This is a genomic window from Curtobacterium sp. MCLR17_036, from assembly GCF_003234445.2.
Lineage (GTDB): Bacteria > Actinomycetota > Actinomycetes > Actinomycetales > Microbacteriaceae > Curtobacterium.
In genome coordinates this window covers 276,704-332,611 of sequence record NZ_CP126269.1, presented here as the reverse complement: position 1 = coordinate 332,611, position 55,908 = coordinate 276,704, and the positions used below count along the sequence as shown (strand labels likewise).

The following is a 55,908-nucleotide window of genomic DNA, read 5'->3' as shown; positions in this document are numbered from 1 at the left end:
CCACGGGTAGACGGGGCCGGTGTTGCCGCGGCCCATCATGAGGTCCATGCGGCCGTCGGAGACCACCTGGAGCATCGCGTACTCCTCGGCGATGCGCACCGGGTCGTTCGTGGTGATGAGGGTCGTCGACGTGGACAGGGTGATGTCCTTCGTCTTCGCCGCGAGGTAGGCGAGCAGGGTCGTCGGCGACGAGGCCACGAACGGCGGGTTGTGGTGCTCGCCGGTCGCGAAGACGTCGAGGCCGGCCTGGTCGGCGTGCTCCGCGATCGTCAGGATGTCCCGGACGCGCTGGGTGTCGTCCGGCGTGGTGCCGGTCGTCGGGTCGGTCGTGACGTCGCTGACCGTGAAGATGCCGAACTGCATGATGTGCCGCCTTCCGCGATATCGATGCGTTTGCATCGACTTGCTCAGTACAACGTACCGCACGGCGCGGCATTCCCGCCAGGCTCGCGTCCGCCGATGGGCCCGGTCGGTCGGCCTGGAGGCCCGTCCCGGCTCCCCGGGTCAGCCCGCGGTCGGCAACGTGTCCGGGTCGGTACGCGCGGCGTGGTGCATCCCGTCGAGGAACCACACCACCGTGACCACGGCCAGCACGCTCGCGCTCGAGGCCATCCGCCCCGCCACCAGGATCGCCTCGTGGTCGTACGCGCCGCCTCCGGTCACACCGACGACGAGCGCTGCGATCCCGACCGCCAGGGTGACCCCGGTGGCGGCGAGCAGCAGGACGCTCACGACCCGGCGCGGACCCCGACGGCCGTCCCGGTCACCGCGTTCGCCACGGTCGACCCGTGGCCCGAAGGCCCGCACGAGTCCGAGCCAGCAGAGTGCGACCGCACACGCGCCGACGATGTCGCTGACCCGGTGCCAGCCGTAGACGACGGTCTGGTTGGCCACGAACACCGCGTACGCCGCGCCGACCACCGTGACGACCGGACGGAAGCGCCGCGGGGTCACCAGCAGCACCGCGAACAACGCCGCCAGGGCGACGGTGGCGTGCCCGGAAGGGTACGAGTTCGGGGTCGTCGACTGAGCGATCTCCGGGCGCACGGCGATACGCTTGACGAGCGTCGAGGTGGCCGCCGACGCGAGCACCACGGCGGCGGCGCCGAGCCCCACCGCCAGCCGCCGCCGAGCGAACGCCACGGCGACGATCACGACGACGAGCAACGAGATCACCGGCACCGAGATGACGTTGAGCGCAGTGTCCGACCCGAACAGGTCGGAGTCCCGGACCCCGCCCAGAGCGGCGTCCTCGGCCCGCTGCCCCACCGGCGTCAGCACCGCCGCCACGTAGACGAGAGGCACGATCACGAACCCCAGAGCCGCCACCACGCCCCACCGCAACCGTCGTGAGACCGTCGGTCCGCGCGACTCGGGCGCGCTGCGTTCGGGCGTTCGGGTCACCGGCGTGGTCCTCCTCGGTGTGGCGATCATCGGCCTCCTCGTGCGGCTCGTCCCTCGGGGACGATTCGGACGGTCGGGGTCCGACACGATACCGTTGGTCCGCCGGTCCGCGCCTGTGAACGGGGGGCAAGCCTCCTCCGGATCCGTCGGCCGCACCGCTCGTGCACCACGGGCGGACGCACCGGCTCCCCTCGCCGGCACGTCCGGTGCGACCACCCTGTACCAGGAGGAGACCGAAGTGGCCATCAAGGAACCGGGCATCACCGCCTCGCCGAACCGCGGTCTCGCGCTGACGGCCGGCTCGCTCCTCGCACTCTGGGGCGGCCTCGGCTTCTTCTTCGCCGCCGACGGCGACCCCGGCTTCTTCAACCGCCAGGGCGGCATGCTGTGGAACGCGTTCGGCGTGAACCCGGCGCTCTGCTTCGTCTGGGTGCTCCTGGCCGTCGTGCTGCTCATCACCGGCCTCGGCAACACCCTCGGCTCCCGGAACGGCAACCTGCTCGTCGGCGCCCTGCTCGTCGTGTTCGCGGTGTACGGCTTCGTGTTCGTCGACACCTCGGCCAACGTCTTCGCGCTCAACACGACGGACAACGTCTTCCACGCGATCGTCGGTGTCGTCCTGCTGCTCACCGCGGTCGGGGCCGACAAGGAGAACCTGCGCGCGATCCGCGCATCCGCTCGCGCCTGACGCACCACTTCCACGACGCCCGTCTGCCGCACCGGCAGGCGGGCGTCTTCGTCCGTCCGGCGGCCAGCGAGTCGGCGAAGGCTGGCTCGGCCCCGGTGCCGGCGAAGCCCAGAGCACCGACGAGGGACCGCTCGACAGCGTTCCGACGGGTCGGCGTGACCGGTCGGCGGCTCCGGGTCAGTCCGCGTCGGGCTCGGTCCGCTTCGGGGCCTCGAGCGCGGTCGCCACGATCCGGGGCGCCTCGGACATGAACCGTCGCACGTCGGTGTCGACGATGATGTCCTGCGGGCGCAGCGGCCGGGTGAGGTACAGCCCCTCGAGCGACGTCAGGCGGGACAACGCGACGTACGTCTGCCCGGCGCTGAACACCCGGTTGCCCAGGTCGACGACGGCCCGGTCGTACGTGCTGCCCTGCGACTTGTGGATCGTGACCGCCCAGGCGAGCCGCAGCGGGAACTGCTGGAACTCACCCACGGTGTCCTTCTTGAGTTCCTTCTTGTCGGCGTCGTAGGAGTACTTGAACTTCTCCCACACGGACGGCTGGACCTCGAACGACTCGCCGTCGACGTCGACCCAGACGGTGTCGCGGATGGCCGTCACGATGCCGAGCGTGCCGTTCACCCAGCGCTGGTCGGCGTCGTTGCGCAGGAACATCACGTGGGCGCCGGGCTTGAGCTCGAGGGCCTCGTCAGCCGGGAAGTTCCGCCCACCGAAGTCGCCGTTCACGTCGGCCTTCGCGGTCTTCACCTTGCCGGGCAGCCGGTCGAGGGCGGCCTTGTTGATCCGGGCGACCGTGTCGTTCCGGGTGGCCAGGGTGATGGCGTCGTCGGGGGCCGGTCGCGCCCCGGCCGTGTTGAGCTGCCCAGCGATCTCGGCGGTGACCCGACCGTGTCGGACCGCGGTCAGCATCGCGGCGAAGGCGTCGTCCCGCTGCCGGTGCACCGTGGCGAGCTCGATGATGTTGAGCTTCGTCTCGAGCCAGACCTTCGCGTCGAAGAACCACATCGATCGGTAGTGGTCGGTGAAGTAGGCACGCTCGTCGGCGTCCCCCGGCACGGGCGGCAGCTGGTACGGGTCGCCGAACATGACGACCTGCACGCCGCCGAACGCCTCGAACTGGCGGCCGCGGGCCTTGCGCAGCGAGCGGTCCATGCCGTCGAGCAGGTCGGCGTTGACCATCGAGACCTCGTCGATGACGAGCGTGTCGATGGTGTTGAGGAGCTTGCGGGTGTCCGGCCCCTGCCGCAGTTCGGCGTCGGCGATGAGCCCGATCGGCAGGCGGAACAGCGAGTGGATGGTCTGCCCGCCGACGTTCAGCGCGGCGACGCCGGTCGGCGCGCAGATCACCACCTGCTTCTCGGTGTTCCACGACAGGTGGTTGAGCAGCGTGGACTTGCCCGTGCCCGCGCGACCCGTGATGAACACGTGGTCGCGCGTGTGCTCGATGTACTCGAAGACGGCGCGCTGCTCGTCGCTCAGCTCGACGCTCACCGCGGCTCCGCCCCGTGGTCGGGAGCCGGACGGGAGGCACGCGTCGCCTCCACCCCGTCACCACCGTCGAGTGCGTGGCCGGCCGGGAGATCGTCGCTGCCGTCGTCGAAGTCGAGGTCGGGGTCGGAGTCGTGTCCATGGCCGTGGCCGTGGCCGATGTCGTCGTCGAGGTCGGCGCCCGCTGGCGGTCGTTGCGCCCCGGCAGAACGGGGCGCGATGCCCGTCGCGGGGTGCGGCACGGGCTCAGGGTCGACGCCGTCGTCACCGGCAGCAGCACCCGCGACCGAGCTCGCGTCCGCAACCGCGCCCGCGCCCGCACGGGTACCCACCGCCTCCGCAGCCCCGCGGAGCCGCACGGCGACCACGACCACGACCGTCAGCACGAGCAGGATCCCCGTCACGACGAGCACCAGACCGGCCCGCGCCTGGTCGACGACCGGGTCCGGCCCCCAGGACCGCCCCATCGCACCGAACCACGACGCCTGGAGCAGTCCGAGCGGCCCCCGCATCGCGATGCCGAGGGACACGGTGCCGGCGGCGACGACCACGGCGCCGACGATCCGGACCACCGCCGCGGCACGCGTGGGCCGCTGCTGGCCGACCGGCACCGGGGTGAGCAGCGTCGGTACGGCGAGCAGCCCGACGAGCAGGAACACGACGTCGAGCACGGTCCGACCGGTCGAGTCGCTGACCGACCACCGGACGGCGTCGGTCGCGTAGAACGCCCACCAGACGGCAGCGGCCAGCACGAACGCGGGGAACGGCTGCACGAGGTACCGCACGGCGGCGTTGTCGACGAGGATGCCGGTCCACTCCCGGACGCCGGTGCTGTCGTCGTCGCGCGGGTGCACGGCGGCCCGGATGAGCACCACGGGCGCGGCGGCCCAGACCAGGGCCGGGACGACGAGCCCGAGCACGACGTGCGCCCCGACGTTCGCGGAGACGAGGAACCGGTCGTACTGGTGCAGCGACCCCGAGGTGGCGACGACGAGCGAGACGAGCGCGACGGCCGCGGCGACCGAGCGCCGGACCGGCCAGGCCGTCCCCTGGCGGCGCAGCCGGACGACCCCGGCCGCGTAGGTCAGCGCGAGCAGCACGGCGGCCATCAGCCAGAACAGGTCGATGTTCCACTGGGTGAGCCACCCCCAGGCGCCGGGGGCGTGCGGCAGCGGGTCGTCGGTCAGGAGTTCGGCGGGGCTCGGGTCGGCCGTCTTGCTCGGCGCGATCTGGTCGATCGGGGTCGCCGTGCGCCCGAGGGCCGCGGCGAACCCGGACGCGATGCCCATCACGGCGAGCTCGACGAGCACGAGGGTCCAGAACGGCCGACGGCGGGCGGGCGTCGCGGTCAACGCACGGATGGTCCGTCGGCGCTGCACGGCGCCGATGACCCCGATGGCCACGATCGCGCCGGTCTTGACGAGCACGAGCGCGCCGTACGGCGAGGCCAGGTTCGACAGTGCCCCGACGCGGATCTGCGCCGACGCGACGCCCGACACGGCGACGAGCACGAAACAGCCGAGGGCGACGCTCGAGTAGCGGGAGACCACGGCCCCGAGCCGGTGCCCCGGCACGACCCCGCGGAGCAGCACGAGGGCGGTCAGCCCACCGACCCAGAGTGCGGCGCCGACCAGGTGCAGGCCGAGCGCCGTGACGGCGGCGTCGTGGCTCGCGGTCCCGGCGGCGTGGCCCTGCTGCGCGAGCGGGAGCAGGCCGATGAGCGACACCCCGGCCGTCACCGCGACCATGCCACGGGAACGGACGGCGAAGCACAGCACGGTCGCGACCGCGGCGATGAGCACCGTGACGAGCCAGGCGAGACCGAGGTCCGTGCCGGTGAGGAACACGCCCATCGACTGGCCGAACTGCTCGTCGAAGCTGATCCGAGAACCGGCGACGCTGAGGAACGTGCAGAACGTCGCGACGGCGGCGGACACCGCCCACACCCCGCTGGCGGCCGCGGCGATGTCGAGCGCGCGGTTCCACTCCGGTCCGGTGCGGGACAGCCCGATGGTCGCCAGGGCGAGCCCGCCGATGGCGAGGGACGCCGACAGGTCCACGACGAGCCGGGCGATCGGCAGCCCGAACCGCACCACGGCGCCCGGGTCGGCGATGAGCGCGGCGTCGGCGCCGCCCCCGACGACGAGCGCGACGAGCAGCGACAGGAACCCGACGAGCAGCAGCACGGCGGGACCGGCGGTGCGCGCGATCCGATTCACCCGTCAAGCCTAGGCGGTGCCCACCCGGCCGCCGAACGGGGCGGGCCGACCTGTGGAGAGCGGGGCGGGCCTCCCGACCGACGGGATGCACCCGCGGGGCCGGGCCTGCGCGACCCGACCCCGGGAACGACGGAAGGGACGGCCGAAGCCGTCCCTCCCGATGCGCGGACGAGTCCTACTTGACCGCAGCCTTGAGCTTCGAGCCGGCGCTGACCTTGACCGAGTCGCTCGCGGCGATCTCGATGGCGTCACCCGTCTGCGGGTTGCGGCCGGTGCGGGCGGCGCGGTGCGTCTTCTCGAAGGCGATCCAACCGGGGATCGTGACCTTCGTGCCGTCGGCGACGGACGACGAGACGACGGAGAAGAGCGCGTCGACGACGCCGTTGACGGTGGCCTGGCTCTGGCCGGACTCGGCGGCGACGGCAGCGACGAGCTCGGTGCGGTTCAGTGACTTGTCAGCCATGGATGTCCTCCTCGGACTTCTTGCAGTATCGGTCGGACGGACGAGCCGTCCGGCGCCCGGAGCGGTTGCCCCGTGCCACGGTGCCAGTGGGCCGAGGGCCCGGCGGAACCGGAGTTGAACCTACCAGCCACATCGGACGAACACCTCCGACTCGCCCGGATTTCCGGGGTTGTCGCGGGTCCGGAGGGGCTGATGTGACCAGAGTTGCGCCGTTGTACCCCACTCACGACGAACGCCCCGTCACCGAGGTGACGGGGCGTTCAACAAGCGATTGCTTACCAGGAGCTCTTCGTGATGCCGGGCAGCTCGCCACGGTGGGCCATGTCGCGGAAGCGGACACGGCTGATGCCGAACTCACCGAGGTGGCCACGGGGGCGGCCGTCGATGGCGTCGCGGTTGCGGTAGCGGACCGGCGACGCGTCGCGGGGCAGCTTCTGCAGGCCGACGCGGGCGGCCTCACGCGACTCGTCGGTGCCGTTCGGGTCCACGAGGGCCTTCTTCAGCTCGAGACGACGCTCGGCGTAGCGCGCGATGACCTCGGCACGCTGGTTGTTCTTCGCGATCTTGCTCTTCTTCGCCATGACTCAGCGCTCCTCACGGAAGTCGACGTGCTTGCGGATCACCGGGTCGTACTTCTTGAGCACGAGACGGTCGGGGTTGTTCCGACGGTTCTTCTTGGTCACGTACGTGAACCCGGTGCCCGCCGTCGAGCGGAGCTTGATGATCGGACGGATGTCCTGACCCTTTTTGGCCATCAGATCTTCTCCCCACGGGCGAGGAGATCCTTGACGACGGACTCGATGCCACGTGCGTCGATCACCTTGATGCCCTTCGCGCTGAGCGTGAGCGTGACGTTACGACGAAGCGAGGGCACGTAGTACGTCTTCTTCTGCACGTTCGGGTCGAAGCGACGCTTCGTCCGGCGGTGCGAGTGCGAGATGTTGTGTCCGAAGCCGGGGGTGGCTCCGGTCACCTGGCACACTGCTGCCATGGTTTCCTCCTGAGGTACCGTGCGACCGGACGGCCGCACCCAAGTTCACTTGCCTGGTGCACACGCGCTCGATCACCGGGGTGACGTCGCGAGGGGGTTGTGCGCACCGCCCAGGCCCGGCACCCCTGTCGAAGGGGGACGAGCACCGCGCGACCGCGGCGTTCGCGACGGTCGGAGGGCTTGGAACAACGGGTCGCACCGCGCGAGCGCGGAGGACCAGGGGGCAACGTTACGCGAGCACCGGGCGTGTCGCAAGCCGGGGCTCCGGGCCGGGAGGCGCGGCGCGGCTGGCCAGGACCGCTCACGCCGCCGTGGGGTCGCCGCCACCGCCCCCGTGTGGGCGGGAGCGCGGCCGCCGCGTGGTCGGGAGCGCCGCCGCGTGGGTGTGGGCGCCGCCGCCGCGTGGTCGCGAGCGCGGCTCCGCGATCGTGAGCAGAAACGGTCGAGTGAGCGCGCGCGAGGCGACCGTTCCTGCTCACCAAGCGGGCGCGGGCGGCCGCGGGCGGCCGCGGGCGGCCGCGGGCGGGCGCGGGCGGCCGCGGGCGGGCGCGGGCGAGCGGGCGCGGGCGCGCGTGGGCGGCCGCGGCGGCCGCGGGCGCCGCGGCGGACGCAGGCGCGCACGCCGCGCGCCCTCGCCGCGCCCTACCCCCGCGCGGCGAGGGCGCGCACCATGAGCTCGCCGAGCTCGTGCGGCGCCGAGAACATCGGCCAGTGCCCGGTGTCGAGCCCGAGGATCTCGAGCTCCTCGGTCGCGACGAGCTCCTCGGCCCAGACCTGGTGGTCGGCCACCATCGTGGCGAGCTCGGTCGCCGGGATCTCGCACGTGATGACGGTCGCCGGGATCGTGTGCCGGGCCGCGTCGGCGTAGTGGAACCGGTCCGACGGCACCGCCGCCGGCTCCGCGATCGCCCGGTGCTCGAAGGCCTCGCGCAAGGCCGGGGTCATCCCGCGCAGCGTCGCCGGCTCCCAGACGTCCCACGACGGCAGCGGCACGACACCGTCGACGACGGGCAGCTCGTCGTTCACGCAGCCCCCGGCCGGCCCGGGGAACGTGTCGACGTAGAGCAGGTGCGCGACGAGCGAGGGTCGCTGGTCGGCGGCCATGTACGCGATCGGCCCCGCCCCGGAGTGCCCGGCGAGCACGACCGGCTCCTCCGGGCTGGCGACGTCGTCGAGCCGCGCCACGAGCGAGGCGACCTGCTCGTCCAGGGTGTCGCCGTCGCGGGTGACCGCCTCGACCGTGTGGCCGGCCTGCAGCAGCAGTGGGGCGACCTCGTCCCACGCGCTCGCGTCGAGCCAGAACCCGGGGACCAGGATGACGTGCATGGCGCGGAGGTTACTCGCCGCCGGCCGGTGCCGTGCGTGCCGCCGTGCACACCGCGCACTCGCCGAAGACGTCGACGACGTGGCTGGCGTTGGTGAACCCGTTCGCGGCGGCGACGTCCTGCGCCCACTGCTCGACGGGGGCCGCCTCGATCTCGACGGTGCGTCCGCAGTTCCGGCAGATGAGGTGGTGGTGGTGGGTGTCGGTGGTGCACGCCCGGTAGAGCGACTCGCCGTCCTGCTGGAGCGAGTCGGCGTCCCCCTCGGTCGCCAGGTCGGCCAGGGCACGGTAGACGGTCGCGAGGCCGATCGTGGAGCCCTCGTCCCGCAGGTGCTGGTGCAGCGCCTGTGCGCTGACGAAGCCCTCGGTGGAGTCGAGGGCGCCGCGCACCGCTTCGCGCTGCCACGTGTTCCGCTTGACCTTCTGCACGGCGTTCATGCTGACGCACCCACCTTCGTTTCGGCTGACCTTCCGGTTCCGCTCACCCCGGACGGGAGGCCCGGCGCACCCCCGCCACGCCGGTCACGGCCGGCGGTGCGGTCGCGCCCACGGCGGTCGTGCCGCGCGCCGACGATCCGGCACACGACCCAGATCGCGAACGAGATCGTCGTCACGTAGGGGCTGATCGGCAACCCGCCCCCGAGTGCGAGCAGGATGCCACCGACGACCGACACCACGGCGAACACCGTCGACAGCACGGGGACGACGACGGGGTGCGAGCTGAGCCGCAGGGCCGCGGCCGCGGGGGTGACGAGGAGCGAGAGCACGAGCAGTGCGCCGACGATCTGCACGGACACCGCCGTCGCGAGCCCGAGCACGAGCATGAAGACGATCGCCAGCGTGCGCACCGGGATGCCCGCGGCGGCGGCGACGTCAGGGTCCACCGACGCGAACATGAGCGGGCGCCAGATGACGAGCAGGGTCGCCACGACGACCGCCGCGACGACGACGAGGAAGGTCAGCTGGGGGTTGTCCACCGAGACGATCTGCCCGGTGAGCAGCCCGAACTTGTTCGCGGCCCGGCCCTTGTAGAGCGCCAGGCAGAGGATCCCGAGGCCGAGCCCGAAGGGCATGAGCACGGCGATGATCGAGTTCCGGTCGCGCGCCCGCGAGCCGAGCAGCCCGATGAGCAGCGCGGCGACGACCGACCCGACCAGCGAGCCGGAGACGACGTTGACGCCGAGCAGCAGCGATGCGCTCGCCCCGGCGAAGGACAGCTCCGAGATGCCGTGCACGGCGAACGGCAGGTTGCGGGCGACGACGAACGGCCCGATGAGCCCGCCGACGATGCCGAGCACCGCGCCCGCCCAGATCGAGTTCTGCACGAGCACGAGCAGCTCGCCGTAGTCCTGGAACGAGAAGACGGTCGACAGCAGGTCCATCAGATCCGTCCCTCGTCCGACGCCGGCGCGTGCGGGTCGGGGTCGCAGTGGTGGTCGTGCGCGTCGTTGGCACCGACGATGACGATGCGTCCCATCGTGCGGACGACGTCGACGGGCGTGCCGTACAGGTCGCTCAGGACGTCGGCGCGCAGCACCTCGTCGGGTGCGCCGATGCGGAAGCGTCCGCCGGCGATGTAGAGCACGCGGTCGACGACGTCGAGGATCGGGTTGACGTCGTGCGTGACGAACAGCACGGCCGCGCCCTGCTGGCGGCGCTGGCGGTCGATGAGCTCGGTGACGCCGCGCTGGTGCCGCAGGTCGAGCGAGATGAGCGGTTCGTCGCACAGCAGCAGTGCCGGGTCGGCGGCGATCGCCTGGCCGACGCGGGTGCGCTGCTGCTCGCCGCCGGAGAGCTCCGCGACGGGCGCGTCGGCGAAGTCGGTGGCACCGACCTCGTCGAGGATCCGGTCCACGCGGGCGCGGTCGGCCCGGGACGCCGGCAGGACGCCCCAGCGGTGCCCGGTCACGCCCTGCGCCACCATGTCGCGTGCGCGGAGCGGGGTGCCGGACTCCATCAGGCGCTGCTGCGGGATGTACCCGATGCGGCGGTGACCGCGGCCGACCGGCTGGCCGAGGAACGACATCGTGCCGCTCGTCAGCCGCTGCTGCCCGAGCACGGTCCGGAGCAGCGACGTCTTGCCGGCACCGTTCGGGCCGAGCACGGCCACGAACTCGCCCGGGGCGACGTCGAGGTCGAGGTGGTCCCAGAGCCGCCGCGCGCCGTACGACAGCCCGGCGTCGCGGAGCGTCAGGACCGGACGGCCGGTGGCCCGGTCGTCCACCGTGGTGGTCGCCGGGCCGTCGGTCTCCGCTGGTGCGGTCGTGGTCGTCACTTCTGGAGTGCCGCCTGCACCGCGTCGATGTTCCCCTGCTGCCACGAGATGTAATCCTGCCCCTCGGGGAGCGTTTCCGTGACACCGACCACCGGGACGTCGGCGTCCTCGGCCGCCTGCTTGACCTGCTCGGTCTCGGGGCTCGACGTCTGGTCGTTGTAGGCGAGCAGCTTGACGTCACCCGAGGTGAACAGTGCGAGGGTGTCGCGGAGCGCCGCTGGGGGGACGTCGTCGTCCTCCTCGATCGCCTCGGCGAAGTCCTCCGGCGTCTCGTTGTCGAGGCCGATCGCGTCGAACAGGTACCCCGGCACCGGCTCGGTGTAGGCCACGGCGTCGCCGTCGTACTGCTTCTTGAGGTCGGCCGTCTGCGACTCGAGGTCCTGCAGCTTCGTGGTGAGCGCGTCGGCGTTCCGCTCGAACGTGTCCTGCTCCCCGTCGTCGAGCGCGGAGAGGCGCTTCGTGACGTCGGCCACGAGCTTCACCATCGTCGGGTAGCTGTAGAACACGTGCTCGTTGAACTCCGCGTCGCCACCCTGGTCGAGACCGGACAGCTCCACGACGTTGATCGTGTCGGCCTTCGTGTCCGAGGCGTCGGCGAGCGTGGTCATGAAGTCGTCGTAGCCGCCACCGTTCTCGATGAGCAGGTCGGCCTTCGACACGGCGAGCTGGGTGCGGGCGCTCGACTCGAACGAGTGCGGGTCCTGCGACGGGTCGTCGAGGATGCTCGTGACCGACACGTGGTCCCCGCCGATGGACTCGACGATCGAGCCGTAGACGTTGGTCGAGGCGACGACGGCGATCTTCCCGTCGCCGTCACCGGCGTCTCCGGACGTCGAGGGGGACGCACACCCGGCCAGGGCGAGTGCGGCGGCACCGGCGACGAGCGGGAGGGCGAGGAGGCGCTTCTGCATGCCCCCGACGCTACTGCTTCCTGATAACGATTGTCAAAACCAACCCAGCGCGCCGGGTGCTGTTCCGCGCATGGTGAGCAGTTCCGCGCGTGGTGAGGCCGAAGTTCTGGCCACCTACGCGCGATTCGGCTTCCTACGCCACGCGCGATGGGAAGGAACGTGCGTACGGACGGACGGGAGGCCCGGTGCCAGCTGGCACCCCTCCCTCGCAGGCTCGGTCGGCGCACCCCGCGCAACGCTTCGCGTTGCCGTTACGCGGGGTGCGCCCGTCCGTCAGGTGGTGACGTCTACGGCTTGGTGGCCGCGTCGATCGTGTTCTCGGCGATCGTGTCCTCTTCACGCCCGGGCGTGCGGAGGTTCCACTTCTTGATCACGAAGCTGAACAGGAAGTAGTAGACCACCGCGTAGCCGAGGCCGATCGGGATGAGCCAGATCGCCCCGTCCGCCTTGCCGAAGTTGAGCACGTAGTCGATCGCACCGGCCGAGAACGAGAAGCCGTCGTGGATCCCGAGCGCGTTCACGAGGGCGAGCGACGTGCCGGTGAGCAGCGCGTGGATGATGTACAGCGGGAACGCCACGAACATGAACGAGTACTCGAGGGGCTCGGTGATGCCCGTGACGAACGAGGTGAGCGCGGCGGAGATCATGATGCCGCCGACGAGCTTGCGGTTCTGCGGCTTGGCGTTGCGCCAGATCGCAAGGGCACCGGCGGGCAGCGCGAACATCATGATCGGGAAGAACCCGGTCTGGAAGATGCCGGCCGTCGGGTCGCCCGCGAGGAAGCGCGGGATGTCGCCGTGCACGACGTCGCCGGCTGCGCTCGTGAAGCTGCCGAGCTGGAACCACGGGAAGAAGTTGAGCAGCTGGTGCAGGCCGACCGGGATGAGCATGCGGTTCGCGAACCCGAAGACCCCGCCACCGAGCACGGCGTTGTCGGCCACGGCCTGGCCTGCCGCGGTGAGGGCGATGTCGAAGTAGCGGTAGATGAACGACATCAGCACGGCGATGACGAGACCCGCGGCCGCGGTGAGGATCGGGACGAGGCGGCGGCCCGAGAAGAAGCCGAGGAAGTCGGGCATCTTCGTCCGGTGGAACCGCTCCCACATGACGGCGGAGACGAGACCCATCACGATGCCGCCGAGGACACCGAAGTTGATGGTGGCCTGGTTGCCGCTCGAGTCCTTGACCCCGGCGAGCACCACCGGGGACATGACCGCGAACACCTGGTACATGACCATGTAGCCGACGACGGCAGCGAGCGCGGTGGTGCCGTCGGACTTCTTCGCCCAGCCGATCGCGATGCCGACCGCGAAGAGCAAGGGGAGCCACGTGAAGATCGCCTGGCCGGCGGCCGAGATGACCCCGGCGCCCGTCTCGAACCCGGGGATCGCGCCCAGCAGGTCCGGCTGGCCGATGCGGTTCAGGATGCCAGCGGCAGGCATGACCGCGATCGGCAGGAGCAAGCTCCGGCCGAGCCGCTGGGCTTGTGCGAAGAACTTCGACTGCTTCTTCGGCTTCTTCTTCTCCGGCACGTCCGTGGCAGTGGTGGCGCTCATCGGAGTTCCTCTCGTCATCGGGTGGAGCTGTCGGGGTGAGTTGAGTCGCGCAGCCGGCGCAGGTAACCTCGGCGGTGTCGCCAGGCCCGGTCCTGTCCGGTCATGACCAGTTCCGTAGTCTGATCCGAGACCGGTCCCGTGTCAACCTGGTACGAAAACCCTTAACGAGGAGGAAACGATGGCCGACATCAAGGCAGCCGACATCATCGCCGCGCTCGGCGGTGCCGACAACATCGAAGAGGTCGAGGGCTGCATCACGCGCCTCCGCGTCGAGGTCGAGGACGGCGACCTCGTCGACAAGGCCGCACTGCAGGCCGCGGGCGCCCAGGCGGTCGTCGGCGGCGGCACCGGCTGGCAGGTCATCGTCGGCACGGTCGCCGACAACCTCGCGCAGGACATCCAGGACGAGCTGTGACCTCGGTCCGCACCCCCTTCGCCGGCCCGGTCGTCGGTCTCGCCGACGTACCGGACCCGGTGTTCGCCGGCCAGCTCGTCGGAGCGGGCGTCGCGGTGGACCCGACCGGTGTCGAGGGTGCGATCACCGCCGTCGCCCCGGTCGACGGCACCATCGTCAAGCTGCACCCGCACGCCTTCGCGCTGCAGGGCGCCGCGGGCACCGACGTCCTGGTGCACGTCGGGATCGACACCGTGAAGCTCTCGGGCGAGGGCTTCGAGCTCCTCACCACCGAGGGCGCGACGGTCACGGCCGGCGACCCGGTCGTCCGCTTCACCCCCTCGGTGATCAGTGCGGCCGGCTACTCGCCGGTCTGCCCGGTGGTCGTGCTCGGCTCCGCGCCGGACACCGTCGACCAGGGCACGGTGGGCACGTCGGTGCGCGACGGCGACACCCTGTACGAGGTCTGACCCGGCTCCACCCGTTCATCCCGGGTTCTTCCTGCCGAAGCGACTGTGTCCCGCGAACTGTTCGCGGCACACAGTCGCTTTCGCGTATCCGGCCGGGGACTCAGGCGACCGCGGGGGTCGCGGTGACCTCCATCTGCACGCGGTACCGGTCCGACCGGTACCAGCTGCGGGTGTGCTCCACGGGGCGCTCCCCCGCGTAGGACACCCGATCGAACTCGAGCACCGGAGCCCCCGTCTTCGTGCCGAGCAGCGTCGCGACGTCGTCCGCGGCGGGGTTCGCCGCCACGGTCTGCTGCGCGCGGTCGATCGGCGTGCCGTACGCCGTCGCGATGATCGAGTACACGGACCCGGACAGGTCGTGGTCGAGCAACCCGGGGAACGCGTCGGCCACGAGCCACGCGTCGTCGATCGACACCGGGGCACCGTCGGCCATCCGCAGTCGCTTCACGTGGTACGCCGACGCCTCGGCGTCGAGCCGCAGCGCCGCGACCGTGTCGCTCGGCGGCACGCGTTCCTCGCGCACGAGCACGACCGTCGTCGGGACGTGCCCCATCGCGCGCATCTCCTCGGTGAAGGACGCGAGGTGCAGGGTCGACTGCACCGGTCGGTGCGCCACGAAGGTGCCCTTGCCGCGGACCCGCTCGAGGTAGCCCTCGTTGACCAGCTGTCCGAGGGCCTCGCGCACGGTGATCCGCGAGACGCCGTACTCGGTGATGAGCTGCCGCTCGGACGGGATCGCCGCACCGGGGGCGAGCCGCGTCGTCACGAGGTCGAGCAGGATCCGGCGCAGTTGCTGGTGCTTGGGCTCGGCACCCTCGGTGATGTGAGACGTCATCGGCTCCTCGTGCTCCGTCGCTGGTCTGCAGGGTGGTCATGCGCGGACATGACCAGTTCCCATCACAGTAGCGACGGATGCCGGGAACGCCAATGCAGGCGTCGTCGCGCGGCGCCGCGGGGAGCGCTCAGGCGTTCGCGACGAGCCAGGCGAACTGCGCGTCGGAGAGGGCGCGGTCCGCCCAGACCTGGCCCTCGACACCGGGCTCGGTGCGGACGCTGGCGGGTCCCTGCCACACGAGGGACAGCCCGGCCCGACGGAGCACCGCGACCGAGGCGGGGTTGTTCGTGAGCACGCGCCCCGTCACCGGGACGTCGCACGCCGTCTCGGCGGCGGCCCGGACGGCGGCGAGTGCGATCTCGGAGGCGAAGCCCTGGCCCCACGCGGCCGGCGCCAGCCGGTACCCGAGGTTCCACACCCCGCCCACGGTCATGTCGACACCGCCGACGCCGACGAACGCGTGGTCCGATGCGGTCCGGACCGTCCACGACCCCAGCCCGTGCCGTGCCCGACCGCCGATCTTCCGCTGCACCATGTCGACGCTCGAACTGCGGGCGACGTGCCGCCCCGACGGCAGGTGCTGCCAGGTGCCGGCGTCCGAGAAGAGCGCGTGCACGTCGTCGATGTCGGCCGGCGACAGCGCGGTGAGCAGGAGGCGATCCGTTCGGATCTCCTGCGAGGGGGTCAGGAGCTGGTGGACCATGCACCGATCATGCCGCGACCCACCGACATCCGCGTGAACACCACGCGACGAGTCCGCGAGTCGGCACATCGTGAGCAGGAACGGTCGAGTGCCCGCGGGCCACCCGACCATTCCTGCTCACGAACCGCGAACGCGCGCACACGCACACAGCGCGGCCCGTGCGCCGGACCCGTCAGTCGAGCAGGAGCGCCGGCTCCTCGAGCACCGAGGCGACGTCGTGCACGAAGCGCGACGCCACGTCGCCGTCGACGACCCGGTGGTCGAACGATGCGCCGATGGTCGTCACCATGCGGGAGCGGACCTCGCCGTCGACGACCCACGGCTTCGGCTTGATCGTGCCCATGGCGACGATCGCGACCTCGCCCGGGTTGAGGATCGGCGTCCCGGTGTCCATGCCGAACACCCCGATGTTCGTGATCGACACCGTGCCGTTCGCCATCTGCTTCGGCGTGGTCTTGCCGTCGCGGGCGGTGATCGTCAGCTGCTCGAGGGCCTGGGCGAGCTCGAGCAGGGACATGTCCTGCGCGTCCTTGATGTTCGGCACGATGAGCCCGCGCGGGGTCGCGGCCGCGATGCCGAGGTTCACGAAGTGGTGGACGATGATCTCGCTGTCGGTCCAGGTCGAGTTCACCGACCGGTTCCGGCGGACCGCCCAGATGACGGCCTTCGCGACGATGAGCAGCGGCGAGACCTTCACCCCGGCGAACGTCGGCGACGCCTTGAGCCGCTTGACGAACTCCATGGTGTGGGTGGCGTCGACGTCGACGAACAGCGACACGTGCGGCGCGGTGAACGCGGACGTGGTCATCGCGGTCGCGATGGCCTTGCGGACGCCCTTGACCGGGATCGTCTCGCTGCGCACCTCGCCCCACTCGGGCGTCTCGATGTTGCGGAAGACGCTCGCCTGCTTCGCGTGGCGGATGACGTCGTCGCGGGTGACCTCGCCGGCCAGGCCCGTGGCGACGATCTCGGTGAGCTCGACGCCGAGGTCCTTCGCGAGCTTGCGGATCGGCGGCTTCGCGAGCACGTTCGTCGCGACGCTCTGCTTGCGTGCGGGTGCGGTGCCCTGGGCGGTGATCGCCTCGGCGGTGCTCGCCTCGCCCGGGTCGGTCGCCGCCTCGGCCGCTGCCGCGGCGTCCGCACTGGAGGCACGGCTCGCCTCGGCCGCCAGCGCTGCGGCCCGGCGGGCGCCCGGCTTCCGGCGGGAGGGCGACGACGTCGCGGAGCCGTACCCGACGAGGACGGCGCCGGAGGACTCGTCCGAGCCCTGGACGGCGGCGTCGACCGCGACCGGCTGGGCCGGTGCAGCCGTGGGAGCGGCGGCGGCAGGAGCAGCGGCGGCCGGAGCAGCGGCGGGCGCCGGAGCGGGCGGGGTCTGCGCGACCGGCGCCACCGGGGCGGGCGCGGCCACGGGGGCGGGCGCGACCGTCGGCGAGGCCGGGACGCTGTCGGCGACCGGTGCCGGGCCTCCCGAGGGACCAGCAGGAGCCGTGACCGGCGCGCCGGAGGCGACCGACGCGTCGGAGTCGACGCGGATGATCGGCTTGCCGACCTCGACCGTGTCGCCCTCGGACACGAGCAGCCCCGTGACGGTGCCGGCGAACGGCGAGGGCAGCTCGACGAGCGACTTCGCGGTCTCGATCTCGACCAGCACCTGGTCGACCGTGATCTCGTCGCCGATCGCGACGCGCCACTGCACGATCTCGGCCTCGGTGAGGCCTTCACCCACGTCGGGCAGGGGGAATTCGGCGGCGGCCACTACGGCTCCTTCGCGGATCTGGTCGGGCTCGGTGGGGGTCGGGTCAGTAGGCGAGGGCGCGGTCCACGGCCTCGAGCACGCGGTCGGCGTCCGGCAGGTGCAGGTGCTCCAGCTTCGACACCGGGAACGGGATGTCGAAGCCCGAGACGCGCAGCGGCGGCGCCTGCATCGTGTAGAACGCCCGCTCGGCGACCGTCGCTGCGATCTCGCTGCCGACGCTGACGAAGCCGGAGGCCTCTTGCGCGATGACCAGGCGACCGGTCTTGCGGACGGACGCGAGCAGCGGCTCCCAGTCGATCGGGGAGATCGAGCGGAGGTCGATGACCTCGCAGCTCGTGCCCTCGGACTCGGCGAGCTCGGCGGCCTGCATGAGCGTGGCGACCATCGCGCCGTGGCCGACGAGGGTCACCTCGGTGCCGGTGCGGGCGACGCGGGTGGTGTGCATCGGGACGTGGCCGTCGACGAGGTCGACCGGGCCCTTCGGCCAGTAGCGCGACTTCGGCTCGAGGAAGACCACCGGGTCCTTCGAGGCGATGGCCTCCTGGATCATCCAGTAGGCGTCGTTCGGGGTGCTCGGGCTGACGACCCGCAGGCCCGCGGTGTGCGCGAAGTACGCCTCGGGCGACTCCTGGTGGTGCTCGACGGCGCCGATGTGCCCGCCGTAGGGGATCCGGATGACGACCGGCAGCGACATGTGCGCGGGCAGGCGGTTCGCCATCTTCGCGAGCTGCGAGGTGATCTGGTCGAACCCGGGCCAGACGAAGCCGTCGAACTGGATCTCGACCACCGGGCGGTAGCCGCGCAGGGCCAGGCCGATCGCGGTGCCGATGATGCCGGACTCGGCGAGCGGGGTGTCCCGGACGCGCTCGGCGCCGAAGCGCTCCTGCAGGCCCTCGGTGATGCGGAAGACACCGCCGAGCTGGCCGATGTCCTCGCCCATGAGCAGGACCTTGTCGTCCGCCTGCATCGCGGCGGCGAGCCCGGCGTTGAGGGCCTTCGCCATCGGCAGGGTCGGCGTGGGGTCGCTCGGGACCTCGCCGGCGCCCGGGTGGGAGCGCAGGGTGTAGTCGAAGAGCTGCTCGGTGGTGCTCATTAGTGGGCGCTCCCCTCGAAGCCGGCTTCGTACTGTTCGAGCCAGGCCTTCTGCTCGGCGACCAGCGGGTGCGGCTCGCGGTACACGTTGTCGAACATGACGTCGACCGACGGCGGCGTCAGCGCGACCGTGCGGCGGCGGACGTCGGCGGCGATGTCCTCGCCCTCGGCCTCGATCGCGGCGAACTGCTCGTCCGTCGCGCCCTTCGAGCGCAGGTACGCCTCGGAGCGGACGATCGGGTCGCGACGGACCCAGCCCTGCAGCTCGTCGTCGCCGCGGTACCGGCTCGGGTCGTCCGAGCTGGTGTGCGCGCCGATGCGGTAGGTGTCGGCCTCGATGAACGCCGGGCCCTGGCCGCTGCGGGCGTGGTCGGTGGCGACGACCGACGCGGTGTACGACGCCAGGATGTCGTTGCCGTCGATGAGGACGCTCGGGATCCCGAAGCCGCGCGGGCGGTCGACGAGCGGGGACGGCGACTGCACCGTCACCGGGACCGAGATGGCCCAGTGGTTGTTCTGCAGGAAGAAGACGACGGGGGCCTTCGTCGACGCGGAGAACACGAAGGCCTCGTTCACGTCGCCCTGGCTCGTCGCGCCGTCGCCGAAGTACACGATGGAGCATGCGTCGCGGTCGGGGTCGCCGGTGCCGACGTCGCCGTCGAGCTTCTGGCCGAGGGCGTACCCGGTCGCGTGCAGCGTCTGGGAGCCGATCACGAGCGTGGAGATGTGCGTGTTGCCGCGCTGGTCCGGGTCCCAGCCGCCGTGGGTCTGCCCGCGGTACATCGCGATGATCTCCATCGGCTCGACGCCGCGCTGCATCGTGACGGCGTGCTCGCGGTAGGACGGGAACACGTGGTCCTGGGCGCGCAGGGCGAAGGCGGAGCCGGTCTGCGCGGCCTCTTGCCCGTGGCTCGGCACCCAGAGGCCGAGCTGGCCGGTGCGCTGCAGGTTGTGACCAGCGTGGTCGAACCGACGGGTCAGCACCATGCGGCGGTGCATGGCGAGCAGCGTCTCGTCGGGGATCGCACGCGCGGCGGCGGCGAACTCGGCGTTCTCGTCGGTCTCCACGAACCGCCCCTCGGGGTCGAGGAGCCGGACGGTGGTCGTCGCGGGAGCCGCGGCGCGGAATGACATGCGGGCCAGCGTAGCGGCAGCCATCAGTCGGCCACCTGGAGGTCCCCCACAAGCGAGCGGGCCGTTTCGAGGAGCGTTCCCACAGCCTCGTGCTCGCCGATCGAGATGCGCACGCCCTCGTCGGCGAAGGCGCGGACGATGATGCCGGCGCGCTCGAACGCCTCGGCCGCGACGGCGGTGCCGGGCCCGGTCGGCAGCCACACGAAGTTGCCCTGCGCGTCCGGCACGGCCCAGCCCTGCTCGCGCAGGTCGGCCACGACACGGTCCCGCAGCGTGGCGATCTCGGCGACCCGCTCGAGCAGTTCGTCCTCGCGCTCGAGGCTCGCCAGCGCGGCGGCCTGCCCCTGCGCCGTCACGGAGAGGGGGATCGCACACGCGCGGACGGCATCGAGCACGTACACGGGACCGATGGCGTAGCCGACCCGCAGGCCGGCCAGCCCGTACGCCTTCGAGAAGGTGCGGAGCACGACGAGGTTCGGGTACCGCTCGAGCAACGGGTGACCGTGCACGGCGGACGCGTCGGTCACGAACTCGGCGTAGGCCTCGTCGAGCACGACCAGGACGGACTGCGGCACCGCGGCCATGAACGACGCGAACTCGGCAGCGGTGACGACCGGACCGGTCGGGTTGTTCGGCGAGCACACGATCACCATGCGGGTGCGCTCGGTCACCGCCGCGGCCATCGCGTCGAGGTCGTGCCCGCCGTCGGGACGGTTCGGCACCGGCACGCTCGTGGCGCCCGCCACGGTGACGACGCCGGGGTAGGCCTCGAAGGACCGCCAGGCGTACACGACCTCGTCGCCGGGGCCGGAGGTCGCACGCGCCAGCTCGTGCAGGATCGCGACGCTGCCGGGTGCGACGTGGACCTGGTCCGCGGTGACGCCGAAGCGCTCGGCGAGTGCGGCCCGGACGGCGAGCGCCGTGGCGTCGGGGTAGCGGTTGTACGCGGTCTGCGCCTGCACGGCCTGCACCACACCGGGCAGCGGCGGGAACGGGTTCTCGTTGCTGGACAGCTTGAAGGCGGAGGCCTCGGCCTGGCGGCCCTGCTTGTAGGCGGGGAGGACGGCGACCTCGGGCCGGATGTGCACACGCTGCTCGCTCACCCGGCCAGGCTACCGGCACGCACGCGGGGACCCGCGGGCATCATGGGTGCATGCGATTCCTCGTCCGCCTCGTCGTCAACGCCGTCGCGCTCTGGCTCACCACGCTCATCGTCCCCGGTGTCGCCGTGCACGCCTTCGGCGACCAGGGCACGGTCGCCACCGTGCTGACCTACCTGCTCGTGGCGTTCGTCTTCGGCCTCGTCAACGCCGTCATCGGCACGATCATCCGCATCGTCGCCTTCCCGCTGTACGTCCTGACGCTCGGGCTCATCTCGTTCGTGGTGAACGCGGTCCTGCTGCTCATCGTCGCCGGGATCTCGGAGGCGTTCGGCTTCGGGCTCGACGTCGACTCGTTCGGCTGGGGCATCGTCGGCGCCTTCGTGCTCGCGGTGTTCGCCTGGCTGATCGGCCTGTTCGTCCGCCCGGTGCTGCGCCGGCAGCGCGCGTGACCCGAGGGGACCTCGCGGTCGTCGGCCCGCCTGCGTCATGATGTGCTCATGACCCAGGACGCCGACGCCCCGTTCCGCGTCTCCTTCGTCTGCAGCGGCAACATCTGCCGCTCCCCCATGGCCGGCGTCGTCTTCGCACAGCTCGCCGCCGACGCCGGTCTCGCCGACCGGTTCCAGGTCGAGTCGGCCGGCACCGGGGACTGGCACGTCGGCGAACCCGCCGACGAGCGCACGATCGCAGCGCTCGCGGCGCGCGGATACGATGGCAGCAGGCATCGCGCCCGTCAGTTCGACCCGGACCGGTTCCCGGACCTCGACCTGGTGGTCGCACTCGACCGCTCCCACGAACGCGTCCTGCGATCGTGGGGACCGACCATGGACGACGCCGCCAAGGTGACGCTCCTGCTGCGGTACGACGACGCCTGGCCCCAGCAGACCGACGTGCCCGATCCGTACTACGCGGACCGCCACGAGTTCGACCGAGTGCTCTCGACCGTCGAACGGGCCTGCCGGGCGCTCTTCCACCAGCTCGAGCCGGCCGTCCGTCAGGGAGCCCCATGACCCCCCTTCCCCCGCAGCCGATCAGCCCGCTCGACGGGCGGTACTACCCGATCGTGCACACCGTGGGCGAGCACCTGTCCGAGGCCGGGCTCAACCATGCGCGCGTCCTCGTCGAGGTCGAGTGGCTGATCTTCCTGACCGACCACGCGATGTTCACCACCTCGCCGCTCAGCGTCGACGACAAGGCCGCCCTGCGCCGCATCGTCGAGACCTTCGGCCAGGACCAGATCGCCGAACTCGCCGAGATCGAGGCGACGACCCGCCACGACGTCAAGGCCGTCGAGTACTTCGTGCGCCGCCGGCTGTCCGAGCTCGGTCTCGACGCCATCGCCGAGCTCACCCACTTCGCGGCGACGAGCGAGGACGTCAACAACCTGTCCTACGCCCTGACCGTGCGGGACACCGTCGAGCAGGTCTGGCTGCCGGGCTTCCGCGCCGTGCTCGACACGCTTCGTGCCCTGGCCGTCGAGCTGAAGAGCATCCCGATGCTGTCGCACACGCACGGACAGCCCGCGACCCCGACCACGCTCGGCAAGGAGCTCGCGGTGGTCGTGTACCGCCTCGAGCGCGTGCTCGCCCAGATCGAGGGCGGCGAGTACCTCGGCAAGTTCTCCGGCGCGACCGGCACCTTCTCGGCCCACCTCGCCGCCGACCCCGAGGCCGACTGGCCGACGCTGTCGCGGGAGTTCGTCGAGGGCCTCGGGCTCACCTGGAACCCGCTCACCACGCAGATCGAGTCGCACGACTGGCAGGCCGAGCTGTACGACCGGGTCCGCCACGCCAACCGCATCCTGCACAACCTGGCGACCGACGTCTGGACCTACATCTCGATGGGGTACTTCACGCAGATCCCGGTGGCCGGTGCCACGGGCTCGTCGACGATGCCGCACAAGATCAACCCGATCCGCTTCGAGAACGCCGAGGCGAACCTCGAGATCTCGTCCGCGCTGTTCTCGACGCTGTCCGAGACGCTCGTGACGAGCCGCCTGCAGCGCGACCTGACCGACTCGACGACCCAGCGCAACATCGGCGTCGCGTTCGGCCACTCGTTGCTCGCGCTCGACAACCTGCGTCGTGGCCTGGGCGAGATCGCCGTGAACGAGACGCGGCTGGCCGAGGACCTCGATCACAACTGGGAGGTCCTCGCCGAGGCGATCCAGACCGTCATCCGCGCCGAGGTGACCGCGGGGCAGTCCTCGATCGAGGACCCCTACGCCATGCTCAAGGAACTCACCCGCGGCAAGCGCGTCACCCAGCAGGACCTGGTGGCGTTCGTGAACGGCCTCGACATCTCGGACGGCGCGAAGGCCCGGCTGGCGAACCTCACGCCGGCGACCTACACGGGGCTGGCCGACGAGCTCGTCGACCACCTGGAGGTCTGACCGACCACGCGGGTCGCGTCGAGGACGCGGCCACCTGACGGAACGGGAGGCCCGTGGCTGCGCAGCCACGGGCCTCCCGTTCCGTCGTCCGGTCACCACCCGGGCGTTCCGCGGGGCGCAACGATCCGGAACAGACAGGTGCGGAATCCTGATCGTATTGATAGGTTCGGTGTGCTGAGTACATCTCAGCACGGGGGGAGTCGCAGTGGATGAACCCTGTCAACCGACCGGATGGACTTCCAACACCGTGATTCGTTCCCGCATCGCCGCGGCCGCCGTCGGCGCCACCGTGCTCGGCGTCAGCGCCGTCCTCGTGCCCACCGCCTCCACCGCTCAGACCGCCGTGACCTCGGCCTCGCCGATCGTGACGTGGGCCGACACGGCCTCCGCGTTCAAGGCCGTCCCGGCCGACTCGGACACGATCCCCCTCAACGACCAGCTCTACTTCCTGCCGCTGAGCAGCGCGGACAACGAGTCGATCACCGAGGTCGCCACGCTCGACGAGGACGGCCTGTCCGTCTCCGACGGTGAGGGCGTCGCCCTGATCCGCGGCCTGACCAAGCCGGTCGCCGCGAAGGACCTCGGTGCGCTCGCCGGCAGCATCCAGCTCACGACCACGGGTGCGACGAGCTTCGGCCTCGCCGTGCAGGCGAAGGACGACGCGTCCGACCAGTCGCTCTACTACTCGGTGGACGGCGAGTGGTACGACAGCGACACCGGCGAGACGGACACGACGGCGGAGTTCGCCGCGGACCTCGAGCGCAACGACTCCCAGGTCGTCGGCTACATCGCCTTCGTCGGCGTGGACGTCGCCGACGGTCTCGTGACCACGCCGCCCGCCGAGGAGCCGACGCCGGCCCCGACGGACGAGCCCACCGCGGAGCCCACCGCCGAGCCGACCGCTGAGCCGACGGCGGAGCCCACCGCCGAGCCGACCGCTGAGCCGACGGCGGAGCCCACCGCCGAGCCGACCCCGACGGAGACCCCGTCCGCCGAGCCGACGGCCCCCGCCGTGCCGGGCGACCTGAAGAGCCTGGCCGCGCCGCTCGAGTCGAGCTCCCAGGCGCTCGCCGCCGACGCCAGCGGTTCGATCAGCGCCCTGCGCGTCGACGACACCACGACGTACTTCACGCCGCAGCCGACCGCAGCCGTGCGTGCCGTCGCAGCCTCCACCAGCCTGACCGAGGCCACCACCACCGGTGTCCGCGTGCAGGGCTCGGGTTTCGCGCCCTACGAGACGGTCACCGCAGCCATCGGTGACGAAGCGGACGCCACCGTGATCCCGGGCGTGCAGTTCACCGCGGACGCGGACGGCAACGTCAGCGGCTCGATCGTCCTGCCCGCCGACCTCGTCGACGCGGCCGGCACCTACGCGCTGGGCCTCGTCGGTCTGTCGTCGGCGCAGTCGGCCACGACCGCGATCGTCATCACCGCCGATGCGGGTACCGCACCGGTCGCCGTCCCGGTGCCCGGAACGGCTGCCTTCACGGGCTGATCTTGCCGATCCTCCCGACCGAGCCACGGCGGCGCGCGACCCTGGTCGCCGCCGCCGTGGCCGTCGTCTGCGCGGGGGCGGTGGCGTTCGTCGCCCTCGGCCCCCTGTCAGCGGCTCCCGCCCCCACGCCCACCCGGTCGGTCGCCGCCTCGACGCCGACCCCCACCCCGACGCCGTCGGCGTCACGGGCACCGGTCGACGGTGTCGACGCCCCCGCGAGCACCACCGTCGCGGCCGTCCGCGGCGCCGAGGTGCAGGTCAGCGCGACCGCGGGCGGCGCGGTGTCCCAGACCCTGTCGAACCCGCAGGAGTCCGGCGCCCCGCGTGTCTTCCGCGTGGTCGACCAGCAGGACGGCTGGGTGCAGGTCCAGCTCGCCCAGCGCCCGAACGGCTCCGTCGGCTGGGTGCGTTCGAGTGCGGTGTCCCTGTCCGAGGACCCGTACGCGATCGTCGTCACCCGCTCGACCAAGACCCTCGACCTGTACAAGGACGGCGAGGTCGTCGAGAGCTACCCGGTCGCCACGGGCACCGGCGGGACCCCGACGCCGACCGGCTCCTTCGCCCTGACCGAGCTCCTGGCCCCGACGAACAGCGGCTACGGCCCCTACGCCTACGGCACGACGGCGTTCTCGGACGTCATCAACTCGTTCGGTGGCGGCCCCGGCCAGATCGGCCTGCACGGCACCGAGGACGCGTCGAGCATCGGCACCGCCGCCTCGCACGGCTGCATCCGCATGCACAACGACGACATCACCGCCCTGGCCGAGCTGCTGCCGCTCGGCACGCCGTTCCAGGTGCGCTGACGGCCGCGCACCGCACCGCACCGCTCCCCGCTCCTTCGCTCCTTCGCTCCTTCGTGAGCAGCAACGGTCGGGTCCCGTGACGGGACCCGACCGTTCCTGCTCACGAAGCGGGTCCGCCGCGGCGCAGGACCGGACGGAGCGCGACCACCTCAGGTGGTGACGTGCCGTGCCTCGGCGACCAGGGCCTCCAGGACGGTGCGCACGACCGGACGCACCGCGCGGTCCGGCCGGACCAGCGCCTCGATCCGCCGGCCGGCACGCACGTCGGCGAGTTCCGCCAGGTGGAAGCGCGCCGCTGCGCGGGTGCCGGACGTGTACCGCGGCACGAGGGCGATGCCGTGTCCCGCTGCCACCAGGTTCTCGATGACCGGCAGGTGGATCGTGCGGAACGCGACGCTCGGCGGGGTGTCGGACGCGGCGGCCATCGCGTGCAGGACGCGGTCGATCGGGTAGCCCTCGGGGACGCCGATCCACGTCTCGCCGACGACCTCGTCGACCCCGACCCGGTCGCGTCCGGCCAGCGGGTGCCCCGGCGGGAGCGCGACGTCGAGCGGCTCCCGGAGCAGGGGCACCGTCTCGAGGGCCGCCTGCCCGGTCGGCCGGACGCCGTCGGACCGGTGCCCGACGACGACGTCGTGGTCGGCGGCGAGCGGGGCGAACTCCCCCTCGCTGACGTCCACGTCGACCAGCGTCAGGTCGATGCCGGGGTGTGCGCGCATGCGTGTGAGGACCCCCGGCAGCAACAGCTCGGCGGCCGAGGGGAAGATTGCCAGGTCGACCCGCCCGGTCGCGCCGCCGAGGTGCTCCTGCCAGGCGGCGTCGACCCGCGCGATCGCCGTGGCGACGCCGGCGGACAGGCCGGCGAGCACCTCGCCGTGCGTCGTCAGCCGCACGCCGCGACCGACGCGCTCGACCAGCGGGACACCGACCTGACGCTGCAGCGTCTGCAGCTGCTGCGAGACCGCGCTCGGGGTGCGGTGGGTGGCCTCGGCGACGGCGGTGACGCTGCCGCGCTCCGCGAGCTCGCGCAGGACGGCGAGCAGCTGCACGTCGAAGTCGACCATGCAGGGAGGCTACAACGTCGCTCGCAGACATTTCGCTGGTCCTGAACGGTTCGAGCCGCCACCATCGAAGCATGAGCACTCGCGACCGCATCCTCGCCCTGGTCGTCGCCGTCGTCTGGGGGCTGAACTTCCCCGCGACGGCCCTTGCACTCGAGCACTTCCCGCCGTTCCTGCTCGCGGCCCTGCGGTTCACGATCCTGGCGGTCCCGACCCTGCTCTTCGTCCCGCGGCCGCGGATGCCGTTCGGGCGGCTGCTGCTCGTCGGCCTCGGGCTCGGCGTGCTGCAGTTCTCGTTCCTGTACCTCAGCATGGCGTCCGGCATGCCCTCCGGCCTCGCGTCGCTCGTGCTGCAGGCGTCCGCGCCGTTCACCGTCGTGCTCGCCGGGGTGTTCCTGCGTGAGCGGCTGACCGGGCGGCAGGTCACCGGCGTGACGGTCGCGGTGGCCGCCCTGGCCGTGATCGCCCTGCACCGCTCGCAGACCGCGGCACTGCTGCCGGTCGTGCTCGCCCTGTGCGGCGCCCTCGGGTGGGCGATCGGCAACGTCGCGACCCGTCGGGCCGGAGCGGCGAACCCGCTGCACCTGACCCTCTGGTGGTCGGTCGTGCCCCCGGTCCCGATGGCCGTGCTGTCGTTCGTGGTCGAGGGGCCGGACCGCATCGGCGCCGCGCTCGGGACCGCCCTGACCCTGCGGGCGCTGCCCGCCGACCTCGGGCTGCTCTACATCGTCGTCGTCGCGACCCTGGTCGGGTACGGCATCTGGTCGCGGCTGCTCGCGACCTACCCGTCGAGCACCGTCGCCCCGTTCTCGATGCTCGTGCCGATCGTCGGGGTCCTGGCGTCGTGGGCGGCGTTCGGCGAGGTGCCCGACCTGGTCGAGGTCCTGGCGGGGGCCGTCGTGGTGGCTGCCGTGCTGTGGTCGTCGCGCCCGGGCCGGTCCCTGCGCCCCGGGCGGTTCGCGCGACCGGGGCGGTCGGGCCGGGGTGGCCCGCGCGCCGAGGTCGCGGAACACGCCGCAGCCGTGTCGCCGAGGTCGCAGGACGTGCCGCCCGAGCCCGTCGCGAGCGGCAGTCCGCGCGACCTGGGCGGGACACCGCACCTCGGCGGGACACCGCACCTCGGCGGGACACCGCACCTCGGCGGGACACCGCACCTCGGCGGGACACCTCGCTCCGGCGGGACACCGCACCCCGACGTGACCGTCAGCCCCGGTGCTGGCGGCGCTCCGCGATGATCTCGGCGAGCGCCCCGCGCAGGTGCGGGTAGCGGAACTCGTAACCGGCCTGCGTCAGCCGCGACGGCACGACCCACCGGCTCTTCAGCACGAGCTCGGTCTCGGTGCGGATCGCGAACGACCCGACCTCGAGCATCCACCGCCAGGTCGGCAGGCCGAACCGCCGCCCGACGGCGTCGCGCAGGGTCGCCATCACGGTGCGGTTGTCCGACGGGTTCGGGCTCGAGACGTTGACCGACCCCTCGATCTCCGGGTGGTCACGGACGAACTGCACCACCCCGAGGACGTCGGCGATGTGCACCCAGCTGAAGCGCTGCCGGCCGTGCGTCGGGCGGTGGTGGTGGTACGTGCCCGCGCGGAGCCGGGAGCGCGTCGGGAACCACGGGCCGTCGTACTGCGGGCCGCCGAGTCCGGCCTGCGCCAGACGCAGCAGGGGCACCAGCGCGCTGCCGTCGCCGAGCACGATCGCCATCCGCAGTGCCACCCGCCGGGTGTGCGGCAGGTCGGCGTCGAAGAACGCGCCCTCCCACGCCCGCGCCACCGAGACCGAGAAGCCCTCGCCGAGCTCGCCCGTCTCGTCGTCCTGCGGCCGGTCGTCCGCGTGCCGGTAGATCGTCGCCGTCGAGGCGTTCAGCCACAGCGGCGGCGGGTGCTCGGCGGTGCGGATCGCCTCGGCGAGCTCGAGCGTGGTGTCCACGCGGGAGCGCATGATCTCCGCCCGGTTCCGCGGGCCGTACCGGCAGTTCACGCTCTTGCCCGCCATGTTCACGACGAGGTCGGCCCCGTCCACGAGTTCACGGATGCGCATCGTGTTGCCCCACACCGCGTCGCCGGACCGGCCGACGGTGACGACGCGGTAGCCCTCGTCCGCGAACGCGTTCCGCAGGTGTTCCCCCACGAAGCCACTCGCTCCCGCGATCACGACCTTCGGCTGCTGCTCGACCATCAACGTCCCCTTCCCGGACCGGCATCGGGCACGACGGCGTACCGGAACGCCCCCTCGTACCGGTACAGCGTGCCGAGCACCGGGGCCGAGAGCGCCAGGGACACGCGCTGCACGTCCGCTTCGTCATCGAATCGTTCCACGAGCGTCACGCGCGGCGAGACGACGGCCGGGAGGCGCACCTCGCGTCCCAGCGCACGGAACGACACGTGCGTGGAGACCAGGCGCAGGGCGCCCGCGTCCGGGCCGTGCGCGTCGACCTGCGCCCGGAGCCGGGCGCTGACGCGCCCGCGGCGACCGAGGTGGTCGACGAGGCCGGCGGGCTCGGCGGTGATGGCGTCGACCATCGTGCGGCTGCCGGAGCGGAACCGGAAGGTGCGGTGCGCGCGGACCGCGGGGCGGGCCTCCTGACCGGTGCCGGTGCCGCGTCCGACGCGGGCCGGGCGGTTCTCGACCGTGAAGGGGACGTCCCGTTCCCAGACCGGGAACATGACGGCGTCACGGGCGAACACGGCGAGCACCGGCCACAGCCAGCGGCGGGGTGTGCCGACGACGGTGAAGACGCCCTCGCCGCGACCCACGTGGCCCGGCGGGATCGCCCCGAAGTACGTCCGGAGCCGTGGGTGCAGCCGCGCCAGGACGTCGGGCGGTGTGGACAGCTGGTAGGGCGACCGGTGCACCCTGCCGATCCTGGCACGTCGTCGGTGCGGGTCAATACGATGACGGGCATGGGTCACGACCACGGACACGCGCACGGGCACGCGTCCGTGCGCGCGCTGCTCGTCGCGTTCTGCATCTCGGCGACGATCCTGCTGGCCGAGGTGGTCGGCGCCGTCCTCACCGGCTCGCTCGCACTGCTCGTCGACGCCGGACACATGGTGGTCGACACCGGCGGGCTCGGCATCGGCCTGGTGGCGACCCGCCTGGCTCGCCGCAGCCCGACCGCGCAGCGCACCTGGGGCTTCCAGCGCGCCGAGGTGCTCGGTGCCACGGCGCAGGCGGCGATCCTGCTCGCGGTGGGCGTCTACGTCGTCATCTCGGCGGTGCAACGGCTGTTCGTCCCCGACGAGGTCCACGCCGGGCCCCTGCTCGTCTTCGGCGTGGTCGGGCTCGTCGGCAACGTCGTGGCGTACGCGGTGCTGCTCCGGGCCTCCGGCGAGGGGTTCACCTCTCGAGCCGCCCGGCTCGAGGTGCTCAACGACACCCTCGGCTCGGTCGCCGTCATCGTCGCCGCGGTCGTGCTCCTGCTGACCGGGTGGGAGCGAGCGGACTCCGTCGCCGCGATCCTGATCGGGCTGCTCATCCTGCCGCGGGCCGTCCGGCTGCTCCGCGAGACCGCGAACGTGCTGCTCGAGTCGACGCCGCCGGGGCTCGACCTCGACTCGGTGCGGCGGCACATCCTCGAGCTCGACCACGTCATCGCGGTGCACGACCTGCACGCGACCCTGGTGGCGACCGGTGTCCCGAACCTCACCGCGCACGTCGTGGTGGACGACCACTGCTTCTCGACCGCGCACGCCCCGGCGATCCTCGACGAGCTGCAGCAGTGCGTCGCCGAGCACTTCGACGTCCCCGTGGAGCACTCGACGTTCCAGCTCGAGCCGGTGTCGCACCGGCGGCACGAGCACGACGTGCACGCGTAGCGCGGCTGCGACATCGTCGACGTCGCACGACAGTGACTTTGTCGCACTCCGCGATCAGGACCCATCGGCGCCCACGAACCGGCCGGCTGCGACATCGTCGACGTCGCACGACAGCGACTTTGTCGCACTCCGCGATCAGGACCCGTCGGTGTCCGCGAACCGGGCCGGCTGCGACATCGTCGATGTCGCACGACAGCGACTTTGTCGCAGCTCGCCCGGCACTCGACCCCCGGCAACGGGCACCCGGGCCCCCGGCCCGCGGTGCCCCGCCCCCGAGTCAGCAGTCGTCGGTACGCGTCGGGTACGCCGTGATGACGCGGTCGGTCGTCGCCGAGACGATGACCTTCACGAAGGGGTCGGCGTCGGGGCGCGAGCCGTCGTCGAACCGTACGGGAGCGGCGTAGCAGACCTTGCCGTCGCCGGCGTCGAGCGGGAACCCGGTTCGCGGGTCCTCGAGGGCGGTCTGCACGGCGGTGAGCATGGCGTCGTCCCAGTCCCGCGAGCCGTGGCCGGCGACGACCTCCTGCCAGTCGGCGGTGTGCCGGACGCGGATGTGCTCGTAGCCCTGCGCCGAGGTGCCGCACTGCATGGTGATCCGTCCGAGCGCGGCGGTGTCGTACTCCGCCACGGCGGACCGGCTCGAGGACCCGCACCGGTCGAGCACGTCGCCGCCGGGCAGGTCCGGCCCGGTGCGCGTGATCGTGACGGTGCCGTCGCCGGACGGTGCGGGAGCGGCGCCACGGGTGGTGGTCGCGCCGCCGATGGTGGGGTCGTCGGTGCCGCGCTCGGCGGTCAGGTACACGCCCCCGGCGACGAGACCGACCGCGATCACCGCGGCGAGTCCGGTGACGACGGACCGGTTGCGCTGCTGGGACACGCGCCCAGTATGCCGGAGGCGGCACGACCGCGGGGTCGTGCCGCCACGCCGCCGGAGCCCCGGTCAGGCGCGCGCGGCCAACCGGACCCCGGCGACGACGGCCAGCACGGCGACGAACACGACGTACCCGATCAAGACCGGCAGCGTCGGGACGACGAGGAGCGCGGCGCCGACGGCCACGACCGGCACGGTGAGGCCCGCGTAGGCGATGAGGAAGGTCGCCGCGAGCACCCCGCCGCGTCGCTCCGGGCCGACGAGCGCCCCGGCGCTGCCGATCGCGGCGCGGAAGAGCAGCCCGACACCGGCGCCGGCGACGACCCCGCCGCCGATGAAGCCCGCGACCTGCAGCAGGACGGCCGCGACCGCCAGGACCGCGAGGCCACCGACGAGCAGCACCAGGCCGAGCCGGATCTGCGCGCGCTGCGACAGCCGGGCGAAGACGATCTGCGAGAGGGCACTCGCGGCGAACACGCCGAAGGTCGTCGCCCCCGCGGCCAGTCGGTCGGTGACGTGGAAGGTGGTGCCGAGGAACGTCGGGGCGACGGAGGTGAAGAGCCCCTGCACGGCGAGTGCCGCGAAGGCCGCGGTGCCGGCGGCCCAGAACGCGGCCGCCTCGCCGTCCGGCGCCTGCATGCGCTGGGGTCGGTACGGCACCGGGGTGCTCGGACGGTCCACCGTCTCGGGGGCCGCGAGCACGAGCACGAAGGCCACGGCGAGCGCGACGACGAACACCACGTACGGCACCACGAGCGGACGGGCGACGAACTCGGCCAGCGCGCCGCCGACGAGTGCGCCGAGCGACAGGCCACCGAGGTTCACCGCTCCGGCCGCGACGCTCGCCCCCTTCGCCGCGGCGTCGGAACCGGTCGCCCGCACCCGCAGCTCCCCGAGGTGCGCGGTGGCCGTCGCCGTGAGGAGCCCCACGCCCAGGCCGGTGACGAGTCGCGCGACGACGAGCCCCGCGACGTCGTTCCAGAGCAGGAACAGCACGGCGGCGACGAGCTCGAGGGCGATCGACACGAGCACGAGGGGCCGCCGGCCGTGCACGTCGCTCAGGTGGCCCGCCAGGAACAGGGACACGACGACGCCGACGCCGTACGCCGCGAAGACCACGGTGGTGGTGAAGGTCGGGAACCCGTCACGCGCCTGGTAGACGACGTACAGCGGTGCCGGCACCGTCGCGAACGCCATCACGGCCAGGAAGGCGAACGCGACCGCCCAGAACCCGAAGCCGTGCCGCCGCCGGGTGTGCGACGGACGGCCGCGCGGTGCGGGGACTCGGTCGTCCGCAGCGGCGGACGTCGGCTCGGTGACGGTGGTCATGGCATCGATGCTCCCGCTCGAGGGCCATCGAGTCCAACGGATCGTCTTGATGTGCAGCATCGATCAGGTCGATGATCGGTTGATGGAGACCCGTCTGCTCGAACAGTTCGTCGCCGTCGCGTCCGAGGGCGGCGTCACCCGCGCCGCCGAACGGCTCTGGACGGCGCAGTCGACCGTGTCCGCGGGCATCGCCTCGCTCGAACGCACCCTCGGGGTGCGACTCTTCGACCGCACCGGTCGACGGCTCGTCCTGACCCCCGCCGGCGAGGACCTGCTCCCCCATGCCCGCGCGGTGCTCGAGTCGCTCGACCGGATGCGCGACCTGGCGACCGTCGACGACGCCGACCTGCGCGGCCGGGTGCGCCTCGGCATCTTCACGAGCATGGACATCGTCGACCTGACGGGCGTCCTGCAGCGGTTCCGGCGACGGCACCCGCTCGTCGCCGTCGAGTTGATGACCTCGCCGTCGGGGACGACCGGTCTCGTGCAGGACCTGGTCGCCGGACGGCTCGACCTCGCTTACTCGGGCCTGCCGGTCGTCCCCGCCGGGATCGTCGTGGAGCCGTTGCGCGAGATGCCCTTCCGGGTGTTCACCGCCCCGGACCACCCGCTCGCCGGCCGGTCGTCGGTGTCGCTCGCCGAACTGGCCGACGAGCCCTTCGTCGACACGGCGCACGGGTTCGGCAACCGGATCATCCTCGACGGTGCGCTCGAGCGGCTGGGGATCCGTCGCCGCATCGTCGCCGAGATGAACGACATGCCCGCCGTGGTCCGGTTCGCCTCGGCCGGCCTCGGGGTCGGGGTCGTGCCGGACTCGGGAGCGCGGTACGACGGCGCGGTGCTCGACCTGGAGGACGACGTCGACCCCCTCCGCATCGGCCTCGCCGTGCGGTCGAGCCCCGAGCCCAACCGCGCCGTGCGCACGCTCGCGCGCGACGTCGTCGCGGCGCGCGTCGGCTGACGACGGCGCCCGTCGTCCGGGCGGCGCACGTCCGGGGTCCCCCACCGACGGACGGGAGGCACGGGTCGTCGCCGCCCCGCGCCTCCCTGCCGTCAGTCCCCCCAGATCTCCCCGACGATCGCGGGCAGGAGCCCGTCCGTCGGGAAGTCGGTCTGGTAGATCGTGATGGTGATGCCGTCGCGGAGGAAGGTCGTCGCGGTGACGGTACCGCCGCGCTCGGTCGGCACGCGAGTTTGGCACGCGCGGCCGCCGAGGCGGTCCTGACAGGTGCCGCCGAGGTTCGCGACGGTGTCTTCCGGTGTGCCGGCCCCGATGTCTTCGGTGTGTCCGACAGCGATCACGAGGTTCGCTTCGACGCCCTCGTTCTGCCACGTGCACGACAGTGATTCGTGTTCACCTCGTAGTCCTCGGATGCGGTCGTTGCCGTCGGGGTCCCGGGAGAGCCCTGGTGAGAGGACCTGGGAGGTGTGCGAGGCGGCACCGAAGAACCGGTCGTAGTCCTCGTCGGGTACGAGGAGGTAGCAGTCGCCGGGGATGCGGACGTCCGTGCGGGCAGCAGGGGTCTCGGTCGGGGTCGGCCGCGGGGTCGGCCGCTCGGTGATCGGTGCCGAGGACGGGGTCGTCGCGGTCGGGGCGGGCTCCGGCTGCTGCGTCTGCGTCGGCGCGACGACGGGCGTCTCCTGCTGCGACAGGGACAGCGCCACGGCACCCGTTGCCGTCCCGATCGCCAGCAGTCCGACGATGCCGAGCGCGATGCCCGGGCGGAAGCGGCGGCGCTGCGGACGCGGGGTGGCACGTTCGAGGACGTTCTGCTTCATCGAGACGAGCATGCGGTGCAGGTCGTCCCCCTGGGGAGGCTCAGTGTTCATCGTGCATCACCACCTTCTTGAGTCGGCGTCGGTTGCGGGAGACCCGCTGGGTGACGGCGCCGACGGTCAGGCCGAGCGCCTCGGCGGCCTCGGCGTAGGAGTGACCCTCGAGCAGGCAGAGCTCGCAGATGCGGCGGTCGAGGTCGGGGAGCGCGGCGATCTCGGCGCGGACCCAGCGGAGGGTCTCGCGGGCCTCGTCGTGGTCGGCGGGCGCCGCGAGGTGCTCGGGCAGTTCGTCACCGCGACGACGGGCCTGCTTGCGCCCGGTGTTGAAGGCGTGGTTGCGGCAGACCACGAGCATCCACGGGAGCACGGTCTCCGCCGGCAGGTCGAGGGTGTCCGCGCGCTGCCAGAGCGTCAGGAACGAGTCCTGCACGATCTCCTCGACGTCCGACCGGTCGTCGACGAGCGCCCAGGCGTACCGGGTGAGCGTGGCGGCGTACCGGTCGAACGCCCGCGCCAGTGCGCCGGTGTCGCCCTGCGCCATCGCGCGGACGAGATCGGCGTCCGTCCCGGTGGTCACGTCCACATCCCACCTCCTTCACCCAGAGGTGTCGCGAGGACCCGCGGACCTGACAGGACCGTGCCGGATTCGTCACCTCGGGCGTGTCGGCGTGGACGGCTCAGCCGTCAGTGGAAGTCGTCGCCGTCCCCGGAGCCGGGCGTCTTGTGCCCACCGAGCATGTCGTTGTCGTCCTGGTCGCTCGACGAGGCGAGCTGCAGCATGGCGAGGACGACGACCACCACGATGAACGCGATGCCGAGGAAGATCACCGCGAGCTGCAGTTCCCGCGTCGAGAACAGCACGACGAGCCCGGTGAACACCGCGACGATGGCGGAGATCCCGAGGAGCTCCACCGGGCGGAGACGGTCGCGTCGGCTGGGGGTGGTCATGCGAGTGGTGCTCCGTCCGGGGCGGCGGCCGGTGTGGCCGTTCCCCACTTGTGCGAGAGACCCGCGATCACGTGGAAGACCGCGGTGATGGCGAGGTAGGCGCCGAACAGGCCGACGAGGACGATCGAGGCGTCGAGCGTGCCGCTGACCTCCTCGACGCCGCCGAGCTGCTGCGAGTAGTCCGGCGGGGTGAGCAGGAACGCGACGGCGAGCAGCAGGGTGAGGCCGCCGATCGTGGTCCAGTCGCGGGCGAAGGGCGACCGGCGCCGAGCGCGCAGGCCCTGCGTCAGCTCGAGTGCCCCCGTGAGCACGGCGAACGCGACGACGACGGTGATGAACGCCGGCAGTCCGAGTCCGTTCAGGGCGAAGCCGGCGATCGCTGCGAGCAGCGTGATGACGGCCTGCAGCACGGTGGTCCGCGCCGCGCGCCCGTCGAGCGGCAGTCGTCGGGTGCCGGCGAACAGGAGCACGAGCCCCTCGACCAGGGCGAAGGTGCCGAAGAGCACCAGGCCGTAGCCGGCGGCGTGGTTCGACGAGAACGTCACGACCAGGGCGATGACCGCGGCGGGGACGGCCCGGAGGATCGGGATCGGCCAGTAGCGTGCGCGCTGGTTCGCGTCGTGCACGGTGGTGGCGTCGTCCACGGTGTCGGACACGGGACCTCTTTCGGGCATGCGGATCGTGATCTCGATCCTACCGCCGGTCCGGCGAGCACCCGACCGGCGAGGGCCCGCAGGCGCTGAGGATGCTCGCAACCGCGCCGCTCCGCTCCCGCGAACACCGAGCACCGAGCACGAACACGAACACGAACACGAGCACCGAGCACCGAGCACCCGAACGCCGGGCGACACCGCGCGCCGGGCGACACCGCGCGCCGGGACTGCCCGTCAGGGCGTCCCGACGCCGGTGTCGCCCGGCCGCCGTCAGGGGCGGTGGTCGTCCGACGGTTCGCCGTCCCGGGAGCGGCGGCGTGCCAGCCACCAGCAGACCGACCCCGCGGCGGCGAGGACGGCCGCGACGGCCGCGACCAGGGCCACGTCGTCCGCACCGGTGTAGGCGAGCGCCGCTGCGGGCGTCCGCGGGGCGTCGTCCTCCGCCGGTGCGGCGTCACGGGCCCCGTCGTCGGTGCGGGGAGCGCCGGGACCGGCCGCGTCCGTGTCCCCGGGTCCGGCCGGACCGTCGCCGTGCGGCCCGTCGTCGCCGGCACCGCCGTCGTCGGGGCCGGGACCCGGGCCCGGACCGCCGTCACCCGGGTCGACGACGATCGGCACCTCGGTGGAGGGGTCGCCCCCGTCCGGGTCGGTCGGCGACGTCGCCGTGGCCACGTTCACCACGTCCGAGCCGTCGCCGACGTAGTCGGGGTCGAGCACGGCACGGATCCGGAAGTCGAGCGTCTCCCCCACGGCGAGCGCGACGTCGGACCGGCACGTGACGCGCTGCCCCTCGGCGGTGCAGTCGTCGTCGGACCCGGTGAAGCGCATCGCGGCGGGCAGCTCGTCGACCGCGCCGACGGCCTGCGCGACCGACGGGCCGCGGTTGCGTGCGGTGACGAGGTACTCGACCTCGTCGCCGGGCTCGACGGTCGCCGGCGACACCGACTTGTCCGTCTCGACGTGCGCCGCGGCCTGCGCGACCGTCTCCGCCCGCGAGGTGTTGTCGGCCTCGTTCGTGTCGGACGACGAGGGCGGCGGGGCGATCGTCGCGACGCTCTCGAGCGTGCCGGCGGTCCCGTCGGCGATCCGCCCCGCGACGGTGACGACCGCGGACCCGCCGCGCGGCAGGGCGAGGTCGGTGCCGACGTCACCGGAACCCGACGCGGTGGCGCACCCCGACCCCTCGGCCGCCGCGCACGTCCAGGTGACGTCCTCGATGCCGTCGGGCACGTCGACCCGCAGCGGGCTCGGGTCCGCTGCGTTCGGCCCGGGGTTCCGTGCGGTGACCGTGTAGCGGACGGGCTCGCCGGCGACGACGGTGGCGGGCAGGTCGTGCTCCACCGACAGGTCGGCGGGCTTCCAGACCCGCAGCGCGTCGACCTCGTGCTTGTCGACGTGGCTGCCGGTCGCGCCGGCGAAGCCGAGGCGCAGGGTGCTCGGCAGCGGCGTCTGGTCGTCGCCGTGCAGGGGCACGGCGTCGAGCACGGTGCGCATCCCGCTGCCGACCTGCAGCCGGACGGTCATCGACAGCTCGCCGTCGTCGCCCGGCAGCAGGGTGATCCGGACCTTCCGCGGGGTGGACCCGGCGGTCACGGTCCCGCCGGGAGCGGGAGCCCCGGCCACGTAGCGGTACCCCTCGGTGCCGTTGCCCGAGCCGCGGACCACGACCTGGTCGGGCTGCGCGCCCGGGCCGGAGGCGTTGATCCGTGACGAGAAGTTGCCGTAGTGGTCGATCGCGATGCCGGCGAAGCCGCCGGGGACCCCGGGCAGGTCGCAGACGCGGCCGCCGCCCTCCGTCGCCTCCTTGCGGCAGGCGTACCCGAGCCCGGCGCCGAACGACCCGACCCCCTGCGGTGCCGCCCCGTCGGCCAGGAAGAGCAGGAGCCCGTCGGCGCCCGGGTCGTCCTTCGCCGTGTACATGGCGTAGGTGAACTCGATCTCGAGCCCGGTGTCGGACGGGAACGTGTCGTCGGTCGACCACGCCCCCGCCTGGTTCCGCACGTCGTCGGTGAGCCGGAGACGGCCCCCGGAGACCGTGGCGTCGCCGTGCAGGGCACCGCCGGCGGCGCTCGAGAACTGGTTGACGTACGGGAAGTCGAGTGCGGCGGCCTGCGACCCGGCGGGCAGGACGACCGGGGCGGCGAGGACGCCGAGGGTGACGAGTGCGGCGCCGGCCGCGGCGAGTCGCCGCCGGAGTCGTCGTGGTCGTGGAGTCGGTGCGGTGGGTTCTGTCATGCCCCGATCGTCGCGAGCCGACGTCCGTCACCGGGCCCGGGACGGCCAGCCTGTGGACGGCGGCGGCCGGCGACGCGCCTGTGGAGGGACGGTCGGGAATAGTCGGTCCCCCGACCGCATTGGTTGTCGCTGACACCTCTCCGTCGTAGAACCAGAAGGATCACCATGACGAACGTCCTCGCCCTCGTCGGCAGCCTCCGCGCCGACTCCATCAACCGCAAGCTCACCGAGGCCGCCGCGCACCACGCGCCGGACGGCATCGAGCTGCAGACCTTCGACGGCATCGTCGACCTGCCGTTCTACAACGAGGACATCGACGGCGACACCCCGCCCGCCGCGGCCGTCGCCTTCCGCGACGCCGTCGCCGCCGCCGACGCGGTCCTGCTCGTCACGCCCGAGTACAACGGCACGATGCCCGCGGTCCTGAAGAACGCGCTCGACTGGGGTTCCCGTCCGTTCGGCTCCTCGCCGCTCTCCGGCAAGCCGCTCGCCGTCATCGGCTCGGCCTTCGGCCAGTACGGCGGCGTCTGGGCGCACGACGACGCCCGCAAGGCCGCCGGCATCGCCGGCGCGAAGGTCCTCGAGGACGTCAAGGTCGCCATCCCGCAGTCGGTCGTCCGCTTCGCCGAGACGCACCCGCGCGAGGACGACGAGGTCACCGCACTCGTGCAGGGCGCGCTCACCGCGCTCGCCGAGGCAGCGGCCGAGCCCGCCGCAGCGTAGTCCCCACGGGACGGACGGGAGGCCCGTGGCGGATCCGCCACGGGCCTCCCGTCCGTCTGCGGTCCCGACCGCACCCTGTCCACTGACCGCGCGTTCGCTAGACAGCCTGACAACGAGAGCGGCTACCCTGTTGCCCATGTCCACGCAGGAGATCACCGAGGCGTCCGGGTACTGGTTCCCGGACGACGACGCGACGCAGCGCGGCGTCGCGGTGCTCAACGCGCTGCGCCGCTACCGCGCCGCCGAGACCGCGATGCGCCGCCGCACCCGCGACTCGATGGGCATGGGCGAGACCGACCTGCTCGCGGTGCGGTTCCTGCTGCAGGCGCAGCGGGCCGGCCGCACCGTCAAGCCGAAGGACCTGGCGGCGTACCTGAAGATCTCCTCGGCCTCGACGACGATCCTCATCGACCGTCTGGTCAAGTCGAACCACGTGCGCCGCGACCCGCACCCCACCGACCGACGCGCCCTCGTGATCACCCCGACCACCGAGACCGACGAAGAGGTCCGGGCGACGCTCGGCATCATGCACCGCCGCATGATGACCGTCGCCGAGGAGCTCCCCGCCGCCGAGGCCCGCGTCGTCGCCACGTTCCTCGAGCAGATGCGCGAGGCCGTCGACCAGGTCGACCCGGTCGCCGCCCACTGACCCGCACCCACGGGGGACAGTGAGTTCCCCGTGCACTGGGAACGGCCTGCGGCTCGGCGCGTAGACCGGAAGGACCAGTACCGACCGGAAGGAAACCGATCATGCACGCATCGGACAAGCTCGCCAAGAACCTCCAGGCGGTCCTCGTGGACCTCATCGACCTGCACCTGCAGGGCAAGCAGGCCCACTGGAACATCCTGGGCACGAACTTCCGTGACCTCCACCTGCAGCTCGACGAGATCGTCGACGCCGCCCGCGAGTTCGCCGACGACACCGCCGAGCGCATGCGCGCCCTGTACGCCGTGCCGGACGGCCGCTCGGCGACGGTCGCGGCGTCGAGCCACCTCGACCAGTTCCCCGACGGCGAGATCACGACGCACGACGCGATCGACCAGATCACGCTGCGCCTGTACCAGGCCACCGGCACCATGCGCGACGTGCACGACGAGGTCGACGACGAGGACCCGACGACCGCGGACCTGCTCCACGGCTTCATCGAGCGCCTCGAGCAGCTCGCCTGGATGGTCTCCGCCGAGAACCGTGCGCCCAGCACGCCGCTCGCCTCGGCCACCACGCCGGCCGTCGCCGACGCTTCCGCCCACGCGTAGGACCGGCCTGCCGGCACCGACCGAGAGGCAACGATGACCGACTACCGCTACCTGATCGTCGGCGGCGGCATGGTCGCGGACGCCGCTGCGCGCGGCGTCCGCGAGCTCGACGCCGACGGCTCGATCGGCGTCGTCAGCGAGGACGTCGACCGGCCCTACGCCCGGCCGGCGCTCTCGAAGAAGCTGTGGACCGACCCGGACTTCAGCTGGGACGAGAAGGTCGACCTGCACACCGAGGAGACCGGGGCGACGTTCGTCCTCGGGACCCGGGTGGCCGCGATCGACCGCGCCGCGAAGACCGTCACGACCACCGACGGCGAGACGCACGGCTACGAGCGCCTGCTGCTGGCGACCGGTGGGAAGCCCCGTGGCCTGCCCGGCCTCGAGGAGTCGGACCGTGTGGTCGACTTCCGGAGTGCCGACGACTACCGCCGTGTCCGGGCGCTCACGGACGCCGGTGCGCACCTCGCCGTCGTCGGTGGCAGCTACATCGGGACCGAGATCGCCGCCGGCACCGTGCAGAACGGCGCGACGGTGACGCTCGTCACGCCCGACGAGGTCCTCGGGGCGAGCATGTTCCCCGAGCAGCTCGCCCGGGCCTTCCAGCAGCGGTTCACGGACCACGGCGTCGAGCTCCGGCTCGGCCGTCGGGTCGAGTCCGGCGCCCAGACCGACAGCGGCGTGACGCTCACCCTCGACGACGGCTCGACGATCGAGGCCGACGCCGTCGTGGTCGGCCTCGGCATCGAACCGGCCACGCAGCTCGCCGCCGACGCCGGCCTGACGGTCCGTGACGGCATCGTCGTGACGTCGACGCTGCAGACCGACGACGAGTCGGTCTTCGCGGCCGGCGACGTCGCCGAGTACCCGGACCGGATCCTCGGCACCCGCCGCGTGGAGCACGTCGACAACGCGAAGGAGCAGGGCCGCCAGGCCGGGCGCAACCTCGCGGACGCCGACGAGACCTACGACCACACGCCGATGTTCTACTCGAACGTCTTCGACGCCGGGTACGAGGCGGTCGGCCGGGTCTCCACCGACCTCCGGACCGTCGAGGACTGGCAGGACCCCACGGTCACGGGCGTCGTCTACTACCTCGACGAGGACGACACGGTCCGCGGCGTCCTGCTCTGGAACGTGCCGGGCAAGACCGACGAGGCCCGCAAGGTGCTCGCCGAGGCGCACGCGCTCACGCCCGACATGCTGACCGGGCTGATCCGCCCGTAGCCACGGACCGCCGGCCCACGTCGGCGCGTTCGCCGAGGAGGCCCGGTGCCGGTCGTCGAGACCGGCACCGGGCCTCCCTCGCGTCACCCCAGGAACGGGCCTCAGCCCGCCCGGCGGGCCTCGGGTGCGACCTGGTCGGCGACCGCTGCGCGGTCGGCGGGGTCCACCGGCAGGTGGTCGCCGTCGGCCATCGCGACGGCGTGCGCGGACTTCGCCGCCGCGAGCCGCTCGTCGTCGTCGTGCGCCATGCCGGCGAGTTCGACGAACCGGGACTTCACGAGCATCCAGGCCTCGCGGGGGTCGAGTCGGGACAGGTCGGACGCGGTCGAGTCGTCTCGCACCCGCTGGAGCGACGACACCCCGCGGTCCGGCAGCCGCCGGGCCACGTGGTCGACGGCGAGCTGCGCCACCGCGTCGGCCTGGGCGTGCATGACCGAGTGCGCACCGTCGACGACCTCGCGCAGGACCGCGTAGGGGAAGACCCGGGCGAGCCGGCGCAGCCAGTCCCGCGGCACCATCGCGTCGTGCTCGCCGCGGACGATGAGGGTCCGGGCGCGCACGTGCGGGGCCCGTTCCTCGATCGGGAACGCGATCATGCGCGGGAGCACCTTGCGGAACCAGTGCCACCCGCACAGCAGGTACGCGGTGACCGCGTGGAACCGGACCGCCGACGGCTCGTGCAGGGCGGAGCGCAGGAAACGCACCGCGGACTGCCGGACCGAACGTGCCCGTGAGTCGACGACCGGGCTGATGAGCACCAGGTCCGAGACGTCCGGCCGACGGGCGGCGACCTCGGTCACGACCTGCGTGCCCATCGAGTGCCCGACCAGGACCGGGTCGTCGAGACCGAGTTCGTCGATGACCCGTTCGACGGCGTCGGCGTACCGCTCGATGGAGACCGCGCCACGGAACCGCGGGACCCCCGCGAAGCCGGGCAGGTCGAGGGCGTGCACCGGGCCGTTCTCGTTGAGGTGGGGCGCGAGCCGCTCGTAGTAGGTCGCGGCGATGCCGAGCCCGGCGACGAGCAGGAACGCGCGGCCGCCCGGTGCACCGACGGAGCTGACCCGGACGTACGTGCCGTCGACGGCGACGCGGTCGACCTCGACGGTGACCTCGGCGTCCTCGGCTCCGGCGAGGGCGCTGGCGGGGTCCGGGGTCGCCCGCGTGGAGTCGTCGTTCACGTGGTCCTCCTGGGGATGGCGATCACCCAGCGTACCCGCCGGTGCCGCCGGTCCGCGGACGGACGGGTCACCCGCCGAAGGTGTGCGCGCGGAAGCCGTGCACGCGCGTCGGCACCGCGAAGACGGAGCCGGAGTGCGGGTGCTCGGCGAGCTGCTCCTCCGACAGGTTCTCGCGCGCCGTCCCGACGAGCAGCGTCGACATGTCGGGTCCGCCGAAGGCCACCGAGGTCGGGTTCGGCGCCGGGATCGCGACCGACTCCAGGTGCTGGCCGTCCGGCCCGTAGCGCTCGACCCGGCCGCTGCCGTAGATCGCGCTCCAGAAGCAGCCCTCGTCGTCGCGCACGAGGCCGTCGTGCGCCTCGCCGACGATGAACGGTTCGAGGTCGCCGAGTTCCCCGGCCGGCCCGTAGGACGCGCGGAAGACCGTCGACGCGTCGGTGTCCGTGACGTACATCGTGCTGCCGTCGTCGGACCACTCGATGCCGTTCGTGGTGCCGAAGCCGCCGCGGAGCAGCCGGGTCGTGCCGTCGGCCTCGACGGCGTACAGCGCGCCGTCCGGGTCACCGGTGACGACGTTCATGCTGCCGACCAGGAACCGGCCGAACGGGTCGCACTTGCCCTCGTTGAAGCGGTTGCCCGCGGTCGAGTGCTCCACCCGGGCGACCTCGCGCTCGATGCGTCCCTCGTGGTCGGTCACCACGACGGTGTCGCCGAGGGCCGCGACGAACCCGCCGGACGCCCGCGGTTGGAAGCTCGCGAGCGGCGGCGGCAGCGACACGCTCGACCGGGGCGTGCCCTCGGCGTCGGCCGTGTTCAACGTGCCGAGGGTGATGTCCACCCACCGGACCACCTGCTCGTCCGGGTCCCAGACGATGCTCTCGGCGAGCACCGCCCGGGCGTCGGTGAACACGGTCGGCGGGCCGGTCGTCGCGCTGGAGGTCATCCACCCCGTCTACCGAGGGCCCGGTCCGTGTCCGTTCAGCCGTCCGCCCGTGCGCACAGCCCGGACACCGCAGGAGCCGGGACCTGGTACACCCCAGGTGCACCGGCTCCGTCTTCTCATCCCCCCAGCAGGAGGCGAGCGGCACCAGCACATCAGAGTCGGGCGTACCGGGCCCGGAAGAAGCTGTAGACGCCGTAGGCCAGGAAGCCGATGCCGACGGCGACGAGCACGAACACCCCGCCGGGCATCGACCGCAGCGCGTCGAACGCCCCGTCGAGACCCGTGGCCTGGTCGGGGTCGCTGCGGAGCCCCGCGACGCCGATGAGCACCCCGACGACCACCACGGCGACGCCCTTGCCGACGTAGCCGACGACGCCGAGCACCGTGACGGTGCGGTCGAGGGACGCCGGCGGCGACGTGAGCTGCTTCCGGAACGACCGGCGGCACCCCTGCACCACGAGGCCGATCCCGACCGCGACCGCGACCGCGCCGGCCAGCAGCAGCAGGAACACACCGCCGGGGGTGGCGAGCGCCGTGGCCGCGGCGCTCTTGCTCGAGCTGCTCGAGCTCGACCCGGCACCGAGCGCGAACGACGCGGACGAGTACGCGATGACGCCGTAGACGACGGCCTTGGCAGCGTCCTTCACCCGGGCGAGCCACCCGCGGGTGCTGTCCGAGCGGCCGCCGACGACCGCCTCGACGACCAGCCGGAGCGCGAGCGCTGCCGTGCCGACGGCGATGAGCCAGAGCAGCACCACCCCGCCCGGCACCGCGGCGAGCTGCTCCAGCGCACCGGACTGGTCGGTGTCGCCGCCGGAGGACGCGTTGCCGACGCCGAGCAGGACCACCAGGTACCCGATCAGCAGGTGGACGATGCCGCTGCCGACGAACCCGGCCCGGGCGGTCAGCTCGAACCACCGGCTGTCCGCTGCTCGTCGGACCTGCCGGCCGGTCTCGCGGGCGGCGTGTTCTGCTGTGTCGCTCATCCCGTCAAGCGTGCCCGACGCGGGCCGGTCTGTCCGCCGGCGTCGGGTGGTGGAGCCGGCCGGGTGCCGGACGGACACGAGCTCCGCCGCATCCGCCATCACCTGGTCGATCGGCTTGTACGCGGCCGGGATCTCGTCGAGGAACGCGTCGGTGTCCCGGTACTCGATGCCGACCATCGCCTCGCGCAGCTGGTCGTGCGTGAACGTCCGGCGTGCCGCGCTCCGCGAGAACAGCCGCCCGGCGCCGTGCGGCGAGGACTCGAGCGACGGCTTGTTGCCGAGCCCCTCGACCACGTACGACGCGGTCCCCATCGACCCGGGGATCAGGCCGAGCTGACCGGCCGCCGCCTGGATCGCGCCCTTGCGCGAGACCCACACGGACTTGCCCCAGTGCGTCTCACGCTGCGTGAAGTTGTGGTGGCAGTTGATCCGCTCCTGCTCGTCGACGGGCGTGCCGACGACCTCGGACAGCTGCCGGACGACCCGGTCCATCATCTCCTCACGGTTGAGCAGCGCGAAGTGCTGGGCCCACCGCAGCTCGGCGATGTACCGGTCGAACTCCGGGGTGCCCTCGACCAGGTAGGCCAGGTCGGGGTCCGCCAGCTGGATCCACCAGCGCTCCATCATCCGCTTGGCGACCTTGATGTGGCGCTGCGCGATCTTGTTGCCGACACCCCGGGAGCCGGAGTGCAGGAACAGCCAGACGCGGTCCTCCTCGTCGAGGGAGACCTCGATGAAGTGGTTGCCGGACCCGAGCGTGCCGAGCTGGTTGCGCCAGCCGCCGTGCACGCCGTCGGGGTCGAACCCGGCGGTCTCGGCCATCGCCTCGAGCTCGGCGATCCGGGGCGCGGCGGTCGCCACGATCTTCCGGTTCGACGCACCGGCGGACAGCGGGACCGCGCGCTCGATCTGCTCGCGCAGCTCCTGCAGGTCGTCGGGCAGGTCACCCCGGGTGAACTGCGTCCGGACCGCGATCATGCCGCAGCCGATGTCCACGCCGACGGCCGCCGGCATGACCGCGCCGAGGGTCGGGATGACCGAGCCCACGGTGGCCCCGAGGCCGAGGTGTGCGTCGGGCATGAGTGCCAGGTGCGGGAACACGAACGGCATGCGCGCCGTGGTGCGGGCCTGCTGCTCGGTGTTGTCCTCGAGCATCGAGGCCCAGCTGAGCAGCCGGTCGGTGATCTTCTCCATGGTGTCGTCTCGCTTTCGTGACGGTCTCGTCGACGGGTGCCGACTGCCGTCGACAGGTGTCGACGGTCGTCGACGGGTGTCGACGGTCGTGGTGACGGTCCGAGACGGTCGCACGCCGGGCCTCCTGGTCGTCGCCGGACGTGGCGGACGGCAGGAGGCAGTACAGACGAACGCCCCGGGCCGGGTGGGCACGGGGCGTCGGGTGACGTCGCGTGCCTACGCGGGATAGCGGAGGGACCAGAGCTGCTGCTGTTCGCGCAGCACACTGCCCGCGGCGAGCTGGAGCTCGACGCGGTTCTCGTTGTGCTGCACGGCGCGCATGCGCGGTCCTTCCGGTGGTGCCCGGGGCGGGCGGTGTCGTCGGTCCGGTGTCGGCCCGACGGCGCTGCCGGGCGGCGTCGGAGCCGACCGGCAGGAGCACGACAATAGTGCGACACGCCCGGGGTGCACAAGTGCGACACGCCCGGGACGCGTTGTTCAGCCTGCGCTGTGCTCGTCCAACCGGGCCCGCAACCGACCGAGCGCCGGCACCGCGGCCGCGAGCGCGCGCTGGTCGTCGGCGGACAGCGACGCCATCGCGTCGACGAGCACCCGCTCGGCGGACTCGTCGTAGTCGGCGAGTCGCCGTCGGGCCAGGTCGGTCAGGCCGACCTCGGTGCTCCGGCCGTCCCCCTGCGCGAGGCGCCGGTCCACCAGACCGTCCCGCTCCATCGCCGCGACGAGGTTGCTCACCGTCGAGCGGGCCAGCCCGAGCGCCCGGCCGAGCGCCGTCGGACTCGACCAACCCGCGTCGTCGAGTCGCCGGAGCACCTCGATCTGCGCGTCGGGGATGTCCGGCAGGGCGACCGACCGCCGGGCTGTCACGAGCAGCGTGCGGCGGAAGGGCCCGATCTCCGCGCTCAGCCGCCGCGCCACCTGCGGCAGGTCGGGTCGGTCCGGTCGTTCGTCCACGTTCACAGGGTAGTCACCGGAAGTACGCTTGCAACAAACGCACTTCGGGAGCAAACTCGAGTGCATGGACATCACCACCAGCGTCGAGCACCCCGTTCCCGAGCAGGACCTCTCCGGCATCGTCGGCCACCGGTTCATCTACACGTACGCCAACGGCTGGCAGTACGAGATGTACGTGAAGAACGCCACGACCATCGACTACCGCATCCACACCGGCATGGTCGGCGGCCGCTGGGTCAAGGACCAGCAGGTCGACCTCGTCACCCTCACCGCCGGCGTCTACAAGGTGTCGTGGAACGAACCGACCGGCACGAGCGTCGTCGTCACCGTCGTCCCCGGCGAGCGGGTCCTGCACGGCACCATCTTCTTCCCGCACTGGGTCGAGGAGGACGGCAGCAAGACCGTCCTGTTCCAGAACGACCACCTCGACCGCATGCGGGAGTACCGCGACCAGGGCCCCACCTACCCGATCTACGTCGTGCCCGAGTTCGCCCACATCACCCTCTTCGAGCACGTCGGCGAGGACGACGAGACCGTCGTCGACACCGCCCCGGGCGACCTGCCCACCGGGTTCGCGGACCGCAGCAACTGATGCCGACCCTCGTCCCGATCACCCTCGAGCACCGCGGCAGCACGCTCCGCGGCTGGCAGCTCGGCAGCGTGCCGAACGAGGGCCTGGCCCCCGTCGCCCTGCTCGTGCACGGCTTCGGGAGCACCGACACCGGCGGCCAGCAGCTCTTCGTGCAGACCGCCCGCACCCTCGCCGACCACGGCGTCACCGTCCGCTCGTACAGCCGCCTCGGCCACGGCACGAGCGACGGCGAGTTCCTCGACGTCACCATCGGCGACGAGGTCGAGCAGGTCGTCGCGATGATCACCGCCGCCGCGCAGGACGCCCGCGGGCCGGTCCACGTCGTCGCGCACAGCCTCGGTGCCGTCGAGTCCGCCATCGCCGCGGGCCGCGTGCCCGACCTCGTCGCGACGCTGACGCTCTGGTCCCCGGCAGGGGTCGTCGTCGACGACATCGTCGAGCACGACGAGATCCAGGGTCAGCCCCTCGCCCCCGCCCGGGAGCAGGGCTGGTTCGACTTCGGCGGCACAGCGCTCGGCACGGCCTTCCTCGACGAGGTCACGGCCGGCCTCGACGTCTACGCGACGGTCGACCGGTACACCGGCCCCGCGCAGGTCGTGCACGGCACCGCCGACCAGATCGTGCCGCTCCGCTACGGCCAGCGCTACGCCGACGTCCTGCCGGACGCGACGTTCACCGCCGTGCCGGACGCCGACCACGGCTGGTCCTCCGTCCCGTTCCGGCGGACACTGCTCGAACGCCTGGTGGCATTCGTCGGGTCGGCCGGACAGGGCTGACGCCCGTCCCGTTCCGTTCCGTCGGTCCTGCTCCGTCTGCGCGTCGGCGTCGCGCTGTCGGCCCGGCTCCGGCTGCGGAGCGGGGCGGCGTCGGTGCTGCGTGGGTACGGCGTCGGCCCGGCTCCGCCCTCGCGCGGCCGGGGCCGGCCGGGAGGCTCGGTTCGCGCTCCGGACAGCGGGGTACGCCCGCCTGATGGTCGGGCCGGGGCCGCGGGCACTCTGGGAGCATGACCGAGCGCACGCGAGACACCCCCGACGCGACCGACAACGAGGAGCGCACCGACGGGTACGTCCCGCTCCGCTCCTACGGCGCGATCGGCGACGGGCGGACCGTCGCGCTCGTGGCGCTCGACGGGCGGATCGACTGGCTGCCGATCCCGTCGATGGACTCGCCGCCGGTGTTCGCCAGCATCCTCGACGCCGAGCACGGCGGCCACGTCGCACTCCGGCCCGTCGGCGACGCCGAGGTGTCCCGCGAGTACTTGCCCGGGACGAACGTGCTCGTCACCACCTGGACCACCCCGACCGGCACCGTCACCGTGACCGACGCGATGGTGACCGGTGTCGCCGGCCGGCTGCCGTGGGCCGAGGTCGCCCGCTGCGTGCAGGGCGTCGACGGCACGGTCGAGCTCGAGTGGGCCGTCGTGCCCGGCACGTTGCTCAACACCACCGAACCCCGCCGGCTCGACACCGGGAACGGTGCCGTCATCGGCATCGACGGCATCACCATCGCGATCGTCGAGCAGGGCTTCGAACCGGTGCACGACGACGGCCCGCGGTTCTCCGGCCGTTTCAGCACCACCGAGGGGTCGAAGCACATCCTGACGATCGTCGGCACGCACGACGAACCGATCTTCATGCCGAAGCCCGAGAGCGCGCTCGCGGCGATGGACCGCACGATCGCCAACTGGGCGACGTGGTCCGAGGAGTTCTCCTACGACGGCCCCTGGGCCGAAGCGGTGCAGCGGAGCGCCCTCGCCCTCAAGCTGCTCATCTTCTCGCCCACCGGCGCGATCGCCGCGGCGCCGACGACGAGCCTGCCCGAGGACCGCACCGGCGGCAAGAACTGGGACTACCGGTTCGCGTGGGTGCGCGACCTGTCGTACACGGTGCACGCCCTGACCCGCTTCGGCCTGCGCGAGGAGACGCACGCCGCCGTCTCGTGGGTGATGCAGACCATCGCGCAGCACGACGAGGACATGCCGATCTTCTACGGCCTCGACGGCTCGAAGAGCAACGACGTCGAGGAGCGCGACGTGCCCGGCTGGCGCGGCATCGGCCCCGTGACCGTCGGCAACCGGGCCGGCGACCAGCTGCAGCTCGGTGTCTGGGGCGACGTCTTCGAGATCCTGCGCCAGTACGTCCGCGCCGGCAACGTCCTCGACCGGAAGACCGCCTCGGTCCTGCAGGAGCTCGCCGACGACGCGTGCCACCGGTGGGAGGAACCCGACTCCGGCATGTGGGAGCTCGAGGAGACCCAGCACTACGTCTCGAGCAAGATCGGCTGCTGGCAGGCGCTCGACGCCGCCGTGGAGCTGCACGACGCCGGCATGATCGACGGCCCGCGTGACAAGTGGTCCGAGAACCGCGAGCTCATCGAGCAGTGGGTCGCCGAGCACGGGTGGAACGAGGAGCTCGGCCACTACGTCATGTACGAGGGCAGCGACAAGCTCGACACCTCGATCCTGCTCCACGCGATGAGCGCCTTCGACCGCGGACCGCGCATGGCCTCGACCATCCGCGCCATCGAGGACCAGCTGCAGCGCGGCCCCCTCGTCTACCGGTACTCCGGCATGGACGAAGAGGAGTCGCCCTTCGTCGCGTGCTCGTTCTGGCTCGCCGCCGCGATGGCGTGCACCGGCCGGACCGACGACGCCCGCACGCTCATGGACGAGATGGTCGGCCAGGCGAACGACGTCGGCCTGTTCAGCGAGATGATCAGCGAGGACGGCTCCTTCATGGGCAACATCCCGCAGGGGCTGTCACACCTGGCGCTCATCCAGGCAGCGCTGACCATCGAGGAGGTCGCTGGCGAGGAACGCTCGTCCGAGTGATCATGGAACGGCCATGAACGACGTCGATGCACGGATGGACCGGTTGCGCCGGGCCGCCCGCTACCGCTACCAGCAGCTGGTGGACAGCGAGATCGAGCGCGGCACGCTCGACCCGGACGAGGTGCGCGAGGAACGCCGGCTGCTCCAGGCGGCCGACGTCGCGGCGCACGCCCGCGCCCGGGTCGAGGAAGCCGAGCGACGGGGGGTCTTCGAGGGGAACCCGTACCACGGCAAGCCCCTGCCCTCGAACGACGGCCGCCACGACCCGGACTGGTGGATCCGGCAGAAGATCGAGCGCGAGGACATCCGGGGGATCGCCCCGCCCGCACTCGCCCTGCGGACCGAGGACGCCGGCCTCGACGACGCCCTCGACGCGCTCAGCATCGAGTCGGACGTACGCGACGTCCTCGAGGACTTCAACGCCCGCGTGAAGGAGGCCCGACGCCAGCTCCTCGGCGGCCCGCCGGTCGTCACCCCGCTGCGGGACGTGGACGCCGAGATCACCGCCTGGCTCGAGCGCCGGCAGGAGCGGCAGGCCGCCGACGCCGCGGCCGCGGCCGCCCGTGCCGCCGCGGAGCAGGAGGCCCGCCCGCGCCGGTGGTGGCGCCGGCGCCGCTGAGACGCGGTGGAGGCTGGCGCGTGTCCGTTCCCATCGCACGTGGGATGGGTAGCTGTTCCGCGCGGAGGGGGGCGGAACGAGTGACTCCGACCCGCGGAACGTCTCACCACGCGCGGGATGCCTGGCGGTGTTGCGGTGGCGGTCCGTCGTGGCGTGAGGCGACGGCCGCGATACTCGGGACCGGCGAGCCCACGGTGCTGACGGTCCTGGTTCGCGACGAGCGGGTTTCGGGAACCAGGACCGTCAACCGTCGATGCAGACGTGCCCGCCGCTGCTGCTGCTCGGCCGTGCAGACGCTGGAGCGGGAACCGTCGTCGCAGTCGTGGTTCGCCGGGCGGAGCCGGGGGCGTGGTGACACGATCTAGTCATTGACGGTCTTGGTTCGTGGGGTCCGGGTTTCGGGAACCAGGACCGGCAACCGTTGATGCAGATGTGCCCGCCGCTGCTGCTGCTGCTCGGTCGTGCAGCATGCTGGAGCGGGAACCGTCGTCGGAGCCGGGGTGTGGTGACACGATCTGGTCGTTGACGGTCATGGTTCGTGGGGTCCGGGTGTCGGGAACCGGGACCGTCACGGCGTGCTGGTGGTCCCGGAGTGCGCAGGGTTCGGGTGGATATTCCTTCCCATCGCCCGTGGGATGGGAAGGTGTTCCGCGCGTTGGTGGCCGGAACGTCGGGCTTCCTACGCGCGGAACGTCACACCATGCGCGGAACGACTACCTACGCGCGGAACAGCACCTGCAAACCACCGCCCCGGGGCGCGCGGAAGGGCCGCCCCGGTTGCCCGGGGCGGCCCTTCGTGGTGGTGTGGTGGTGCGGGGGTGTTACTTGATCTGGGCGGTGATGGTGGCGGTGCCGACCAGGAGGCCGCGCTTGACGGCGTCGGTGCCGAAGGTCTTGTTCAGCAGGCCGGCAGCGTCCTCGCTGATGTGGACGGTGGTGCCGGTGAGGATGGCGTTGTCGCCCTCGAGCTGGAGGGGCTTGAGCGAACCGCCCCAGAGCTCGAACAGGTACGCGTTCGACGCGGCGACCTTGCCGTTGACCAGGACGTCGCCGTAGAGCTTGGACGAGCCCGGGTTCACGACGAAGTTCTCGAGCGTGACGGTGGTGTCGCCGGCCTTGAGGGTCAGGCCGGAGTCGTCGTGGTTGAGCAGGCCCTGCACGTAGGGGCGGTAGTTGCCGTCCGGCGACCAGTACGTGACCGAACCGGCCGTGATCGGGAACGACACCGACCCGTCGGCGAGGGTCGCATCGCCCGAGACGCCGGGGGTGAGCTTCAGGGCGGTGAGGGCGTCGGTGAAGCCGGAGTCGAGCTTCACGGCGGTGGAACCACCGAGGACCTCGGGCACCGACGCGACCGGTGCGGGGACCTTCGACTCCGACGACGACACCGTCTGCACGTTCGGGGTCGCGGCCTGGGCGGAGGAGATCCCGAACGCCGCGCCACCGAGGACGAGAGCGCCGGTCGTGGCGAGGGTGATGCTGGTCTTGAGGCTCTTGCGCATGATGTGGATCCTTTGCTCTGAGGGGCACTCCGGCCGGGGGCCGAACGAATGCTTCTGTGCGTACGCTGAACACCGGCCGTTCGAGACCGGAGAGCGCCCTGGGCTTTTGCCCTGTGCAAGTGATTCGGTACCCCGCGCGGAACGGATTGGGGGAACTTTTCCTGGGCTTCTCCGACCACCGGGTTCGTACCGTGGGGGCATGGCCGCAGCACACATCCACTCCACCGACCGACTCCGGGCGATCGACGCCTGGTGGCGAGCCGCGAACTACCTCACGGTCGGGCAGATCTACCTGCTGGACAACCCGATGCTGGAGCGGCCGATCGAGCCCTCCGACGTCAAGCCGCGACTGCTCGGGCACTGGGGCACCTCGCCCGCCCTGAACCTCGTGTACGCGCACTGCAACGCGGTGATCGCGGACACCGGTCGGCAGTTCCTCTACGTGTGCGGCCCCGGCCACGGCGGCCCGGCGATGAACGCGAACGCCTGGCTCGACGGCACGTGGGGCGAGCTGTACCCGGACCACGACCTGCAGCGCTTCTTCCGGCAGTTCTCGTTCCCCGGCGGCATCCCGTCGCACGCCGCGCCCGAGACGCCCGGCTCGATCAACGAGGGCGGCGAGCTCGGCTACTCCCTCGCGCACGCGTACGGCGCCGCACTGGACAACCCGGACCTGGTCGTCGCCTGCGTCGTCGGTGACGGCGAGGCCGAGACCGGTCCGCTCGCCGCCTCGTGGCAGGCGCACACCTTCCTCGACCCGGTGTCCGACGGTGCGGTGCTGCCGATCCTCAACCTGAACGGGTGGAAGATCGCGAACCCGACCGTGCTCGCACGCATCCCGGAGGCCGACCTCACCGCGTACTTCCGCGGGCTCGGCTACGAGCCGCTCATCGTCGACTCCCGCCGCGTCGACGACGACCCGTTCGCCGTGCACGCCCTGTTCGAGGGCGCACTGCGTCGGGCCCTGGCGAGCATCGACGACATCCAGGCCGCCGCCCGCGCCCAGGCCGAGCGTGCAGCCGCCGGCCAGCCCGCCGGTGCCGCGGACCTCCGCCCGCGCTGGCCGATGATCGTGCTCCGCACCCCGAAGGGCTGGACCGGTCCGAAGGAGGTCGACGGCGAGCGCGTCGAGGGCACCTTCCGCGCGCACCAGGTGCCGCTGCCCGCGGTGCGCGAGGACGATGCACACCGCGCACAGCTCGAGGAGTGGATGCGGTCCTACCGTGCCGACGAGCTGCTCGACGACGCCGGCCACCCCACGGGCATCCTCACGTCGATCCGGCCGACCGGGGAGACCCGGATGAGCGCGACCCCGCACGCGAACGGCGGTCGCATCCGCACCGCGCTCGACCGTCCGTCGCTCGAGCCGTACGGCGTCGAGGCGGGGTCGACGGCCTCGGCCACCGGCACCCTCGGCCCGTGGGTCGCTGAGCTCATCAGCCGCAACGCGTCGTCCTTCCGGCTGTTCGGACCGGACGAGACGATCTCGAACAAGCTCGACGCCGTGTTCGACGTCACCTCGCGCGTGTGGCGGGCGCAGCGGTCCCCGGACGACGATCACCTGTCCGCCCGCGGCCGCGTCACCGAGGTCCTGTCCGAGCACCTGCTCGAGGGGATGCTCGAGGGCTACGTGCTGTCCGGCCGCCACGGCATCCTCAACACGTACGAGGCCTTCGCCCACATCATCGACTCGATGGTCGGCCAGTACGCGAAGTGGCTCGAGTCCGCGACGGACATCGACTGGCGCGCCCCCGTCTCGAACCTGTCGATCCTGCTGTCGTCGCACGTGTGGCGGCAGGACCACAACGGCTTCTCCCACCAGGACCCGGGCTTCCTCGACGTCGTCGCGTCGAAGCAGCAGGACCTCGTCCGCATCAAGCTGCCGGCCGACGCGAACACGCTGCTCGCCGTCGCCGCGCACGCGATGGAGACGACGGACCGGATCGAGGTGATCGTCGCCGGCAAGCACCCGGAACCCGTGTTCCTGTCCCTCGACGACGCGGTCGCGCACGCCGCCGCCGGCCTCGGGGTCTGGGACTGGGCCGGGACCGAGCAGACCGTCGGCCGGGTCGACGTCGTGATGGCCTGCGCCGGCGACGTCCCGACGGTGGAGGCGATCGCGGCCGTGGACATCATCCGGCGGCACGCCCCGGGCGTCGGCGTCCGCGTGGTCAACGTCGTCGACCTGCTCGCCCTCGGCGACCCGCGCAAGCACGAGCACCCGATCCCGGACGACCGGTACGACGAGCTCTTCCTGCCGGGGACGCCCGCGGTCTTCGCGTTCCACGGGTACCCGTCGCTCGTGCACCAGCTGACGTACCGACGGAACGGGCACGACGACCTGCACGTGCACGGGTTCCTCGAGCGCGGGACGACCACGTCGCCGTTCGACATGCTCATGCGCAACGAGATGGACCGGTTCGCGCTCGCGCACGACGCACTGACGCGGGTCGACGCCGACGCGCACGCCGACCTGCTCGCGACGCTGACGGACGCCCGCGAGGCGGCCCGGACCCACGCCTACACGAAGGGCGAGGACCACCCCTCGGTCGACGGGTGGGAGTTCTCCGGCTGGCCGCAGGACGAGCCTGCGTCCGGCGGGACCGGCGGTGACCCGGGCGAGGGCGAGACGGAGTCGGCGGCACCCGGCAACTGACGGGTCGCCTCCGCCCCGGGTCCGGTCGTCCACGGTCGGGAGGTCCGCCCCACGCTCCACAGGACCGGTCACCGCCACCGCGGGGCCGGTCCTGTCCCGTCATCGTGGGTGCACGACGACGGGATGGGTGCGTCGCACCACGGGCCGCTCGTGCGGGCGACGGGCGCCGAGGAGCCACTCCGACAGGTGCGCACCGAGCGGCGCGGACGGCAGGAGCGCGCTCGCGCACGGCGCCTGCGGTACGCGGCGTCCTCCGGCGAGGGCTGACAGCGACGCCACGGACTGCCACGCTGGGATCGTGACCGACCTCGTGATCCCGGCCCCGGGCCTCCCGACCGTCCCGACGACCACCGGCGGGCGGTTCCCCGTGCGCCGCGTCTTCTGCGTCGGACGGAACTACGCCGCGCACGCGCGTGAGATGGGCCACGACCCGGACCGTGAGCCGCCGTTCTTCTTCTCGAAGCCGGCCGACGCGGTCGTCGTCGACGGCGCGGACACCCCGTACCCGCCGGCGACCGAGCGGCTCGAGCACGAGGTCGAGCTCGTCGTGGCGATCGGCGTGGGCGGGGCCGACATCACGGAAGCGCACGCGCTCGACCACGTCTGGGGCTACGCCGTGGGGCTCGACCTGACCCGTCGCGACCTGCAGGCCGAGGCGAAGCGGCTCGGCCGCCCGTGGGACGCCGCGAAGGGCTTCGACGCGTCGGCGCCGATCGGTGCGATCACCCCGGCCGCGGGCGTCGACCCCTCGGCCGGCGCCGTCGAGCTGCGCGTCGACGGCGCCCTGCGGCAGGCGGGCGACCTCGCCGATCAGATCTGGTCCGTCGGGGAGACGATCGCGGCCCTCTCGCGGTCGGTCGCGCTCGCTCCCGGTGACCTCGTCATGACCGGCACGCCCGAGGGGGTCGGCGTGCTCCGCCGCGGTCAGGTGCTCGACGGCACGATCGCCGGGGTCGGAGCGGTCCACACCCGGATCGTCTGATGCACGTGTCCGGCGTGTGACGACGCGCTGGGAGCGTTCGCAGCCGCGAGGCGTACCCATGGTCTCGACGTC

General features: G+C 72.3%; 55 protein-coding genes and 2 pseudogenes (1 of these 57 running past the window's edge). 21 read left to right on the top strand and 36 right to left on the bottom strand.

What is annotated here, in order from left to right:
* Window positions 1-363: the 5' end (the start) of a CE1758 family FMN-dependent luciferase-like monooxygenase gene (locus DEI99_RS01695; RefSeq protein ID WP_111043129.1), read on the bottom strand. The gene continues 777 nt to the left of window position 1, outside the view; only the first 363 of its 1,140 coding nucleotides appear in the window; it begins with the start codon at window positions 361-363; its stop codon lies beyond the left edge, outside the window.
* A 141-nt stretch (window positions 364-504) separates the two neighbouring features.
* A complete protein-coding gene (locus tag DEI99_RS01690) occupies window positions 505-1,434 on the bottom strand; it encodes a phosphatase PAP2 family protein (RefSeq protein WP_284180915.1) in 930 nt (309 codons plus the stop codon).
* Window positions 1,435-1,642: 208 nt separating this feature from the next.
* On the opposite strand from DEI99_RS01690, the gene DEI99_RS01685 reads away from it, so the two are divergent.
* Entirely contained in the window at window positions 1,643-2,092 is a 450-nt protein-coding gene (locus DEI99_RS01685; protein WP_181434557.1) for a DUF4383 domain-containing protein, read from the top strand.
* Window positions 2,093-2,269: 177 nt separating this feature from the next.
* On the opposite strand, the gene DEI99_RS01680 is transcribed toward DEI99_RS01685, so the two are convergent.
* The 12 genes from DEI99_RS01680 to DEI99_RS01625 all read right to left on the bottom strand — a co-directional run bounded on the left by DEI99_RS01680 (window position 2,270) and on the right by DEI99_RS01625 (window position 13,319).
* Window positions 2,270-3,583, bottom strand: a complete 1,314-nt coding sequence (locus DEI99_RS01680) for an ATP-dependent DNA helicase (protein WP_111043132.1) — start codon at window positions 3,581-3,583, stop codon at window positions 2,270-2,272.
* Complete coding sequence (locus tag DEI99_RS01675; RefSeq protein ID WP_111043133.1) at window positions 3,580-5,799, bottom strand: bifunctional copper resistance protein CopD/cytochrome c oxidase assembly protein; 2,220 nt, start codon at window positions 5,797-5,799, stop codon at window positions 3,580-3,582. The genes DEI99_RS01680 and DEI99_RS01675 overlap by 4 nt, the downstream gene beginning before the upstream one ends.
* A 175-nt stretch (window positions 5,800-5,974) precedes the next feature.
* Window positions 5,975-6,262, bottom strand: a complete 288-nt coding sequence (locus DEI99_RS01670) for an HU family DNA-binding protein (protein WP_017886454.1) — start codon at window positions 6,260-6,262, stop codon at window positions 5,975-5,977.
* Between the two features lie 275 nt (window positions 6,263-6,537).
* Window positions 6,538-6,843: a 30S ribosomal protein S14 gene (gene rpsN / locus DEI99_RS01665; protein ID WP_111043134.1), complete on the bottom strand. Its 306-nt coding sequence runs from the start codon at window positions 6,841-6,843 to the stop codon at window positions 6,538-6,540.
* Window positions 6,844-6,846: 3 nt separating this feature from the next.
* Entirely contained in the window at window positions 6,847-7,017 is a 171-nt protein-coding gene (gene rpmG, locus DEI99_RS01660) for a 50S ribosomal protein L33 (protein WP_017886456.1), read from the bottom strand.
* The gene (gene rpmB / locus DEI99_RS01655; RefSeq protein ID WP_022903747.1) at window positions 7,017-7,253 is read right to left on the bottom strand and encodes a 50S ribosomal protein L28; all 237 of its coding nucleotides are present in this window, start codon (window positions 7,251-7,253) and stop codon (window positions 7,017-7,019) included. Before rpmB ends, rpmG begins: the two co-directional genes overlap by 1 nt.
* A gap of 642 nt (window positions 7,254-7,895) precedes the next feature.
* The gene (locus DEI99_RS01650; protein WP_111043115.1) at window positions 7,896-8,579 is read right to left on the bottom strand and encodes an alpha/beta fold hydrolase; all 684 of its coding nucleotides are present in this window, start codon (window positions 8,577-8,579) and stop codon (window positions 7,896-7,898) included.
* Between the two features lie 10 nt (window positions 8,580-8,589).
* Window positions 8,590-9,015, bottom strand: a complete 426-nt coding sequence (locus DEI99_RS01645; RefSeq protein WP_071253130.1) for a Fur family transcriptional regulator — start codon at window positions 9,013-9,015, stop codon at window positions 8,590-8,592.
* Window positions 9,012-9,959 (bottom strand): metal ABC transporter permease, encoded by a 948-nt coding sequence (locus DEI99_RS01640; protein WP_111043116.1) that lies wholly within the window; start codon window positions 9,957-9,959, stop codon window positions 9,012-9,014. Before DEI99_RS01640 ends, DEI99_RS01645 begins: the two co-directional genes overlap by 4 nt.
* The gene (locus tag DEI99_RS01635; protein WP_111043121.1) at window positions 9,959-10,801 is read right to left on the bottom strand and encodes a metal ABC transporter ATP-binding protein; all 843 of its coding nucleotides are present in this window, start codon (window positions 10,799-10,801) and stop codon (window positions 9,959-9,961) included. The genes DEI99_RS01640 and DEI99_RS01635 overlap by 1 nt, the downstream gene beginning before the upstream one ends.
* Before the next feature lie 47 nt (window positions 10,802-10,848).
* On the bottom strand, window positions 10,849-11,763 hold the full coding sequence (locus DEI99_RS01630; protein ID WP_111043117.1) for a metal ABC transporter solute-binding protein, Zn/Mn family: 915 nt from the start codon (window positions 11,761-11,763) through the stop codon (window positions 10,849-10,851).
* A 287-nt stretch (window positions 11,764-12,050) separates the two neighbouring features.
* On the bottom strand, window positions 12,051-13,319 hold the full coding sequence (locus DEI99_RS01625; RefSeq protein ID WP_111043118.1) for a PTS transporter subunit EIIC: 1,269 nt from the start codon (window positions 13,317-13,319) through the stop codon (window positions 12,051-12,053).
* 178 nt (window positions 13,320-13,497) lie between these two features.
* On the opposite strand from DEI99_RS01625, the gene DEI99_RS01620 reads away from it, so the two are divergent.
* Both DEI99_RS01620 and DEI99_RS01615 read left to right on the top strand, forming a co-directional pair.
* Window positions 13,498-13,734, top strand: a complete 237-nt coding sequence (locus DEI99_RS01620; RefSeq protein ID WP_071253138.1) for a PTS sugar transporter subunit IIB — start codon at window positions 13,498-13,500, stop codon at window positions 13,732-13,734.
* Window positions 13,731-14,183, top strand: a complete 453-nt coding sequence (locus DEI99_RS01615; RefSeq protein WP_111043119.1) for a PTS sugar transporter subunit IIA — start codon at window positions 13,731-13,733, stop codon at window positions 14,181-14,183. Before DEI99_RS01620 ends, DEI99_RS01615 begins: the two co-directional genes overlap by 4 nt.
* A 100-nt stretch (window positions 14,184-14,283) precedes the next feature.
* On the opposite strand, the gene DEI99_RS01610 is transcribed toward DEI99_RS01615, so the two are convergent.
* The 6 genes from DEI99_RS01610 to DEI99_RS01585 form a co-directional block, all read right to left on the bottom strand.
* Window positions 14,284-15,018: a GntR family transcriptional regulator gene (locus DEI99_RS01610; RefSeq protein ID WP_071253142.1), complete on the bottom strand. Its 735-nt coding sequence runs from the start codon at window positions 15,016-15,018 to the stop codon at window positions 14,284-14,286.
* A gap of 127 nt (window positions 15,019-15,145) precedes the next feature.
* Window positions 15,146-15,721 carry a GNAT family N-acetyltransferase gene (locus tag DEI99_RS01605; protein WP_181434555.1) on the bottom strand — a complete coding sequence of 192 codons (576 nt, stop codon included), beginning with the start codon at window positions 15,719-15,721 and terminating at the stop codon, window positions 15,146-15,148.
* A 172-nt stretch (window positions 15,722-15,893) separates the two neighbouring features.
* Window positions 15,894-17,480 (bottom strand): dihydrolipoamide acetyltransferase family protein, encoded by a 1,587-nt coding sequence (locus DEI99_RS01600; RefSeq protein ID WP_284180914.1) that lies wholly within the window; start codon window positions 17,478-17,480, stop codon window positions 15,894-15,896.
* 43 nt (window positions 17,481-17,523) lie between these two features.
* Window positions 17,524-18,483, bottom strand: coding sequence for an alpha-ketoacid dehydrogenase subunit beta (locus DEI99_RS01595; RefSeq protein WP_071253213.1), 960 nt, complete (start codon window positions 18,481-18,483; stop codon window positions 17,524-17,526).
* A gap of 89 nt (window positions 18,484-18,572) precedes the next feature.
* Window positions 18,573-19,706, bottom strand: a complete 1,134-nt coding sequence (locus tag DEI99_RS01590; protein ID WP_071253148.1) for a thiamine pyrophosphate-dependent dehydrogenase E1 component subunit alpha — start codon at window positions 19,704-19,706, stop codon at window positions 18,573-18,575.
* Between the two features lie 23 nt (window positions 19,707-19,729).
* Window positions 19,730-20,809 carry a histidinol-phosphate transaminase gene (locus DEI99_RS01585; RefSeq protein WP_111043155.1) on the bottom strand — a complete coding sequence of 360 codons (1,080 nt, stop codon included), beginning with the start codon at window positions 20,807-20,809 and terminating at the stop codon, window positions 19,730-19,732.
* 50 nt (window positions 20,810-20,859) lie between these two features.
* On the opposite strand from DEI99_RS01585, the gene DEI99_RS01580 reads away from it, so the two are divergent.
* The 5 genes from DEI99_RS01580 (at window position 20,860) to DEI99_RS01560 (ending at window position 25,499) form a co-directional block, all read left to right on the top strand.
* Entirely contained in the window at window positions 20,860-21,258 is a 399-nt protein-coding gene (locus DEI99_RS01580; RefSeq protein ID WP_111043154.1) for a phage holin family protein, read from the top strand.
* Window positions 21,259-21,306: 48 nt separating this feature from the next.
* Entirely contained in the window at window positions 21,307-21,819 is a 513-nt protein-coding gene (locus tag DEI99_RS01575; RefSeq protein WP_111043153.1) for a low molecular weight protein-tyrosine-phosphatase, read from the top strand.
* Window positions 21,816-23,201: an adenylosuccinate lyase gene (purB, locus tag DEI99_RS01570; protein WP_111043152.1), complete on the top strand. Its 1,386-nt coding sequence runs from the start codon at window positions 21,816-21,818 to the stop codon at window positions 23,199-23,201. The genes DEI99_RS01575 and purB overlap by 4 nt, the downstream gene beginning before the upstream one ends.
* A gap of 247 nt (window positions 23,202-23,448) precedes the next feature.
* Entirely contained in the window at window positions 23,449-24,696 is a 1,248-nt protein-coding gene (locus DEI99_RS01565; protein ID WP_111043151.1) for a PT domain-containing protein, read from the top strand.
* A gap of 2 nt (window positions 24,697-24,698) precedes the next feature.
* Window positions 24,699-25,499: a L,D-transpeptidase family protein gene (locus tag DEI99_RS01560; RefSeq protein WP_284180913.1), complete on the top strand. Its 801-nt coding sequence runs from the start codon at window positions 24,699-24,701 to the stop codon at window positions 25,497-25,499.
* A 149-nt stretch (window positions 25,500-25,648) separates the two neighbouring features.
* On the opposite strand, the gene DEI99_RS01555 is transcribed toward DEI99_RS01560, so the two are convergent.
* Window positions 25,649-26,563, bottom strand: a complete 915-nt coding sequence (locus DEI99_RS01555; RefSeq protein ID WP_111041634.1) for a LysR family transcriptional regulator — start codon at window positions 26,561-26,563, stop codon at window positions 25,649-25,651.
* Window positions 26,564-26,634: 71 nt separating this feature from the next.
* Here DEI99_RS01555 and DEI99_RS01550 point away from each other — a divergent pair.
* Window positions 26,635-27,552 (top strand): annotated as a pseudogene (locus tag DEI99_RS01550) (EamA family transporter); the annotation flags it as partial.
* A gap of 211 nt (window positions 27,553-27,763) precedes the next feature.
* On the opposite strand, the gene DEI99_RS01545 reads toward DEI99_RS01550, so the two are convergent.
* Window positions 27,764-28,741: an epimerase gene (locus tag DEI99_RS01545; RefSeq protein WP_111041635.1), complete on the bottom strand. Its 978-nt coding sequence runs from the start codon at window positions 28,739-28,741 to the stop codon at window positions 27,764-27,766.
* Window positions 28,741-29,418 carry a DUF4166 domain-containing protein gene (locus DEI99_RS01540; RefSeq protein ID WP_111041636.1) on the bottom strand — a complete coding sequence of 226 codons (678 nt, stop codon included), beginning with the start codon at window positions 29,416-29,418 and terminating at the stop codon, window positions 28,741-28,743. The genes DEI99_RS01545 and DEI99_RS01540 overlap by 1 nt, the downstream gene beginning before the upstream one ends.
* Before the next feature lie 48 nt (window positions 29,419-29,466).
* Here DEI99_RS01540 and DEI99_RS01535 point away from each other — a divergent pair, with 48 nt between their 5' ends.
* Window positions 29,467-30,381 carry a cation diffusion facilitator family transporter gene (locus tag DEI99_RS01535; RefSeq protein WP_111041637.1) on the top strand — a complete coding sequence of 305 codons (915 nt, stop codon included), beginning with the start codon at window positions 29,467-29,469 and terminating at the stop codon, window positions 30,379-30,381.
* A gap of 277 nt (window positions 30,382-30,658) precedes the next feature.
* On the opposite strand, the gene DEI99_RS01530 is transcribed toward DEI99_RS01535, so the two are convergent.
* A complete protein-coding gene (locus DEI99_RS01530; RefSeq protein WP_111041638.1) occupies window positions 30,659-31,258 on the bottom strand; it encodes a hypothetical protein in 600 nt (199 codons plus the stop codon).
* 63 nt (window positions 31,259-31,321) lie between these two features.
* Complete coding sequence (locus DEI99_RS01525) at window positions 31,322-32,581, bottom strand: MFS transporter (protein WP_111041639.1); 1,260 nt, start codon at window positions 32,579-32,581, stop codon at window positions 31,322-31,324.
* An 82-nt stretch (window positions 32,582-32,663) separates the two neighbouring features.
* Between DEI99_RS01525 and DEI99_RS01520 the strand changes: the two genes are divergently transcribed.
* Complete coding sequence (locus tag DEI99_RS01520) at window positions 32,664-33,542, top strand: LysR family transcriptional regulator (protein WP_181434421.1); 879 nt, start codon at window positions 32,664-32,666, stop codon at window positions 33,540-33,542.
* A gap of 92 nt (window positions 33,543-33,634) precedes the next feature.
* Here the strand turns inward: DEI99_RS01520 and DEI99_RS01515 are convergent, their stop codons facing one another.
* From DEI99_RS01515 to DEI99_RS01495, 5 genes are all read right to left on the bottom strand, one after another.
* Window positions 33,635-34,411, bottom strand: coding sequence for a hypothetical protein (locus DEI99_RS01515; RefSeq protein WP_146247104.1), 777 nt, complete (start codon window positions 34,409-34,411; stop codon window positions 33,635-33,637).
* Window positions 34,401-34,934, bottom strand: coding sequence for an RNA polymerase sigma factor (locus tag DEI99_RS01510; protein WP_111041683.1), 534 nt, complete (start codon window positions 34,932-34,934; stop codon window positions 34,401-34,403). The genes DEI99_RS01515 and DEI99_RS01510 overlap by 11 nt, the downstream gene beginning before the upstream one ends.
* Window positions 34,935-35,041: 107 nt before the next feature.
* Complete coding sequence (locus DEI99_RS01505; protein WP_071253165.1) at window positions 35,042-35,305, bottom strand: hypothetical protein; 264 nt, start codon at window positions 35,303-35,305, stop codon at window positions 35,042-35,044.
* Window positions 35,302-35,961 carry a DUF308 domain-containing protein gene (locus DEI99_RS01500; protein ID WP_258369370.1) on the bottom strand — a complete coding sequence of 220 codons (660 nt, stop codon included), beginning with the start codon at window positions 35,959-35,961 and terminating at the stop codon, window positions 35,302-35,304. The genes DEI99_RS01505 and DEI99_RS01500 overlap by 4 nt, the downstream gene beginning before the upstream one ends.
* Window positions 35,962-36,228: 267 nt before the next feature.
* Window positions 36,229-38,193 (bottom strand): lectin-like domain-containing protein, encoded by a 1,965-nt coding sequence (locus tag DEI99_RS01495; protein WP_111041642.1) that lies wholly within the window; start codon window positions 38,191-38,193, stop codon window positions 36,229-36,231.
* A gap of 165 nt (window positions 38,194-38,358) precedes the next feature.
* Between DEI99_RS01495 and DEI99_RS01490 the strand changes: the two genes are divergently transcribed.
* The 4 genes from DEI99_RS01490 (at window position 38,359) to DEI99_RS01475 (ending at window position 41,400) form a co-directional block, all read left to right on the top strand.
* Window positions 38,359-38,916: an NAD(P)H-dependent oxidoreductase gene (locus tag DEI99_RS01490; RefSeq protein WP_071253167.1), complete on the top strand. Its 558-nt coding sequence runs from the start codon at window positions 38,359-38,361 to the stop codon at window positions 38,914-38,916.
* A 136-nt stretch (window positions 38,917-39,052) separates the two neighbouring features.
* Window positions 39,053-39,565, top strand: a complete 513-nt coding sequence (locus DEI99_RS01485; protein ID WP_111041643.1) for a MarR family winged helix-turn-helix transcriptional regulator — start codon at window positions 39,053-39,055, stop codon at window positions 39,563-39,565.
* Between the two features lie 101 nt (window positions 39,566-39,666).
* Window positions 39,667-40,173, top strand: a complete 507-nt coding sequence (locus DEI99_RS01480; RefSeq protein ID WP_111041644.1) for a Dps family protein — start codon at window positions 39,667-39,669, stop codon at window positions 40,171-40,173.
* Between the two features lie 33 nt (window positions 40,174-40,206).
* Window positions 40,207-41,400 carry an NAD(P)/FAD-dependent oxidoreductase gene (locus DEI99_RS01475; protein ID WP_111041645.1) on the top strand — a complete coding sequence of 398 codons (1,194 nt, stop codon included), beginning with the start codon at window positions 40,207-40,209 and terminating at the stop codon, window positions 41,398-41,400.
* 101 nt (window positions 41,401-41,501) lie between these two features.
* Here the strand turns inward: DEI99_RS01475 and DEI99_RS01470 are convergent, their stop codons facing one another.
* The 5 genes and pseudogenes from DEI99_RS01470 to DEI99_RS01450 all read right to left on the bottom strand — a co-directional run bounded on the left by DEI99_RS01470 (window position 41,502) and on the right by DEI99_RS01450 (window position 46,655).
* On the bottom strand, window positions 41,502-42,581 hold the full coding sequence (locus tag DEI99_RS01470; RefSeq protein WP_111041646.1) for an alpha/beta fold hydrolase: 1,080 nt from the start codon (window positions 42,579-42,581) through the stop codon (window positions 41,502-41,504).
* 67 nt (window positions 42,582-42,648) lie between these two features.
* Window positions 42,649-43,524, bottom strand: coding sequence for an SMP-30/gluconolactonase/LRE family protein (locus tag DEI99_RS01465; RefSeq protein WP_111041647.1), 876 nt, complete (start codon window positions 43,522-43,524; stop codon window positions 42,649-42,651).
* 152 nt (window positions 43,525-43,676) lie between these two features.
* The gene (locus DEI99_RS01460; protein WP_258369381.1) at window positions 43,677-44,510 is read right to left on the bottom strand and encodes a DUF1206 domain-containing protein; all 834 of its coding nucleotides are present in this window, start codon (window positions 44,508-44,510) and stop codon (window positions 43,677-43,679) included.
* 63 nt (window positions 44,511-44,573) lie between these two features.
* Window positions 44,574-45,704 (bottom strand): annotated as a pseudogene (locus DEI99_RS01455) (RtcB family protein); the annotation flags it as partial.
* A 477-nt stretch (window positions 45,705-46,181) separates the two neighbouring features.
* Window positions 46,182-46,655: a MarR family winged helix-turn-helix transcriptional regulator gene (locus tag DEI99_RS01450; protein WP_258369371.1), complete on the bottom strand. Its 474-nt coding sequence runs from the start codon at window positions 46,653-46,655 to the stop codon at window positions 46,182-46,184.
* Window positions 46,656-46,719: 64 nt separating this feature from the next.
* Here DEI99_RS01450 and DEI99_RS01445 point away from each other — a divergent pair, with 64 nt between their 5' ends.
* From DEI99_RS01445 to DEI99_RS01430, 4 genes are all read left to right on the top strand, one after another.
* Window positions 46,720-47,247 carry a phenolic acid decarboxylase gene (locus DEI99_RS01445; protein ID WP_111041650.1) on the top strand — a complete coding sequence of 176 codons (528 nt, stop codon included), beginning with the start codon at window positions 46,720-46,722 and terminating at the stop codon, window positions 47,245-47,247.
* Window positions 47,247-48,023, top strand: coding sequence for an alpha/beta hydrolase (locus DEI99_RS01440; protein ID WP_111041651.1), 777 nt, complete (start codon window positions 47,247-47,249; stop codon window positions 48,021-48,023). Before DEI99_RS01445 ends, DEI99_RS01440 begins: the two co-directional genes overlap by 1 nt.
* Window positions 48,024-48,250: 227 nt before the next feature.
* The gene (locus DEI99_RS01435) at window positions 48,251-50,077 is read left to right on the top strand and encodes a glycoside hydrolase family 15 protein (RefSeq protein WP_111041652.1); all 1,827 of its coding nucleotides are present in this window, start codon (window positions 48,251-48,253) and stop codon (window positions 50,075-50,077) included.
* Between the two features lie 13 nt (window positions 50,078-50,090).
* Window positions 50,091-50,696, top strand: a complete 606-nt coding sequence (locus DEI99_RS01430; RefSeq protein WP_111041653.1) for a DnaJ family domain-containing protein — start codon at window positions 50,091-50,093, stop codon at window positions 50,694-50,696.
* A gap of 821 nt (window positions 50,697-51,517) precedes the next feature.
* On the opposite strand, the gene DEI99_RS01425 is transcribed toward DEI99_RS01430, so the two are convergent.
* The gene (locus DEI99_RS01425) at window positions 51,518-52,198 is read right to left on the bottom strand and encodes a hypothetical protein (protein WP_111041654.1); all 681 of its coding nucleotides are present in this window, start codon (window positions 52,196-52,198) and stop codon (window positions 51,518-51,520) included.
* Window positions 52,199-52,397: 199 nt separating this feature from the next.
* Here DEI99_RS01425 and DEI99_RS01420 point away from each other — a divergent pair, with 199 nt between their 5' ends.
* Window positions 52,398-54,854, top strand: coding sequence for a phosphoketolase family protein (locus DEI99_RS01420; protein ID WP_111041655.1), 2,457 nt, complete (start codon window positions 52,398-52,400; stop codon window positions 54,852-54,854).
* 298 nt (window positions 54,855-55,152) lie between these two features.
* Window positions 55,153-55,836, top strand: coding sequence for a fumarylacetoacetate hydrolase family protein (locus DEI99_RS01415; protein ID WP_071254133.1), 684 nt, complete (start codon window positions 55,153-55,155; stop codon window positions 55,834-55,836).
* Window positions 55,837-55,908: the final 72 nt, after the last annotated feature.

What these genes read in the sequence shown, in the direction of transcription:
- DEI99_RS01690 (WP_284180915.1), bottom strand. Translation starts at nt 1,434, where the DNA reads ATGATCGCCACACCGAGGAGGACCACGCCGGTGACCCGAACGCCCGAA.
- DEI99_RS01670 (WP_017886454.1), bottom strand. Translation starts at nt 6,262, where the DNA reads ATGGCTGACAAGTCACTGAACCGCACCGAGCTCGTCGCTGCCGTCGCC.
- rpsN (WP_111043134.1), bottom strand. Translation starts at nt 6,843, where the DNA reads ATGGCGAAGAAGAGCAAGATCGCGAAGAACAACCAGCGTGCCGAGGTC.
- rpmG (WP_017886456.1), bottom strand. Translation starts at nt 7,017, where the DNA reads ATGGCCAAAAAGGGTCAGGACATCCGTCCGATCATCAAGCTCCGCTCG.
- rpmB (WP_022903747.1), bottom strand. Translation starts at nt 7,253, where the DNA reads ATGGCAGCAGTGTGCCAGGTGACCGGAGCCACCCCCGGCTTCGGACAC.
- DEI99_RS01650 (WP_111043115.1), bottom strand. Translation starts at nt 8,579, where the DNA reads ATGCACGTCATCCTGGTCCCCGGGTTCTGGCTCGACGCGAGCGCGTGG.
- DEI99_RS01645 (WP_071253130.1), bottom strand. Translation starts at nt 9,015, where the DNA reads ATGAACGCCGTGCAGAAGGTCAAGCGGAACACGTGGCAGCGCGAAGCG.
- DEI99_RS01640 (WP_111043116.1), bottom strand. Translation starts at nt 9,959, where the DNA reads ATGGACCTGCTGTCGACCGTCTTCTCGTTCCAGGACTACGGCGAGCTG.
- DEI99_RS01630 (WP_111043117.1), bottom strand. Translation starts at nt 11,763, where the DNA reads ATGCAGAAGCGCCTCCTCGCCCTCCCGCTCGTCGCCGGTGCCGCCGCA.
- DEI99_RS01625 (WP_111043118.1), bottom strand. Translation starts at nt 13,319, where the DNA reads ATGAGCGCCACCACTGCCACGGACGTGCCGGAGAAGAAGAAGCCGAAG.
- DEI99_RS01620 (WP_071253138.1), top strand. Translation starts at nt 13,498, where the DNA reads ATGGCCGACATCAAGGCAGCCGACATCATCGCCGCGCTCGGCGGTGCC.
- DEI99_RS01610 (WP_071253142.1), bottom strand. Translation starts at nt 15,018, where the DNA reads ATGACGTCTCACATCACCGAGGGTGCCGAGCCCAAGCACCAGCAACTG.
- DEI99_RS01605 (WP_181434555.1), bottom strand. Translation starts at nt 15,721, where the DNA reads ATGGTCCACCAGCTCCTGACCCCCTCGCAGGAGATCCGAACGGATCGC.
- DEI99_RS01595 (WP_071253213.1), bottom strand. Translation starts at nt 18,483, where the DNA reads ATGGCGAAGGCCCTCAACGCCGGGCTCGCCGCCGCGATGCAGGCGGAC.
- DEI99_RS01590 (WP_071253148.1), bottom strand. Translation starts at nt 19,706, where the DNA reads ATGTCATTCCGCGCCGCGGCTCCCGCGACGACCACCGTCCGGCTCCTC.
- DEI99_RS01580 (WP_111043154.1), top strand. Translation starts at nt 20,860, where the DNA reads ATGCGATTCCTCGTCCGCCTCGTCGTCAACGCCGTCGCGCTCTGGCTC.
- DEI99_RS01575 (WP_111043153.1), top strand. Translation starts at nt 21,307, where the DNA reads ATGACCCAGGACGCCGACGCCCCGTTCCGCGTCTCCTTCGTCTGCAGC.
- purB (WP_111043152.1), top strand. Translation starts at nt 21,816, where the DNA reads ATGACCCCCCTTCCCCCGCAGCCGATCAGCCCGCTCGACGGGCGGTAC.
- DEI99_RS01555 (WP_111041634.1), bottom strand. Translation starts at nt 26,563, where the DNA reads ATGGTCGACTTCGACGTGCAGCTGCTCGCCGTCCTGCGCGAGCTCGCG.
- DEI99_RS01545 (WP_111041635.1), bottom strand. Translation starts at nt 28,741, where the DNA reads ATGGTCGAGCAGCAGCCGAAGGTCGTGATCGCGGGAGCGAGTGGCTTC.
- DEI99_RS01535 (WP_111041637.1), top strand. Translation starts at nt 29,467, where the DNA reads ATGGGTCACGACCACGGACACGCGCACGGGCACGCGTCCGTGCGCGCG.
- DEI99_RS01525 (WP_111041639.1), bottom strand. Translation starts at nt 32,581, where the DNA reads ATGACCACCGTCACCGAGCCGACGTCCGCCGCTGCGGACGACCGAGTC.
- DEI99_RS01520 (WP_181434421.1), top strand. Translation starts at nt 32,664, where the DNA reads ATGGAGACCCGTCTGCTCGAACAGTTCGTCGCCGTCGCGTCCGAGGGC.
- DEI99_RS01515 (WP_146247104.1), bottom strand. Translation starts at nt 34,411, where the DNA reads ATGAACACTGAGCCTCCCCAGGGGGACGACCTGCACCGCATGCTCGTC.
- DEI99_RS01505 (WP_071253165.1), bottom strand. Translation starts at nt 35,305, where the DNA reads ATGACCACCCCCAGCCGACGCGACCGTCTCCGCCCGGTGGAGCTCCTC.
- DEI99_RS01495 (WP_111041642.1), bottom strand. Translation starts at nt 38,193, where the DNA reads ATGACAGAACCCACCGCACCGACTCCACGACCACGACGACTCCGGCGG.
- DEI99_RS01490 (WP_071253167.1), top strand. Translation starts at nt 38,359, where the DNA reads ATGACGAACGTCCTCGCCCTCGTCGGCAGCCTCCGCGCCGACTCCATC.
- DEI99_RS01485 (WP_111041643.1), top strand. Translation starts at nt 39,053, where the DNA reads ATGTCCACGCAGGAGATCACCGAGGCGTCCGGGTACTGGTTCCCGGAC.
- DEI99_RS01480 (WP_111041644.1), top strand. Translation starts at nt 39,667, where the DNA reads ATGCACGCATCGGACAAGCTCGCCAAGAACCTCCAGGCGGTCCTCGTG.
- DEI99_RS01475 (WP_111041645.1), top strand. Translation starts at nt 40,207, where the DNA reads ATGACCGACTACCGCTACCTGATCGTCGGCGGCGGCATGGTCGCGGAC.
- DEI99_RS01465 (WP_111041647.1), bottom strand. Translation starts at nt 43,524, where the DNA reads ATGACCTCCAGCGCGACGACCGGCCCGCCGACCGTGTTCACCGACGCC.
- DEI99_RS01460 (WP_258369381.1), bottom strand. Translation starts at nt 44,510, where the DNA reads ATGAGCGACACAGCAGAACACGCCGCCCGCGAGACCGGCCGGCAGGTC.
- DEI99_RS01445 (WP_111041650.1), top strand. Translation starts at nt 46,720, where the DNA reads ATGGACATCACCACCAGCGTCGAGCACCCCGTTCCCGAGCAGGACCTC.
- DEI99_RS01440 (WP_111041651.1), top strand. Translation starts at nt 47,247, where the DNA reads ATGCCGACCCTCGTCCCGATCACCCTCGAGCACCGCGGCAGCACGCTC.
- DEI99_RS01435 (WP_111041652.1), top strand. Translation starts at nt 48,251, where the DNA reads ATGACCGAGCGCACGCGAGACACCCCCGACGCGACCGACAACGAGGAG.
- DEI99_RS01430 (WP_111041653.1), top strand. Translation starts at nt 50,091, where the DNA reads ATGAACGACGTCGATGCACGGATGGACCGGTTGCGCCGGGCCGCCCGC.
- DEI99_RS01425 (WP_111041654.1), bottom strand. Translation starts at nt 52,198, where the DNA reads ATGCGCAAGAGCCTCAAGACCAGCATCACCCTCGCCACGACCGGCGCT.
- DEI99_RS01420 (WP_111041655.1), top strand. Translation starts at nt 52,398, where the DNA reads ATGGCCGCAGCACACATCCACTCCACCGACCGACTCCGGGCGATCGAC.